Origin of the sequence: Cellulosimicrobium composti, from assembly GCF_009711085.1 — a bacterium.
Taxonomy (GTDB): Bacteria; Actinomycetota; Actinomycetes; order Actinomycetales; family Cellulomonadaceae; genus Cellulosimicrobium; species Cellulosimicrobium composti.
Map to the genome: position 1 here is coordinate 1 of NZ_WMKA01000028.1, position 49,243 is coordinate 49,243.

General features: G+C 75.3%; 41 protein-coding genes, 1 other RNA gene and 1 pseudogene. 20 read left to right on the forward strand and 23 right to left on the reverse strand.

The genetic code is table 11. The features are described 5' to 3' along the window. Positions 1-795: pseudogene (locus GJV82_RS12150) on the reverse strand (hypothetical protein); the annotation flags it as partial. A 66-nt stretch (positions 796-861) separates the two neighbouring features. Beyond that, complete coding sequence (locus GJV82_RS12155; protein ID WP_155099419.1) at positions 862-1,902, reverse strand: Gfo/Idh/MocA family protein; 1,041 nt, start codon at positions 1,900-1,902, stop codon at positions 862-864. Between the two features lie 162 nt (positions 1,903-2,064). On the opposite strand from GJV82_RS12155, the gene GJV82_RS12160 reads away from it, so the two are divergent. Beyond that, positions 2,065-2,778, forward strand: a complete 714-nt coding sequence (locus tag GJV82_RS12160) for an HNH endonuclease family protein (RefSeq protein WP_024841755.1) — start codon at positions 2,065-2,067, stop codon at positions 2,776-2,778. On the opposite strand, the gene GJV82_RS12165 is transcribed toward GJV82_RS12160, so the two are convergent. After that, entirely contained in the window at positions 2,691-4,985 is a 2,295-nt protein-coding gene (locus tag GJV82_RS12165; RefSeq protein ID WP_318657583.1) for an MMPL family transporter, read from the reverse strand. The two genes, GJV82_RS12160 and GJV82_RS12165, sit on opposite strands and share 88 nt — an antisense overlap. A 104-nt stretch (positions 4,986-5,089) precedes the next feature. On the opposite strand from GJV82_RS12165, the gene GJV82_RS12170 reads away from it, so the two are divergent. From GJV82_RS12170 to GJV82_RS12190, 5 genes are all read left to right on the forward strand, one after another. After that, positions 5,090-5,593 carry a MarR family winged helix-turn-helix transcriptional regulator gene (locus GJV82_RS12170; protein WP_225873315.1) on the forward strand — a complete coding sequence of 168 codons (504 nt, stop codon included), beginning with the start codon at positions 5,090-5,092 and terminating at the stop codon, positions 5,591-5,593. A 9-nt stretch (positions 5,594-5,602) separates the two neighbouring features. Then, the gene (gene lipB, locus GJV82_RS12175) at positions 5,603-6,289 is read left to right on the forward strand and encodes a lipoyl(octanoyl) transferase LipB (protein WP_024841752.1); all 687 of its coding nucleotides are present in this window, start codon (positions 5,603-5,605) and stop codon (positions 6,287-6,289) included. An 82-nt stretch (positions 6,290-6,371) separates the two neighbouring features. Further along, positions 6,372-7,733, forward strand: coding sequence for an MFS transporter (locus GJV82_RS12180; protein WP_155099422.1), 1,362 nt, complete (start codon positions 6,372-6,374; stop codon positions 7,731-7,733). A gap of 104 nt (positions 7,734-7,837) precedes the next feature. Continuing rightward, positions 7,838-8,848 carry a lipoyl synthase gene (gene lipA / locus GJV82_RS12185; protein ID WP_115942733.1) on the forward strand — a complete coding sequence of 337 codons (1,011 nt, stop codon included), beginning with the start codon at positions 7,838-7,840 and terminating at the stop codon, positions 8,846-8,848. A 10-nt stretch (positions 8,849-8,858) separates the two neighbouring features. Continuing rightward, on the forward strand, positions 8,859-9,599 hold the full coding sequence (locus GJV82_RS12190; RefSeq protein WP_155099423.1) for a DUF4191 domain-containing protein: 741 nt from the start codon (positions 8,859-8,861) through the stop codon (positions 9,597-9,599). A gap of 87 nt (positions 9,600-9,686) precedes the next feature. Here the strand turns inward: GJV82_RS12190 and GJV82_RS12195 are convergent, their stop codons facing one another. Continuing rightward, positions 9,687-10,163 carry an RDD family protein gene (locus tag GJV82_RS12195; protein WP_024841748.1) on the reverse strand — a complete coding sequence of 159 codons (477 nt, stop codon included), beginning with the start codon at positions 10,161-10,163 and terminating at the stop codon, positions 9,687-9,689. A 261-nt stretch (positions 10,164-10,424) separates the two neighbouring features. Between GJV82_RS12195 and glnA the strand changes: the two genes are divergently transcribed. Beyond that, on the forward strand, positions 10,425-11,849 hold the full coding sequence (gene glnA / locus GJV82_RS12200; RefSeq protein WP_024841747.1) for a type I glutamate--ammonia ligase: 1,425 nt from the start codon (positions 10,425-10,427) through the stop codon (positions 11,847-11,849). Between the two features lie 93 nt (positions 11,850-11,942). On the opposite strand, the gene GJV82_RS12205 is transcribed toward glnA, so the two are convergent. The 5 genes from GJV82_RS12205 to GJV82_RS12225 form a co-directional block, all read right to left on the reverse strand. After that, entirely contained in the window at positions 11,943-13,631 is a 1,689-nt protein-coding gene (locus GJV82_RS12205) for a flavin-containing monooxygenase (protein WP_155099424.1), read from the reverse strand. Positions 13,632-13,734: 103 nt separating this feature from the next. Beyond that, positions 13,735-15,330 (reverse strand): SLC13 family permease, encoded by a 1,596-nt coding sequence (locus GJV82_RS12210; RefSeq protein ID WP_155099425.1) that lies wholly within the window; start codon positions 15,328-15,330, stop codon positions 13,735-13,737. Between the two features lie 101 nt (positions 15,331-15,431). Beyond that, on the reverse strand, positions 15,432-15,815 hold the full coding sequence (locus GJV82_RS12215) for a hypothetical protein (RefSeq protein WP_115942735.1): 384 nt from the start codon (positions 15,813-15,815) through the stop codon (positions 15,432-15,434). 3 nt (positions 15,816-15,818) lie between these two features. Next, a complete protein-coding gene (locus tag GJV82_RS12220) occupies positions 15,819-18,980 on the reverse strand; it encodes a bifunctional [glutamine synthetase] adenylyltransferase/[glutamine synthetase]-adenylyl-L-tyrosine phosphorylase (protein ID WP_318657584.1) in 3,162 nt (1,053 codons plus the stop codon). Further along, positions 18,977-20,314 (reverse strand): glutamine synthetase family protein, encoded by a 1,338-nt coding sequence (locus GJV82_RS12225; RefSeq protein ID WP_155099426.1) that lies wholly within the window; start codon positions 20,312-20,314, stop codon positions 18,977-18,979. The genes GJV82_RS12220 and GJV82_RS12225 overlap by 4 nt, the downstream gene beginning before the upstream one ends. Before the next feature lie 116 nt (positions 20,315-20,430). Here GJV82_RS12225 and GJV82_RS12230 point away from each other — a divergent pair, with 116 nt between their 5' ends. Beyond that, positions 20,431-22,134, forward strand: coding sequence for an NAD+ synthase (locus tag GJV82_RS12230; RefSeq protein ID WP_024841741.1), 1,704 nt, complete (start codon positions 20,431-20,433; stop codon positions 22,132-22,134). Between the two features lie 53 nt (positions 22,135-22,187). Beyond that, positions 22,188-23,036, forward strand: coding sequence for a 3-methyl-2-oxobutanoate hydroxymethyltransferase (gene panB, locus GJV82_RS12235; RefSeq protein ID WP_155099427.1), 849 nt, complete (start codon positions 22,188-22,190; stop codon positions 23,034-23,036). A gap of 16 nt (positions 23,037-23,052) precedes the next feature. Here the strand turns inward: panB and GJV82_RS12240 are convergent, their stop codons facing one another. Next, the gene (locus GJV82_RS12240) at positions 23,053-23,958 is read right to left on the reverse strand and encodes an N-acetylmuramoyl-L-alanine amidase (RefSeq protein WP_318657585.1); all 906 of its coding nucleotides are present in this window, start codon (positions 23,956-23,958) and stop codon (positions 23,053-23,055) included. Continuing rightward, positions 23,955-24,176: a hypothetical protein gene (locus GJV82_RS12245; RefSeq protein ID WP_024841738.1), complete on the reverse strand. Its 222-nt coding sequence runs from the start codon at positions 24,174-24,176 to the stop codon at positions 23,955-23,957. Before GJV82_RS12245 ends, GJV82_RS12240 begins: the two co-directional genes overlap by 4 nt. Positions 24,177-24,244: 68 nt before the next feature. On the opposite strand from GJV82_RS12245, the gene map reads away from it, so the two are divergent. Continuing rightward, positions 24,245-25,156 (forward strand): type I methionyl aminopeptidase, encoded by a 912-nt coding sequence (gene map, locus GJV82_RS12250; protein ID WP_155099428.1) that lies wholly within the window; start codon positions 24,245-24,247, stop codon positions 25,154-25,156. After that, positions 25,153-25,941, forward strand: a complete 789-nt coding sequence (ppgK, locus tag GJV82_RS12255) for a polyphosphate--glucose phosphotransferase (protein WP_155099429.1) — start codon at positions 25,153-25,155, stop codon at positions 25,939-25,941. Before map ends, ppgK begins: the two co-directional genes overlap by 4 nt. 13 nt (positions 25,942-25,954) lie before the next feature. On the opposite strand, the gene GJV82_RS12260 is transcribed toward ppgK, so the two are convergent. The 4 genes from GJV82_RS12260 to rnpB form a co-directional block, all read right to left on the reverse strand. Further along, entirely contained in the window at positions 25,955-26,320 is a 366-nt protein-coding gene (locus GJV82_RS12260) for an STAS domain-containing protein (protein ID WP_231492891.1), read from the reverse strand. Positions 26,321-26,649: 329 nt separating this feature from the next. Further along, on the reverse strand, positions 26,650-29,271 hold the full coding sequence (locus GJV82_RS12265) for a phosphoenolpyruvate carboxylase (RefSeq protein ID WP_318657589.1): 2,622 nt from the start codon (positions 29,269-29,271) through the stop codon (positions 26,650-26,652). A gap of 201 nt (positions 29,272-29,472) precedes the next feature. Then, on the reverse strand, positions 29,473-30,291 hold the full coding sequence (gene thiD, locus GJV82_RS12270) for a bifunctional hydroxymethylpyrimidine kinase/phosphomethylpyrimidine kinase (protein ID WP_024841733.1): 819 nt from the start codon (positions 30,289-30,291) through the stop codon (positions 29,473-29,475). A gap of 63 nt (positions 30,292-30,354) precedes the next feature. Further along, an RNA gene (gene rnpB / locus GJV82_RS12275) (RNase P RNA component class A) lies at positions 30,355-30,766 on the reverse strand. A 118-nt stretch (positions 30,767-30,884) separates the two neighbouring features. Here rnpB and GJV82_RS12280 point away from each other — a divergent pair. Continuing rightward, positions 30,885-32,963, forward strand: a complete 2,079-nt coding sequence (locus tag GJV82_RS12280) for a HelD family protein (protein WP_155099430.1) — start codon at positions 30,885-30,887, stop codon at positions 32,961-32,963. Between the two features lie 70 nt (positions 32,964-33,033). Then, entirely contained in the window at positions 33,034-34,863 is a 1,830-nt protein-coding gene (gene recQ, locus GJV82_RS12285) for a DNA helicase RecQ (protein WP_318657586.1), read from the forward strand. A gap of 57 nt (positions 34,864-34,920) precedes the next feature. On the opposite strand, the gene GJV82_RS12290 is transcribed toward recQ, so the two are convergent. Further along, entirely contained in the window at positions 34,921-35,304 is a 384-nt protein-coding gene (locus GJV82_RS12290; protein ID WP_155099431.1) for a tautomerase family protein, read from the reverse strand. 86 nt (positions 35,305-35,390) lie between these two features. Between GJV82_RS12290 and GJV82_RS12295 the strand changes: the two genes are divergently transcribed. Both GJV82_RS12295 and GJV82_RS12300 read left to right on the forward strand, forming a co-directional pair. Continuing rightward, positions 35,391-36,233, forward strand: a complete 843-nt coding sequence (locus GJV82_RS12295) for a YaaA family protein (protein ID WP_318657587.1) — start codon at positions 35,391-35,393, stop codon at positions 36,231-36,233. Positions 36,234-36,306: 73 nt separating this feature from the next. Beyond that, positions 36,307-36,654 carry a TfoX/Sxy family protein gene (locus GJV82_RS12300; protein WP_155099432.1) on the forward strand — a complete coding sequence of 116 codons (348 nt, stop codon included), beginning with the start codon at positions 36,307-36,309 and terminating at the stop codon, positions 36,652-36,654. Positions 36,655-36,778: 124 nt separating this feature from the next. Here GJV82_RS12300 and GJV82_RS12305 read toward each other — a convergent pair whose 3' ends face one another. The 3 genes from GJV82_RS12305 to GJV82_RS12315 form a co-directional block, all read right to left on the reverse strand. After that, a complete protein-coding gene (locus GJV82_RS12305) occupies positions 36,779-38,005 on the reverse strand; it encodes a bifunctional RNase H/acid phosphatase (RefSeq protein ID WP_318657588.1) in 1,227 nt (408 codons plus the stop codon). Further along, positions 38,002-38,745: a zinc ribbon domain-containing protein gene (locus GJV82_RS12310; protein ID WP_024841728.1), complete on the reverse strand. Its 744-nt coding sequence runs from the start codon at positions 38,743-38,745 to the stop codon at positions 38,002-38,004. The genes GJV82_RS12305 and GJV82_RS12310 overlap by 4 nt, the downstream gene beginning before the upstream one ends. An 83-nt stretch (positions 38,746-38,828) precedes the next feature. Further along, positions 38,829-39,848, reverse strand: coding sequence for a Nif3-like dinuclear metal center hexameric protein (locus GJV82_RS12315; protein WP_155099433.1), 1,020 nt, complete (start codon positions 39,846-39,848; stop codon positions 38,829-38,831). A gap of 86 nt (positions 39,849-39,934) precedes the next feature. Here GJV82_RS12315 and GJV82_RS12320 point away from each other — a divergent pair, with 86 nt between their 5' ends. From GJV82_RS12320 to GJV82_RS12335, 4 genes are all read left to right on the forward strand, one after another. Continuing rightward, on the forward strand, positions 39,935-40,384 hold the full coding sequence (locus GJV82_RS12320) for an ArsR/SmtB family transcription factor (protein ID WP_231492890.1): 450 nt from the start codon (positions 39,935-39,937) through the stop codon (positions 40,382-40,384). After that, on the forward strand, positions 40,381-42,096 hold the full coding sequence (locus GJV82_RS12325; protein WP_155099434.1) for a SulP family inorganic anion transporter: 1,716 nt from the start codon (positions 40,381-40,383) through the stop codon (positions 42,094-42,096). Before GJV82_RS12320 ends, GJV82_RS12325 begins: the two co-directional genes overlap by 4 nt. A gap of 64 nt (positions 42,097-42,160) precedes the next feature. Next, positions 42,161-43,009, forward strand: coding sequence for a helix-turn-helix domain-containing protein (locus GJV82_RS12330; protein WP_155099435.1), 849 nt, complete (start codon positions 42,161-42,163; stop codon positions 43,007-43,009). Between the two features lie 4 nt (positions 43,010-43,013). Continuing rightward, positions 43,014-43,487, forward strand: a complete 474-nt coding sequence (locus GJV82_RS12335; protein ID WP_115942745.1) for a VOC family protein — start codon at positions 43,014-43,016, stop codon at positions 43,485-43,487. 10 nt (positions 43,488-43,497) lie between these two features. Here the strand turns inward: GJV82_RS12335 and GJV82_RS12340 are convergent, their stop codons facing one another. Both GJV82_RS12340 and GJV82_RS20120 read right to left on the reverse strand, forming a co-directional pair. Next, positions 43,498-45,210 carry a bifunctional 3'-5' exonuclease/DNA polymerase gene (locus GJV82_RS12340; protein ID WP_404812973.1) on the reverse strand — a complete coding sequence of 571 codons (1,713 nt, stop codon included), beginning with the start codon at positions 45,208-45,210 and terminating at the stop codon, positions 43,498-43,500. An 86-nt stretch (positions 45,211-45,296) separates the two neighbouring features. After that, complete coding sequence (locus GJV82_RS20120) at positions 45,297-46,577, reverse strand: MFS transporter (protein ID WP_155099436.1); 1,281 nt, start codon at positions 46,575-46,577, stop codon at positions 45,297-45,299. A gap of 291 nt (positions 46,578-46,868) precedes the next feature. Here GJV82_RS20120 and GJV82_RS12350 point away from each other — a divergent pair, with 291 nt between their 5' ends. Beyond that, on the forward strand, positions 46,869-47,594 hold the full coding sequence (locus GJV82_RS12350) for an alpha/beta fold hydrolase (RefSeq protein WP_155099437.1): 726 nt from the start codon (positions 46,869-46,871) through the stop codon (positions 47,592-47,594). A gap of 39 nt (positions 47,595-47,633) precedes the next feature. Here the strand turns inward: GJV82_RS12350 and GJV82_RS12355 are convergent, their stop codons facing one another. Beyond that, a complete protein-coding gene (locus tag GJV82_RS12355) occupies positions 47,634-48,071 on the reverse strand; it encodes a GbsR/MarR family transcriptional regulator (protein WP_155099438.1) in 438 nt (145 codons plus the stop codon). After that, positions 48,068-48,898, reverse strand: coding sequence for an alpha/beta fold hydrolase (locus tag GJV82_RS12360; RefSeq protein WP_155099439.1), 831 nt, complete (start codon positions 48,896-48,898; stop codon positions 48,068-48,070). Before GJV82_RS12360 ends, GJV82_RS12355 begins: the two co-directional genes overlap by 4 nt. Positions 48,899-49,243: the final 345 nt, after the last annotated feature.

Sequence of the window (49,243 nt, forward strand, 5' to 3'; positions counted from 1 at the left end):
ACCCGGGTCGCGGCGCGCGCCCAGGGCGCCCGCCACGAGGCGAGCGGCCTCGGGCATCGTCACGGGTCGCGGCTCGACGGCGTCGTAGCAGCGCGCCGCGAACGTCCCGGCGGCGGGCCGGGCCTCGGGGTCCTCGCGCAGCGCGGCCGCGAGCTCGGCGTGCAGGGCGGCGAGGTCGCGCGCCTCGGCCGGGTCCTCCGGCCCGGCGTAGGACGGGTGGCTCGACGCGGGCGGCGGCACGAGACCGAGCACGAGACGCGCAAGGTCGCGCACGTCGTCGGCGCTCGTGCCGGTCGCGGGCGCCAGCGGTGGCCGCAGGACGGCACGACCGGCCGGGGTCACGCGCACGCACGCGGCGTCGAGGCCGCCGTGCACGCGCGCGTCGCGGTGCAGCGCGGCGAGCCCCTGCGCGACGGGCACGAGGACCGTGACGGCCTCGGCCGCCCGGAACGGCTCGCGCGCGGCCGCGAGCTCGTCGAGCGGCAGTCCGTCGACGTGGTCGACGAGCACCACGAGCGACGACTCCCCGGCCTGGAGCACGCCCCGCACGCCCGCGAGGTGCTCGTGGTCCTGCGACAGCGCGTCCAGGTGCTCGACGAGCGCGGCGCGCGCACCGGGCTCGGCCGGGACCTCGACGCGTGCGACCTCGCACACCGCACCCGTCGCGTCGGTCGCCACGACGCCCCCGGGCGCTCCGGGCTCGCGGCGCGGCGTCCACCCGGACGCCACGAGCACCGGGAGGACGTCGGCGGGCTCCGCGGGTGGTCGGGGACGGCGGGGGTGCGGCGACGGCATGCCCCCATCTCACCGTGCGCCGGGGGCGTGCGAGCCGTCGTCCACAGGACGGATCGTCTCGGCGGGTCAGACGTCGAGCAGGCGACCCTCGCGCGCGCTGCGGCGGGCGGCGTCGAGCACCTCGGCGGTCCGGACGGCGTCGTGCGGGTCCACGGGGACCGGGCCCCCGTCGAGGAGCCACGCCGCGACCGCGCGGTAGAAGTCCGCGTGGCCGCCCGGAGCCTGCGGCACGGGCTCGCGCTCGCGCCCGTGGGTCAGCCAGCCGAGCGTGCCCGCGGGGGCGACGTCGTCGAACACCTCGAACGGCGAGGCGTCGTTCTCGAACGTCGTGACGACGTACGCGCCGGCCGTCCCGAGCACGCGCGTCCGAGGGCCGGGCGCGCCGACGACGGAGCCGGCCCACAGCCGGCTCACGACCGTGTGCCCGTCGGCGTCCGGGGCGTGGTGGAGCACGAGGAAGACGTCGTCCTCGGTCGGGGTCGTGTGCGAGCGCAGCTCCGCGCCGACCCGCGTGACGCGCCCGAAGAGCTGGGTCGCCGAGTCCACGAGGTGCGGCCCCAGGTCGAGGAGGAGGCCGCCGCCGACGGGGTCGTTCTCCTTCCAGCGCTGCTGCGGCACCGGGCGCCAGCGCTCCCAGCGCCGCTCGAACGTGTGCACGCGACCGAGGTCGCCGCGCTCCAGCACGGCCTCCAGCGTGAGCTGCTCGGGGTCCCAGCGGCGGTTCTGGAACACCGTGAGCGGCGTGCCCGCCTCCTCGGCCGCCGCGACGACCGCGCGGGCCTCCGCCGCGCCGAGCGCGAGCGGCTTGTCCACGACGACGGGCACGCCCGCGCGCGCGAGCGTGGTCGTGTGGTCGGCGTGCAGGGCGGACGGGCTCGCGACCACGACGACGTCGTACGCGTCGCGGTCGGCGACGAGGCCCGCGAGGTCGTCGTGGAGACCCGCGCCGGGCCAGTCCTCGACGGCGGCCTCGCGGCGCTCGGGCGAGCGGACCACGACGGCCGTGACCTCGTGCCCGGCCTCGCGCACGAGGCGCGCGTGGATCCCGCGCCCCGCTCCCCCGTACCCGACGATCCCGACCCTGAGCGTGCGTGCGGCGCTGTCCATGGCGACCAATCTAGCCGCGCGTCGCGCCGGCGCCGGGAGGCTCCGCGACGTGGTCGGAGCACTCTCTCGGACCTGGCAGAATGTCGGCGTTGGTCCGGTATGGATCGCTGCGTACCGTCTCGCACGGGTCGGGCCGAGAATCGGTTTCGGGAAGGTCGTCCCTTGAGCACCACGAGCCGCCGAGTCCCTCGTCGGAGTGTCCTGCGCTACGTCCTCATCGCGCTCGCGTTCGCGATCGTCGTCGCGAACGTCGTCAACCAGCAGTCGGTCGCCGCGGACGACGCGCCCGACCCCTCCCCCGGCAGCGCGCTCGAGGCGCTCTCCCGGCTGGAGGTCAAGGGCCCGGGCCCCGACACCGGCTACGAGCGCGCGCTGTTCGGGCCCGCGTGGGCGGACGTCGACGGCAACGGGTGCGACACGCGCAACGACATCCTCACGCGCGACCTCACCGACATCACGTACTCGACGCGCGGCGACGTGTGCGAGGTGCGCACCGGGACCTTCCAGGACCCGTACACCGGCGAGACGATCGACTTCCGCCGGGGCAACGCGACGAGCATGGCCGTCCAGATCGACCACGTCGTCCCGCTGCTCGACGCATGGCGCAAGGGCGCCCGGACCTGGGACGACGAGACGCGTCGGCAGTTCGCGAACGACCCGCTCAACCTGCTCGCGTCCGACGGCCCGGCCAACCAGTCCAAGGGGGCGCGGGACGCGTCGGCGTGGCTCCCCCCGAACCACGCCTTCCGCTGCCCGTACGTCGCGCGCCAGATCGCGGTGAAGACCGCCTACGAGCTCGCGGTCACCCCGTCGGAGTCGGAGGCGATGGCGCGGGTGCTCGAGGACTGCCCGGCCGAGCCGCTCCCCGCGGGCTGATCGGGGGCTCCCGGCCCGCGGTCGAGCCGACCGAGCGCGCTCGGCCACCACGCGCGCCGCCCGACGTCGTGCACGAGGGCGGGCACGAGCAGCGACCGCACGACGAGCGTGTCGACGAGGACGCCGAACGCCACGATGAAGGCGAGCTGCGCGAGGAACAGCAGCGGGATGATGCCCAGCGCGGCGAACGTCGCGGCCAGCACGACGCCCGCCGACGTGATGACGGACCCCGTGACCGCGAGACCCCGCAGCACGCCCCGGCGCGTCCCGACCCGCAGGCTCTCCTCCCGCACGCGCGTCATGAGGAAGATCGAGTAGTCGACCCCGAGCGCGACGAGGAAGCAGAAGGCGTAGAGCGGCACGGCCGGGTCGGCGCCCGGGAAGTCGAGCACGTGGTTGAACACGAGCGCGGCGACGCCCAGCGCGGCCCCGAACGACAGCACGTTCGCGAGCATGAGCAGCACCGGCGCGAGCACGGACCGCAGGAGCAGGACGAGGATCAGCAGGATCACGACGAGCACGACGGGCACGATCACCCGCAGGTCGCGCTGCCCGGCGAGCTGCGTGTCGAGCCGCTCGGCGGCCGCGCCGCCGACCAGCGCGTCGGGGGACACGTCGTGCACGGCGTCGCGGAGCGCGGAGACGGTCTCCACCGCCTCCTGGCTGTCCGACGGCGCGTCGGTCGTGACGTCGACCCGCACCTGCCCGTCGACGACGAGCGGGTCGCCCTGGGCGGGCGCCCCGGGCGCGACGGCGGGCTGGTCGGTGACGGGCGTCGCCGCCGCGACCCCGGCGGTGCCCTCGGCGGCCGCGACGACCGCGTCGAGGTCCGCCTCCGGCGCGATCACGGTGGCGGGCTGCGCGGACACGCCCTCGAAGTGCGCGGTGAGCGCCTCCTCGCCCGCGACGGAGTCGACGTCCGCGAGGAAGACCTCCGAGTCGCCCGTCCCGTCGGCGTCGAGCGTCGGGACGAACGCGGCGCACGCGGCGAGCACGACGGCCGTCGCGATCCACACGCGACGGTCGTGCCGGCCGACGAAGCTCGCGACGCGCGACCACACGCCGTGACCCTCGATGCTCACGCTGTTCTCGCTCTCGGGCGTCGCGGCGGTGGCCGCGTCGTCGTGCGCGGCGTGGTCGCCGTCGTACCGGGGCATGCGCGGCCAGAACAGTGCGCGGGACCGCTGCCCGGCGACGAGCAGGAGCGCGGGCAGGAGCGTGAGCGCCGCGACGAACGCGGCGCCGATGCCGATCGCCGCGACGGGCCCGAGGCTGCGGTTGGACGACAGGTCGGACAGGAGCAGGCAGAGCAGGCCCGCGACGACGGTGCCGGCGCTCGCCGCGATCGGCTCGACCGAGGCCCGCACGGCGCGGCGCAGCGCCGTGGCCGTCGACCGGACGAGGCGCAGCTCCTCGCGGTAGCGCGCCACCACGAGCAACGAGTAGTCGACGGCGGCCCCGACGACGAGGATCGACAGGATGCCCTGGGACTGCCCGTTGAGCGTCAGCACGTCCGCCGCCGCGAGCTCGTAGACGACGAGACCGGCGAGGGTGAGCGCGAGCACGGCCGTGAGGATGACGATGAACGGCAGGATCGGCGAGCGGTAGACGACCGCGAGGATGACGAGCACCGCGCCGAGCGCGACGAGCAGGAGCACGGTGTCGATCCCGCCGAACGCGGTGACGAGGTCGGCCACGAACCCGGCGGGCCCGGTGACCCGGACGTCGAGCGCGGTGTCCGCGAGACCACCCGCGGACGACCCCTCGGCGGCGAGGTCGCGCAGCGCGCCGACGGCGAGCTCGCTCACGCTGTCCTCGTCGGCGCCGATCCGGTCGGACGCGACGGACGCGTCGAGCGACACGACGACGAGCGCCGCCTCCCCGTCCTCCGACGGCACGAGCACGGGGTCGGCGACGGAGACGTCGCCCACGGTCGCGGGCTCGTCGCCCGACGTGCCCTCGAGCGGGGCGCCGGGGAGAGCCTTCGCGTAGGCGTCGAGCGCGGCCAGGTCGTCGGGCGTGAGCGCGCCACCGTCCCGGGAGGTCGCGACGACGAGCGCCGGCAGGGTCTCGGAGTCCGTGAACTCCTGCGCGACCTCCGCGGCCCGCGTGGACTCGGCGCTCGCGGGCAGGAACGCCGCGGCGTCGTTGGTCTGGACGCTGCTCAGCCGGCCCTGCGCCTGGCCGCCCAGGGCGCCGATGGCCATCCAGAGACCGATGACTGCGACAATGACCAGTCCGCGGAGGAACCCGCTCGTCCTATTGCTCAGCATGCTGAGGAATGGTGCCATGGTGCTGGGAGGTTTGCACGTTGGAGTACTCACCGAGCGACAGCACCGGGCCGTACGCCGGCCCGGACGTCGGCGACCCCGCGCCCTCGGACCCCCGGGAGTGGGCGACCGGGCGACTGCTGTTCGCCGTCGCGCGCCGGATCGAGCGGGAGTGGAACGCCCACCTCGGCCGGTGGGACCTCAACCACGCCGGGTTCCCCGTGCTCATGCACCTGCTCGGCGGGCCGCAGTCGCAGCGCGCCCTCGCCGACGAGTCGGGTGTGACCGAGCAGACGATGAGCCGGATCGTGGCGCGGCTCGAGCGCGCCGGGTACGTGACGCGCACTGACGACCCGGCCGACCGCCGTCGTCGCCTCGTCGCGATCACGACGGACGGGCGCGAGGCAGGGCTCGCCGCCGCGCGCCGTCGTCCCGCCGAGGAGCTCGCGACGCGCGGTCTCGGCGACGAGCAGGTCGCCGCGCTGCGCGAGGCGCTGCTCACACTTCTCGAGACCCTGCCCCGCTCCCCCCACGACGAGGACTAGCCTGTCCGGATGGACCTGCTCGCGCTGCCGGGGATCACGGACTACCACGCGGCCTGGGAGCTGCAGCGGACGGTGCACGACGACGTCGTCTCGGCTGCTCGGCCCGACACCCTGATCCTCGTGGAGCACCCCGACGTCTACACCGCCGGGCGCCGGACCAACCGCTCCGAGCGGCCCGACGACGGCACGCCCGTCGTGGACGTCGACCGCGGCGGGAAGATCACGTGGCACGGGCCCGGCCAGCAGGTCGTGTACCCGATCGTCCGGCTCGTCGAGCCCGTCGACGTCGTCGCGTACGTGCGCGCGCTCGAGGAGGCCGTCATGGCCGTCTGCGCGCGCCTCGGGCTCGCGACGATGCGCGTCGAGGGGCGCAGCGGCGTGTGGGTCGCCGCGGACGAGACGCGCCGCGAGCGCAAGGTCTGCGCGATCGGCGTGCGCGTCGCGCGCGGCGTGACGATGCACGGGCTCGCGCTCAACTGCGACCCGGACCTGTCGCGCTTCGACCGGATCGTCCCGTGCGGCATCGAGGACGCCGACGTGACGTCCCTCACGGCCGAGCTCGGGCGCGACGTCACGCTCGCCGAGGTCGCCCCGCTGCTCGTGGCGGCCCTGGAGGACGCGCTCGCTCCGCTGCTCGCCGCGAGCGCCGCCCCGGCGCCCGCCCCCGACGCCCCGCAGGACGCGCTCGCGGGCTAGGCTGGTCGCACCAGGGAACGTTCGCGCGCCGGAGTACGGGTGGGTCGGCGCGCGGTAGGACGTACCCCGAGGACCGCACCGCATGACCACCACCGTCGCGCGCCCAGCGTCGCCCGACAGCGCCGCCGCGCCGTCCCCCCTTCCGCCGCCGCCCGCGGCGCCTCTCCCCGCAGCCCCGGCCCGCACCGGCTACGCGCGCCTGCCGCAGCTCGCGGGGCGCGCGTTCCTCCCGGTCGCCTTCCTCGCCCGGCTCCCGTTCTCGATGCTCACGATCGGGACGCTGCTGCTCGTGACGTCGACCACGTCGTCCGTCGCGCTCGGCGGGCTCGCGTCGGCCGCGACGGCGCTCGGGACCGCGGTCGGGGGCCCGACCCAGGGCGTCCTCGCCGACCGCGTCGGCCAGCGCCGCGTCCTGCTCGTGTGCGTGCCCCTCGCGACGCTCGCCGTGCTCGGCCTCGTGCTCGCGGCCTCGACCCCCGGCGCGACGGCGGCCGTCCTGGTGGCCGCCGCGGCGACCGGCGCGAGCGCTCCGCAGGTCGGCCCGCTCGCGCGCGTCCGCTGGCTGCGGCTCGCCCACGCCGAGCCGCGGACCGTGGGCGCCGCGATGAGCTACGAGAGCACGGCGGACGAGGTGAGCTTCGTGCTCGGCCCCGCGCTCGTCGGCGTGCTCGCGTCCGCGGGCTCGCCGCAGGCCGCGGTCCTCGCGGCCGCAGGCGGCATCGCCGTCTTCGGCACGGCGTTCGCGCTCCACCCCACGGCGCGCGCCGCCGCACCGCACGCGCCAGACGCCGAGCCGGCACCCGGGACGACGGACGCACCGGTGGGCGCGATGCCCGCGCCCGCGACGCCCCGGGTGGGCACGGCGGCGCTCGTGCGGCGCGAGGGCGTCGCGCTCGTCGGCATGCTCGCGATGGGTCTGCTCTTCGGCGGGACGCAGGCCGCGCTCACCGCGCTGACCCGCGACGCGGGCGTGCCCGGCAGCGCCGGCCTCGTGTACGCCGTGATGGGCGTCGGCTCGGCCGTGACGGCGCTCGCCGTCGTCGCGCTCCCCCGCCGCTGGGGCCTGCGCGGCCGCTGGGTCACGTTCGCCGCCGGGCTGCTCGCCGGGACGCTCGCCCTCGTGCTCGCGGCCGCCGGCGGCTCGCTCGCCGCGGTCGTCGTCGCCGTCGCCGCGACGGGCCTGTTCGTCGGGCCGGTCATGGTCACGGTGTTCACGGTCGCCGGCGAGCGTGCGCCCGCCGGGCGGACCGCGGCGGCGATGACGCTCGTCGCGAGCGCGAACGTCGTCGGCGTCGCGATGGGCGCGTCGGGCGGCGGTGCCCTCGCGGACGGCGTCGCGACGACCGCCGCGTTCGCCCTGCCCGTCGTCGCGGCGGCCCTGCTCGTCGTCACCGGGGTGTCGTTGACGTCACGTCCACAGGTCGACCGCGACCGCGTAGTCTGACCGGAGTCCGGCGTCGTACCCGGGCGCGCGCACCCACCGTGCGCCGCCCACCCGCCTGCTCGGCGACGTCGGCTCTCACTCGCCACGACGACCGGGAGACACCCGTGACGATCGCACCAGAAGGACGGCGCATGCTGCGGGTCGAGGCCCGCAACGCCGCGACGCCGATCGAGAAGAAGCCCGAGTGGATCAAGACTCGCGCGACCATGGGCCCGGAGTACTCCGAGCTCAAGGGACTCGTGAAGCGCGAGGGTCTGCACACGGTCTGCGAGGAGGCGGGCTGTCCCAACATCTTCGAGTGCTGGGAGGACCGCGAGGCGACGTTCCTCATCGGTGGCGACCAGTGCACGCGGCGGTGCGACTTCTGCCAGATCGACACGGGCAAGCCGGCCGACTTCGACGCCGACGAGCCGCGCCGCGTCGCGGAGTCCGTCCAGGCGATGGGCCTGCGCTACTCCACCGTCACGGGCGTCGCGCGCGACGACCTGCCCGACGGCGGCGCCTGGCTCTACGCGGAGACGGTCCGCCAGATCCACGCGCTCAACCCGGGCACGGGCGTCGAGCTGCTCATCCCGGACTTCAACGCGATCCCCGAGCTCCTCGACGAGGTGAACGACTCGCGCCCGGAGGTGCTCGCGCACAACCTCGAGACCGTGCCGCGCATCTTCAAGCAGATCCGCCCCGGCTTCCGGTACGAGCGCTCGCTGTCGGTGCTCACGCGCGCCCGCGAGGCCGGCCTCGTCACGAAGTCAAACATCATCCTCGGCATGGGCGAGACGATGGACGAGGCGAAGGAGGCGCTGCAGGACCTGCACGACGCCGGCTGCGACCTCGTGACCATCACCCAGTACCTGCGCCCGTCGCTGCGTCACCACCCGGTCGACCGGTGGGTCAAGCCCGAGGAGTTCGTCGAGCTCTCCGACGCGGCCGAGGAGATCGGCTTCCTGGGCGTCATGTCGGGTCCGCTCGTGCGCTCGTCGTACCGCGCGGGCCGGCTGTGGGGCCAGGCGATGACGCGTCGCGGCATGCAGGTCCCCGAGGCGCTCGCGCACCTCGCGGAGCCGACGACGTCGCGCCAGGAGGCCGCGAGCCTGCTGGCCCGCGCGCCCCACTAGACTGAGCGGCATGGCCCGCAAGAACTCGGACAGCACCGGCGCGCCCGCCGGCGAGCAGGTCGCGAAGCAGAAGAAGCCCAAGAAGCAGCGCTGGTACCACCAGGTGTGGGCCGCGTACCAGATGACGCGCAAGCAGGACCCCGCGGTCACGTGGGTCATGCTCGCGGTGTTCGTCGGGATCCTCGTGGTCGCCCTCGGGATCGGCCTGTGGTGGGGACAGTGGGTCTACACGCTCATCGTCGGCCTGCCGTTCGCGGCGCTCGGCGCGATGTTCGTCCTGACCCGTCGCGCCGAGCGTGCGGCGTACCAGCAGATCGAGAGCCAGCCGGGCGCGTCGCGCGCCGCGCTCGGGACGATCCGTCGCGGCTGGACCTTCGACGAGGAGCCCGTCGCGATCGACCCGCGCACGCAGGACCTCGTGTTCCGCGGCGTCGGCCGCGCGGGCGTCGTGCTCGTCAGCGAGGGCCCCGCGCACCGCGCCAAGCGCCAGCTCGAGGCGGAGCGCAAGCGCGTCGCGCGCGTGCTGCCCAACGTGCCCATCACGCTCATCCAGGTGGGCGACGACGAGGGCCAGGTCGCGCTGCCCAAGCTGCCGCGCACGGTGCAGAAGCTCAAGCCGACGCTCACCAAGCCCGAGACGGCCGAGGTGTCCAAGCGTCTGCGGGCGCTCGGCGTCTCGCGCCTGCCGATCCCCAAGGGCATCGACCCGACGCGCGCCCGCCCCGACCGCAAGGGCCTCAAGGGTCGCTGACCCGCACCGCACGCACGACGACGCCCGGCCGGGCGAGGTCTTCCCTCACCGGCCGGGCGTCGTCGTCTGCGGGCGACGCCGCCACGGTCAGGTGCGGACGAGGACCGTCCCGGCGGCGCGGTCGTGCAGGCCGCGGCCGTCGGAGTCCCACACGACGGCCGGGATGACGAGGCACAGGAGCACCGTGCGCAGCACGCCGCGGCCGATGCCGACCATGCGCGCGGGCTCGGCGAGCCGCCGCACCCGCATGCCCATGAGCCGGTGGCCGACGGTGAAGCCGAGCGTGCTCACGAGCAGGACGTTCTCGATCGCGAAGACCAGCGGCTGCGCCCACACGGGCAGCGCGGAGATCCCCTCGAAGAAGCCCGGCACGGCCGGACGGAAGAAGAGGAAGGCGACGAGGGTGGCGAGCACCCAGTCCACGAGCAGCGCGACGACGCGCCGCCCGAGCGTCGCGAGCGACCCCGGGCCCTCGGGCGGGAGGCCGAGCCTCGCGCCGCGTCCGCCCTGCTGACCGCCCGGGGTGCCCTCGAGCCACGAACCCATGTCCTCGCGTGAAACCACGGGACAAGGGTACGTGTCGCGGGGTGGACGGCCCCGACGGCGCCGGGCCGGGCGGCGGTATCGTGCCGAACGGCACACCGCCAGCCGGCGGCTGCCGCGCGCCCTCGCGTAGCACGACCGTCACACGGGGACGCGGGACGTAACACGACCGAAACAATGGGTACACGGCGGGGAAACCGCCTCGGCCTAGGTTCGTGGGCGCCACGACAGCGGCAGGTTCGCCGCGCAGCCCGACGGCACCACCCGATCAAGGAGCAACGGATGTTCAACAACGCGGAGGAGGCAATCGCCTTCACGCGGAACGAGGGCGTCGAGTTCGTCGACGTCCGGTTCTGCGACCTGCCCGGCATCATGCAGCACTTCAACATCCCCGTCTCGCAGTTCGACGAGTCGGCGTTCGAGGACGGCCTGATGTTCGACGGCTCGTCGATCCGCGGCTTCCAGGCGATCCACGAGTCCGACATGAAGCTCGTGCCGGACGTCAAGACCGCGTTCGTGGACCCGTTCCGCAAGCGCAAGACGCTCGTCGTGAACTTCTCCATCGTCGACCCGTTCACGGGTGAGCCGTACTCGCGCGACCCGCGCAACATCGCGGCGAAGGCCGAGGCGTACCTGCGCTCGACGGGCATCGCGGACACCGCGTTCTTCGCGCCCGAGGCCGAGTTCTACGTCTTCGACGAGGCACGCTTCGCGACGAACCAGCACTCGAGCTTCTACCACCTCGACTCGGTCGAGGCGGCGTGGAACACCGGTCGCGAGGAGGAGGGTGGCAACCTCGCGTACAAGACGCGCTACAAGGGCGGCTACTTCCCCGTCTCCCCGTCGGACCGCTTCGCGGACCTGCGCGACGACATGGTCGCGTCCCTCGAGACGGTGGGCCTGTCCGTCGAGCGCGCGCACCACGAGGTGGGCACCGCCGGCCAGCAGGAGATCAACTACCGCTTCAACACGCTGCTCCACGCGGCCGACGACCTGATGAAGTTCAAGTACGTCATCCGCAACGTGGGCTTCGAGGCCGGCAAGTCGGTCACGTTCATGCCGAAGCCGATCTTCGGCGACAACGGCTCGGGCATGCACTCGCACCAGTCCCTCTGGAAGGACGGCGAGCCGCTGTTCTTCGACGAGAAGGGCTACGGCGGCCTCTCGGACATCGCCCGCTGGTACATCGGCGGTCTGCTCAAGCACGCGCCGGCGCTGCTCGCGTTCACCAACCCGTCGGTGAACTCGTACCACCGCCTCGTGCCGGGCTACGAGGCCCCTGTCAACCTCGTCTACTCCGCGCGCAACCGCTCCGCGTGCATCCGCATCCCCGTCACGGGCTCGTCGCCCAAGGCGAAGCGCGTCGAGTTCCGCGTGCCGGACCCGTCGAGCAACCCGTACCTCGCGTTCGCCGCGATGCTGCTCGCCGGCATCGACGGCATCAAGAACCGCATCGAGCCGCCGGAGCCGATCGACAAGGACCTCTACGAGCTGCCGCCGGAGGAGCACGCGCAGATCGCGCAGGTCCCCGCCTCGCTCGGTGAGGCGCTGGACGCGCTCGAGGCCGACCACGAGTTCCTCACGCAGGGCGACGTGTTCACGCCGGACCTCATCCAGACGTGGATCGACTACAAGCGCACCAACGAGATCGACCCGATCCGCCTGCGCCCGCACCCGCACGAGTTCGAGCTCTACTACGACATCTGACGGGCGGGCCCCAGGGCCCTGCCGCGGATGACCGGGAACGGCGTCCGACCGCACGCACCGCGTGCCGGTCGGGCGCCGTTCGCCGTGCTGCGGTCAGACCGCCGGGCGCACGGCCTCGGGTGCGGCGTCCGCAGCCGGCACGTGGGCCGACGGCAGCCCCGACCCCGGGCGGAACCCGGCGTAGTGCTCGGCCTCGGCGCGCGCGCACTCGTCCTGGTAGACGTGCCCGCCGCCGAGGTACACCGCCATCTCCTCGCGCTTGCCCGGGACGTTGCCGCCGAGGAACCACGCGCCGGCCTTGCGGCCCTCCTCGTACATGACGGTGGCCCGGGCGGCGCGGTCGACCTCGGCGCGCCACCACTCCTCCGCCTCGCGCGTCGCCTCCAGCTGGGCGATGTCGTTCTCGCGCGCGTACGCGATCGCGCGCTGCAGCCACTGCGCCCCGCGCTGCACCGGGACCGTGAGGTTGGACAACGGCGTCTGGGGGCCGAGCGACATGAAGAAGTTGGGGAACCCGTGGACGGAGATGCCGAGGTAGGTCCGCAGGCCGTCGCGCTCCCAGCGCTCGCGCAGCGTGACGCCGTCGCGCCCCACGACGTCGAACGCCGTGAGCGCACCCGTCATGGCGTCGAACCCGGTGGCGAGGACGAGCACGTCGAGCTCGTGCTCGTCGTCCCCGACGACGACGCCGCGGGGCGTGACACGCGTGATCGGCGTCCTGAGCACGTCGACGAGCTCGACGTTGTCGCGGTTGAACGCGGCGTAGTACCCGTGGCCGGTGGGTGGGCGCTTGCCCATGAAGGTGTAGGTCGTGGGGCTGAGGAGCTCGGCGGTCCGGGGGTCGTCGACGATCTCGCGGATCTTGCCGCGCAGGAACTCGGAGGCGAGGGCGCTCGCCTCGGGGCTCGAGACGAGGTCGGTGAAGCACTCGTTGGCGAACCGGAAGCCGCCCGCCTCCCAGCGCGACTCGAACACGCGGCGGCGCTCGTCGTCGTCGACCTCGAGCGCCGACCGCGTCGGGATCTCCATGGGCACCCCGAACGGGTGGCGGCACGCGCGCTCGAAGACCTCGTCGTAGCGCGCGCGCAGCGCCGCGAGCTCGTCCTGCGTGACGGGCGGGCTCGTCGTCTCCAGGACGTAGTTGGGGGTGCGCTGGAAGACGGTGACGTGCGCGGCCTCGGCGGCGAGCTCGGGCAGCATCTGGATGCCGGACGCCCCGACCCCGACGAGGCCGACCCGCTTGCCCGCGAGCGACACGCCCTCGTGGGGCCACCGCGCGGAGTGGTACGTCGGCCCGGCGAACGTCTCGAGCCCGGGGATGCGAGGGATCACGGGCCGCGACAGCAGCCCGGTCGCGGACACGAGGTACGTCGCGTGCAGCCGTGATCCGTCGTCGAGGGTGACGGTCCACCGGTTCGTCGCGCCGTCGTGGTCGGCGCGCTCGACGCGGGTGCCGAGACGGATGTCGCGGCGCAGGTCGAGCCGGTCGGCGACGAACTCGAGGTACGCGCGGATCTCCCCGCCGCGCGGGTACCGCTCGCTCCAGTCCCACTCCTCGCGCACCTCGCGGGAGAACGAGAACGCGTAGGCGAGGTACTCGGAGTCGGTCCGCACACCGGGGTACCGGTTGGCCCACCACGTGCCACCGATCCCGGCGGCGGCGTCGACCACGAGCACGCGCAGCCCGATCTCGCGCAGGTGGTGCAGCATCGCGAGCCCTGAGTACCCGGCCCCGATCACGACCGCGTCGTACGTCTCGCCGTCGCCTGTGGTGGTGGTCATGCGGGACTCCCCGTGTCGGTCCGTCAGGACGCCGCGGGCGTCCGCCCGGCGACGCGACATACCGTGCCACGGGCGGGCGCGTCGTGCGCGCCGGACGGCGCGCTCAGAACGGCCAGACGACCGGCACGTACAGGACCGCGGCGACGAGGAACAGCAGGGCGAGGGGCAGGCCGAGCCGCCAGTAGTCGCCGAACCGGTACCCCCCGGGCTGCAGCACCATGAGGTTGACGGGCGTGGCGATCGGCGTGAGGAACGCGGCCGCGCCCGCGACGGTGAGCGCCATCATGAACGGCTGCGGGCTGGTTCCGAGGCTCTGCGCGAACGACAGCGCGACCGGCGCCATGACGAGGACGGTCGCGACGTTCGAGATGAACTGGCCGAGCACGATCGTCAGGACGCACACCACGAGGAGCGCGAGCCGCGGCGACCCGTCGCCGACGACCGCGAGCACCGCGTCCGCGATCTCCTCCGCCGCCCCGGACGACACGAACGCCCCGGAGAGCGGGATGAGGGCCGCGATGAGCACCACGGTGTCCCACGAGATCGCGCGGAACGCCTGCGGGACGGTGACGACGCGCGCGAGGACGAGGGCCCCGGCCGCGAGCAGGCCCGCGATCACCGGCGGGACGACGCCCGTCGCGAGCAGGACGATCGTCACGACGAGCACCGCGAGGCAGCGCCGCCAGCCGCGCCCGAGCGGCACACCGCGCTGAAGGCTGCGCGACGAGTCGACGGCGATGACGTCGGGCGACTGCGTGTACCGGTGGAGCGCGTCCCACGGGCCGCGCACCAGCACGGCGTCGCCGGGCTGGAGCGTCATCGCGCCCGACGGCTCGTCCGAGCTCGGGTCGGTCGACCGGCCGTCGCCGCGGCGGAGCGCGACGACGACGAGGTTCTCGTCGCGCGTGGTCATCCCGGGGCTGACGATGCGCCCGCTGAGGGTCGAGCGCGGCGCGATGACCACCTCGACGACCCCGACGCCCCCGGTGAACAGGCGCCGGGGGTCGAGGTCCGCACCGTAGTTCTCGCGCCACGTGCGCACCCGCTCGCGCGGGTCCGCCGCGGGCTCGGCGAGGCGCTCCGGCACGCGCTCGGGCAGCAGCCGGTCCCCCAGCGTCACGACGAGCACCGCGGTGACGAGGACGAGCGGCAGCCCGACGAGCGCGAACTCGAAGTACCCGAACTCGCGACCGCCCGCCTCGGCGGCCGCCTCCGAGACGATGATGTTCACGGGCGTGCCCGTGAGGGTGAGCAGCGACCCGGCCCCGGCGGCGAACGCGAGCGGGACGAGCATGCGCGACGGCACGATGCCGGCGCGCGCCGCCGCGACGACGGCGACGGGCAGGAGCGCCGCCACGGCCCCGTTGATGCTGATCACGGCCGCGAGCAGAGCGGTGACCCCGACCATGAGCGCGAGGAGCCCGGCCCGTCCGAGCGACGCGCGCCGTTCGAGCCACTGCCCGATCCACGCCGTCACCCCTGTGGAGTCGAGGGCCTCGCTGAGCACGAACAGCGTCGCGATGAACAGCACGATCGGGTCGCTGAACCCTGCGAGCGCCTCGTCGAGCGGGAGCACGCCCGTGGCCCACAGCGCCACGGGCACGAACAGCGCGACGACGACGAGCGGCAGACGGTTGGTCATGAAGCCGACGACTGCCAGCGCCAGGACGACGAACGTCGCGACCGTCGGATCGATCATGCGCACTCCCGGACGTCTCGGCCGTCGCCACCCCGCGACGTCACGATGCCACATCCCGCGCGCGGCCGGCGCGCCCCCAACGGCCGTGGCCCCCTGCGCGGTCAGGCACGCTCGCCCCGCGCGACGAACGCCGCCCCCACGAGCAGCAGGACGAGCGCCGCGACCACGAGGCCGAGGAGCGCGAGCGCGCGGGTCCCGCGCACGGGACCCGCGTCCACGAGGCGCGCGCACGCGGCGCACGCGAGCGCGGCCAGCGCCCACGCCGCCGTGCCCCCGAGGGGCTCGGGTCGGCGCCAGACGACCGCCAGCACGACGGCGAACACCGTGAGCGCCGCCGCGACCCACGCCGCCCCGCGCAGCCGCCACGCGAAGAACGACCCGCCGCGCGCGGCACGGTCCGGGGACGGCGCGGCGGGGGTGCGGAGCGCACGCGGCTCGTGCCGCGCGTGGAGCCCGGGGCCGGGTGGCTCGCGGCGGCGGGCCACCGGTCAGTCCTCGCCGTAGAAGAGGCGCTCCATGACGGCGCGCGCCCGCCGGGCCGTGCGCAGGTAGTGGTCCTCGAGCTCGGCGCCCGTGTCGACGTCCGGGAGGTCGAGCACGCGCGCGAGGCCGGTGAGCGCGAACCGGTCGTGCGGCAGCACGTCGACCGTCGTGCCGGTCGTGCGCCCCGACCACAGCACGAGCGCGCTGCGCAGCCGCGAGGCGAGGAGCCACGCCTCGCCGAGGACCGCGGCGTCGTCCTCGGCGACCAGGTCGGCGGCCACGGCGGCGTCGAGCGCCTCGACCGTCGACGTGGTGCGCAGCGCCTCGACCGCGTGGGCGTGCTGGAGCTGGAGCAGCTGGACGGTCCACTCGACGTCGGACACTCCTCCGCGCCCCAGCTTGAGGTGCCGCGACGCCTCGACGCCGCGCGGCAGCCGCTCGGACTCGACGCGCGCCTTGATGCGGCGGACCTCGCGGAGCTGCGCGAGGTCGAGCCCGCCCGCGGGGTACCGGCGCCGGTCCACGGCGGCGGCGAACCGCTCGCCGAGCCCGGCGAGGTCGCCGGCGACGGGGCGGGCGCGCAGGAGCGCCTGGGCCTCCCACACGCTCGACCACCGCTCGTAGTACTCGGCGTACGAGGCGAGCGAGCGCACGAGCGGGCCGTTGCGCCCCTCGGGGCGCAGGTCGGCGTCGACGGGCAGCGCGGGCTCGGGCCCGACGGCGGACAGGAGCTGGCGCAGCCGGGTCGCGACCGCGAGCGCGTAGGCCTGCGCGTCGCGCTCCGCGGCGCCGGGCACCGGGTCGTGCACGAACATCACGTCGGCGTCCGAGCCGTAGCCCATCTCGCGTCCCCCGAGCCGGCCCATCGCGACGACGAGCATGCGCGCGGGCGCGGAGCCGACGTCCTGCGGGTCGTGGCCGAGCTCGTCGCGCGCGACGAACTCCGCGATCCGCAGCGCGCCCGCGAGCACGACGTCGGCGGCGTCGGAGATGCTGCGCGCGGCCTGCACCGCGTCGACGACGCCGAGCAGCTCGGCCGCCCCGGTGCGCGCGAGCTCGCGCCGTCGGACGGCGCGCAGGCTCACGGTCGCGGGGTCGACCTGGTCCGCGCGCGTGAGGATCGCGTCGGTCTCGGCGGCGAGGCGCGCGATGCCGCGCGGGGCGAGGTCGGCGTCGGACGCGAGCCAGCGCACGGACTCCGGCGAGCGCGCGAGCGCGTCGGCCATGTACCGCGAGTTCGACAGCAGGTGCGCGAGGCGCTGGGCGGCGGACCCGGAGTCGCGCAGGAGCTTGAGGTACCAGTGCGTCGTCCCGAGCGTCTCCGACAGCGTCCGGAACGCGAGCAGGCCCGCGTCGGGGTCGGCGCCCTCCGCGAACCAGCCGAGCATGACGGGCAGGAGCTGGCGCTGGATCGCCGCGCGCCGGCTGACGCCCTCGGTGAGCGCCGTGACGTGCCGCATGGCGCCCGCCGGGTCGCGGTAGCCGATCGCGGCGAAGCGCGCCTTCGCGGCCTCGGGCGCGAGGCTCACCTCGTCCGGGGAGAGCTGCGCGACCGCGGGCAGGAGCGGGCGGTAGAAGATCTCCTCGTGCAGGCCGCGCACCTCCCGGCGCGTCGCGCGCCAGCGCTCGCCCAGCCCGGACGCGCCCTCGGCGCGCATCCCGAGCGAGCGCGCGAGGCGCCGCAGCTCGTCCTCGGCGGTCGGGACGAGGTGGGTGCGGCGGAGCCGGAAGAGCTGGATGCGGTGCTCGAGCGAGCGCAGGAACCGGTAGCAGACCCCGAGCCGGGCCGCGTGCTCGCGTCCCACGTACCCGCCGGCGGCGAGCTCGCCGAGCGCGGTGAGCGTGCTGCGGCTGCGGATCGACTCGTCGGCGCGACCGTGCACGAGCTGGAGGAGCTGGACCGTGAACTCGACGTCGCGCAGGCCGCCCTTGCCCAGCTTGAGCTGGCGGTCCGCCTCCGCCGCGGGCACGTGGTCCTCGACGCGGCGGCGCATCGCCTGCGAGTCCTCGACGAAGTTCTCCCGGCCCGCCGCGGACCACACGAACGGCGCGATCGCGTCCTCGTACGCACGCCCCAGGTCCCGGTCCCCCGCGACCGTGCGCGCCTTGAGCAGCGCCTGGAACTCCCACGTCTTGGCCCAGCGCTCGTAGTACGCGACGTGGCTCGCGAGCGTGCGCACGAGCGGGCCCTGCTTGCCCTCGGGCCGCAGCGCCGCGTCGACCTGCCACAGCGCGGGCTCCCCGGACGTGCCCGAGCACACGCGCGCGAGGCTCGTCGCGAGCCGCGCGCCGACCGTCGTCGCGTGCTCCTCGTCCTGGCCGTCCGCCGGCTCGACGACGTAGATCACGTCGACGTCCGAGACGTAGTTGAGCTCCCGCGCCCCGCACTTGCCCATGCCGATGACGGCGAGGCGCACGCCCGCGCCGTGGTCGTCGAGCTCCGCGCGCGCCACCGCGAGCGCGCCCTCGAGCGCGGCGGCCGCGAGGTCGGCGAGCGCCGCCCCGACGGCCGGCATCCGCGTGAGGGGGTCGGGCACGGTGAGGTCGGTCGCCGCGATCCGCAGGATCCGCTCGCGGTAGGCGCGGCGGAGCGCGTCGACGCGCTCGGGGCCGGGCGCGTCCGCGACGGGCACGGCCGCGTCGGGGTCCGCGCCCACGGCGCGCAGCAGCTCGGCGCGCACGTCGCGCGCGTCCACCCCGGTCCCGGGGGCGGGGTCGGCGACGACCCGCAGCAGCTCCGGGCGCCGGACCAGGTCGTCGCCGAGCGCCACGGAGGCGCCGAGCACGGCGAGCAGGCGCTCGCGGGCTTGTCCGGGACGCAGGCACGTGCGCGCGAGGTCGGCGAGCGGGCCGCGCGCCTCGACCTCGGGGCGCAGCGCGCCCGCGAGACGCACCACCTGCAGGAGCGCGAGGTCGGGGTCCGCGGCGGACCCGAACGCCGTGAGCAGCTCGTCGTCGACGGCCTGCCCCGCGTCCGTGGCACCCCCGCCGTCCGCGGCCTGCGCGTCCGGCCGCGCGCCGCCGTCGAGCAGCAGCGCGAGGTCGGCGTCGGCGAGCAGGCTCGCGGACCGCGAGATGTCGGCGAAGCCGACGCGCGCGAGGCGACCCGTGAGCGTCGGCCGGCGGGACCCGCCGGACCGACCTGACGTCGTCGTGGACCCGCTCACAGGACCTGGAGGAACCGCTTCAGCTCGAACGGCGTCACCTGGGCGCGGTAGCCGTCCCACTCCTGCCGCTTGTTGCGCAGCACGAAGTCGAAGACGTGCTCGCCGAGGGTCTCGGCGACGAGCTCGGACTTCTCCATGACGGAGATCGCCTCGTCGAGCGACTGCGGGAGCGGCTTGATGCCGAGCGCACGGCGCTCGGCGTCGGTGAGCTCCCACACGTCGTCCTCGGTCTCCTCGGGGAGCTCGTAGCCCTCCTCGATGCCCTTGAGCCCCGCGGCCAGCATGACCGCGAACGCGAGGTACGGGTTGGCGGCCGAGTCGAGCGCGCGGTACTCGACGCGGCTCGAGTTGCCCTTGCCCGGCTTGTACATGGGCACGCGCACGAGCGCGGAGCGGTTGTTGTGGCCCCAGCACACGTAGCTCGGCGCCTCCGCGCCGCCCCACAGGCGCTTGTACGAGTTGACGTACTGGTTCGTGATCGCGGTGATCTCCGCCGCGTGCACCAGCAGGCCCGCGATGAACTGGCGCGCCGTCTTCGACAGCTCGAACTGGGCGCCGGGCTCGTGGAACGCGTTGCGGTCGCCCTCGAACAGCGACAGATGCGTGTGCATGCCCGAGCCGGGGTGGTCCGCCATCGGCTTCGGCATGAACGACGCGAACACGCCCTGCTCGAGCGCCACCTCCTTGACGACCGTGCGGAACGTCATGAGGTTGTCGGCCGTGGTGAGCGCGTCGGCGTAGCGCAGGTCGATCTCGTTCTGGCCCGGACCGGCCTCGTGGTGGGAGAACTCCACCGAGATGCCCATCGACTCGAGCATCGTGATCGCGGCACGACGGAAGTCGTGCGTGCTGCCGCGCGCGAGGTGGTCGAAGTACCCGCCCTGGTCGACCGGGACGAGCGGCGACTCGGCGTCGGCCGGCTGGTTGAACAGGTAGAACTCGACCTCGGGGTGCGTGTAGAACGTGAACCCCTTGTCGCTCGCCTTCGCGAGCGCGCGCTTGAGCACGTTGCGGCTGTCCGCGAGCGACGGCTCGCCGTCCGGCGTGAGGATGTCGCAGAACATCCGCGCGGTGCCGTGGCGCTCGCCGCGCCACGGGAGCACCTGGAACGTCGTCGGGTCGGGCCGCGCGATCATGTCGGCCTCGTACACGCGCGTGAGGCCCTCGATCGAGCTGCCGTCGAACCCGATGCCCTCGGCGAACGCCGACTCGAGCTCCGCCGGCGCGACCGCGACCGACTTGAGCATGCCGAGCACGTCGGTGAACCAGAGCCGGATGAAGCGGATGTCGCGCTCCTCGACCGTGCGGAGCACGAACTCCTGCTGCCTGTCCATGCGGTACATCCTGCCTGATCCGTGTGACGAACGGGTGACACGGTCGTGTGGCGGACGTCGCGCGCCGCGACGCCCCCGCGCACGAGCCGCGCGCGCCGCTCGTCTAGGGTGGACGCATGGCTGATCTGCGCGTCGCGCTGGCACAGGTCGACACGTGCGTGGGGGACCTCGACGGCAACGCCGCGCTCGTCCTCGAGCGCACCCGCGAGGCGGCGACGGCGGGCGCGCAGCTCGTCGCGTTCCCCGAGATGACCCTCACCGGGTACCCGATCGAGGACCTCGCCCTGCGCGCGTCGTTCCGTCGCGCGGCGTGGGACGCCGCCGCGGACATCGCGGCGCGCCTCGGCGCCGAGGGGCTGGGCGGGATCACGGTCGTGCTGGGCACGGTCGGGACGTCGGGCGCCCCGCGCGGCGCGGGCGCCGCCGAGCGCGAGGCGTCGGGCTCGCCCGCGGACCTCCCGACGAACCGCGCGGTCGTGCTGCGCGACGGCGTGGTGCAGGCCGCGTACGACAAGCACCACCTGCCGAACTACGGCGTGTTCGACGAGTTCCGCATCTTCGCGCCCGGCGAGACCACCACGGTCGTCGAGGTCGAGGGCCGCCGCGTGGGCGTCGCGATCTGCGAGGACATCTGGCAGGAGGGCGGCCCGGTCGCCGAGATGGCCACGCTCGACGAGGCGGGGAACGGGCTCGACCTGCTGCTCGTGCTCAACGGCTCCCCGTACGAGGAGGGCAAGGGCCACGTCCGCACCGACCTCGCCGCGCGGCGCGCGCGCGAGGTGAGCGCCCCCGTCGCGTACGTCAACCTCGTCGGCGGCCAGGACGACCTCGTGTTCGACGGCGGCTCGTTCGTCACCGACGCGACGGGCGCCGTCGTCGCGACCTCCCCGCAGTTCGTCGAGGACCTGCTCGTGTGGGACCTGCCGGCCGACGGTGCGCCGCGCGGCCCGCGCGCGCCCGAGCTGCACCCCGACGAGGAGGTCTACCGCGCGTGCGTCACGGGCCTCGCCGGGTACGTGCGCAAGAACGGCTTCCGGTCCGTCGTCCTCGGCGTCTCGGGCGGCATCGACTCCGCGCTCACCGCAGCGATCGCCGCCGACGCGATCGGGGGCGAGAACGTCGTCGGTGTCTCCATGCCGTCGCGCTACTCCTCGGAGCACAGCAAGGACGACGCCGCGGACCTCATGAAGCGGCTCGGCGGGGACTACCGCGTCCAGCCCATCGCGCCCATGGTCGAGGCGTTCCAGGGCGAGCTCGAGCTCGAGGGCGTCGCGGAGGAGAACCTCCAGGCGCGCGTGCGCGGCGTCGTCGTCATGGCGATCTCGAACCGCGAGGGACACCTCGTCATCGCGCCCGGCAACAAGTCCGAGCTCGCCACGGGCTACGCGACGATCTACGACGCGGGCAGCATCGGCGGGTTCGCCCCGCTCAAGGACGTCGACAAGTCGCGCGTGTGGCAGCTCGCGCGGTGGCGCAACAACCTCGCGGTCGACCGCGGCGAGATCCCGCCGATCCCCGAGTCGTCCATCACCAAGCCCCCGTCGGCGGAGCTGCGGCCCGGCCAGACCGACCAGGACTCGCTGCCGCCGTACGACCTGCTCGACGAGGTGCTCGACGCGTACATCGAGCACGCCGAGGGCCGCGCGGAGCTCCTCGCGCGCGGGTTCGACCCGGAGGTCGTCGACAAGGTCGTCACGCTCGTCGACCGCGCCGAGTGGAAGCGCCGCCAGTACCCGCCGGGCCCCAAGGTCACCGCCCTCGCGTTCGGCCGCGACCGCCGCCTGCCCATCACCAACCGCTGGCGCGAGCCCGTCGACTGACGCCGCCACCCCGCGCGTCGCCCGACCCGTCCCCGTACCCAGGAAAGGCCGTCATGTCTGCTCACACCGCCCCCGAGCCCGCCCCGACCGGCGGCACGGGACAGCGCCGCTTCCGCGTGCACCACCTCGCCGAGGCGAAGGCGCGCGGCGAGAGGATCACGATGCTCACCGCGTACGACGCGGTGACGGCACGGATCTTCGACGACGCGGGGATCGACCTGCTGCTCGTCGGGGACTCGATCGGCAACACGATGCACGGTCACGCGACGACGCTGCCGGTCACGGTCGACGACCTCATCCCGGCGGCGCGCGCCGTCGCGCGCGCGGCCCGGCGTGCGTTCACCGTCGTCGACCTGCCGTTCGGGTCGTACGAGGCCGGCCCGGAGCAGGCGCTCGCCACGGGCGTGCGTTTCCTCAAGGAGGCGGGCGTGAGCGGCGTCAAGCTCGAGGGCGGTCGCCGTGTCGCGCCGCAGATCCGCGCGCTCACCGACGCGGGCATCCCCGTCGTCGGGCACCTCGGCTTCACGCCCCAGTCGGAGAACCTGCTCGGCGGCCCGCGCGTGCAGGGCCGCGGTGACGACGCGGCCGAGCGCCTGAGCGAGGACGCGCTGGCCGTCGCCGAGGCCGGCGCCGTCGCGGTCGTGCTGGAGATGGTCCCGGTCGAGGTCGCGGCGCGCATCACCGAGATCCTGCTCGTCCCGACGATCGGGATCGGCGCGGGCGCCGCGTGCGACGGCCAGGTGCTCGTGTGGACGGACATGGCGGGCATGACCGACTGGTCGCCGCGGTTCGCCAAGCGGTACGCGGAGATCGGCGCGGCGCTCGGGCAGGCCGCCGCCGACTACGCCGCGGACGTGCGCGCCGGGACGTTCCCCGACGAGGCGCACAGCTTCACGCGCTGACCGGGTCCGGGCGGCGTCAGCCGTCCGCACCCGCCCACGCGGTGATCCCCGCCGCGACGGCGTCGGCGTAGCGCTGGCGACCCTCCTCGGACTCCATGACGGCCGCCTCGTCGGGGTTGCGCATCTCGCCGAGCTCGAGCATGACCGCGGGTCGCTCCGCGTGGTTGAGCGTCGCGAGGTCGGCGCGCCGCTGGAGCGGCCCGTCGTCGGCGGCGACCGTCGACGACGGCGCGAACCCGGCCGCGCCGAGCGCCGCCACGAGGTCGTGCGCGAGCGCGACGCTCGGCTCCCCCTGCGCCCCGTGCACGGGCGGGTCCGCCACGATGGCGAAGAACCCGTGCGCGCGGCGGTCCGACGTGCCGTTCGCGTGGAGCGACACGAGCAGGTCCGCGCCCTCCTCCTGGGGGAGACGCCCGCGCGCGTCGACGCACGGGCCCACGCCCGCGTCGTCGGGCCGCGTGAGCACGACGACCGCGCCGAGCTCGGCGAGCCGCGCCGCGAGCCGCCCGGCCACGTCCCACGTGAACGCGTGCTCGGGGTAGCCGGCGTCGGTGGACGCGCCCACGGTGTTGCACGCCTTGGTGCCGCCGCGGCCGTCGGGAACGGGCGCGTTGACCGTGAGCGGGTTCGCGCCGTTGCCGCCGTTGTGCCCGGGGTCGACGGCGACGGTGAGCCCTGCGAGCGGGGGCGGCGGCGCCGTCTCGGTGACCTCCGGCTCCGGGGCGGCCGTCGTGGGGTCGGGCGCGGGCGCCGAGGCGACGGCGTCCCCCGAGGGCGCGACCGTCGTCGTGCCGCCCCCGGAGCCCGCCCGGACCTGCAGCGCGAGCAGGAACGTCAGCGCGCCCACGGCGAGCCCTGCGAGGAGCAGGCCGAGGCGTCCCGACCAAACGCGCGCGCGGCCGGGAGGCGGGGCGTGCGTCACTCGCCGCGCTCGCGGCGCTCTTCCTCGTCCCAGGCCTCCGACCGCTCGCGCGCGGTCTGCAAGGCCCGCTCGGCGGCCTCGCGCGTCGGGTACGGCCCCATGCGGTGCGACCACGAGCCGCTCGGGCCCCGGTGCACCTCGCCGGTGCGGGTGTCGTAGTAGTACTCGCCCTCGACAGCGGGCTCGCCGCCGTCGGTGAAACGTGATCCGGTGCTCATGCCCCGATCCTCCCCCATCCTCGCCCGCGCGGCCGTCCGCGACGCCCCGCCTTCGTAGACTGGCCGGCATGAACCCGAGCCCGTCCCCCGTCCCGCCCGACGCCGCCGCTCCCCCGCGCGCACGACGCCGCGGACCGCTCGTGCCGGGCGTCGTCGGCCCGCGGCGCGAGGTCCCGGCGTCGATCGAGCGCCCGGAGTACGTGGGACGGCCCGGCCCGCGCCCGTTCACCGGGAGCGAGGTCAACGACCCCGAGACCGTGGAGCGGATCCGCGTCGCGTCGCGGCTCGCCGCGCAGGCGCTCGTCGAGGTCGGTCGGCACGTCGCCCCCGGCGTCACGACCGACGAGCTCGACCGCGTCGGGCACGAGTTCCTGGTCGACCACGGCGCGTACCCGTCCACGCTCGGCTATCGCGGGTTCCCCAAGTCGCTGTGCACGTCGCTCAACGAGGTCGTGTGCCACGGCATCCCGGACTCCACGGAGCTCGTCGCGGGCGACATCGTCAACGTCGACGTCACCGCGTACGTCGGTGGCGTGCACGGCGACACGAACGCGACGTTCACGGTGGGCGAGGTCGACGAGGAGTCGGCGCTGCTCGTGGAACGCACGCGCGAGGCTCTCGCCCGGGGCGTCAAGGCCGTCGCGCCCGGACGCCAGATCAACGTCGTCGGGCGCGTGATCGAGCGGTACGCGGCCCGCTTCGGCTACGGCGTGGTGCGCGAGTACACGGGCCACGGCGTGGGGCGCGCGTTCCACTCGGGGCTCGTCGTGCCGCACTACGACGCGGCTCCCGACCACGCGACGGTCATCGAGCCGGGCATGGTCTTCACGATCGAGCCCATGCTCACGCTGGGCACGTCCGAGTGGCGGATGTGGGACGACGGGTGGACGGTAGTCACCGCGGACGCGTCGCGGACCGCGCAGTTCGAGCACACGCTGCTCGTGACCGACGACGGAGCGGAGATCCTCACACTGCCATGAACGCTCACCACGACTCGTCCGACCGCTCCGCCGACCGCCCCCGCGTCGCCTTCGGCATCGACGTCGGCGGCAGCGGCATCAAGGGCGCCCCCGTAGACCTCGCCACCGGCGAGTTCGCGCAGGAGCGGCGCCGCATCCCGACGCCCCAGCCCTCGACCCCGCAGGCCGTCGCGGAGGTGATCGCCGAGCTCGTGGGCGCCTACGACCTCCCGCAGGACGTCCCCATCGGCGTCGCGTTCCCGGCCCCGCTCCAGCACGGCGTCGTCCGGTTCATCGCGAACCTCGACAAGTCGTGGACCGGCGTGGACCTGCCCGCGCTCGTCGCGCGCGAGACCGGGCGCCGCGTCGTCGCCGTCAACGACGCCGACGCCGCCGGGGTCGGCGAGGTGCGGTACGGCGCCGCGCGCGACGCGGACGGCGTCGTCCTCGTGGCCACGCTCGGCACGGGGATCGGCAGCGCGATCGTCGTCGAGGGTCACCTGCTGCCCAACACCGAGCTCGGACACCTCGAGATCGACGGGTACGACGCCGAGACGCGCGCGTCCGACGCCGCGCGCGACCGCGAGGACCTGGACTGGGCGCAGTGGGCCGAGCGGCTGCAGCGCTACTTCGGCGTGGTCGAGGACCTGCTCTCGCCCGACCTCATCGTGGTCGGCGGCGGCGTGAGCAAGAAGCACGAGCACTTCCTGCCGCTGCTGCAGCTGCGCGCGCCGATCGTGCCCGCGCAGCTGCGCAACGCGGCCGGGATCGTGGGCGCGGCGTCGCTCGGGGCCGACGCGCACTGAGGGGCGGCGCCCGTCAGCTCGTGGTGACCTCGTGGCGGTCGGTGCCGAAGATGTCGATGACGCCGAGCATCTCGAGGACGTCGGTCACGACGGTGGGCGGGTTGCGCAGCGTCACCGACAGGCCCTCCTCGGAGCCGATCGTGTAGAACTGCACGAGGAACGCGATGCCCGTGGAGTCCATGAACGTCACCTTCGACGTGTCGATGACCACGGGCACGTCCCGTTCGAGAGCGTTCGCGAGCGCTGCGCTCGCCTCGCTGCGGAGGGCGACGTCGATCTCGCCCCACATGTCCACGACGCTCGCCTCGGGCTCCTCGAGCAGCCGGATGCCGCCCGTCCCCGACTCGGTGTCGTTCCGCTCCAGCTCTTGCACCAACACTGCCCCGCCCTTCGTCCCGCCCTGCCCTCGCCCACCCCGACGAGTCCCGCGCCTCCTGCATGACGCACCGACCGGTCGGCTCCTGCCCTCGTACGTCGTCGGGCGAGAACGGGTGCCGGCGTGATCGGTCGTCGCCAGCGTACCCCACTGATGCCGCTGGCTGGTAGGCCTCTGGCGAAGACTTTACCCTCGGCCGCGGAGACACCGTTCCCCGGGGCGATCGTTGAGGTTTCATTCAACAGTTGGACGGGTGTCCAGACGACGACGGCCGCCGCGCACCCGGGGTCCGGGTCGGCGCGGCGGCCGTCGTCTCGGGCGTCCTGGCGCGCTCAGCCCGTGTTCTGCAGACCGGCCGCGACGCCGTTCACGGTGAGCAGCAGGAGGTGCTGGAGCTCGTCCTTCACGGGACCCTCGGCCCCCGCGCGCAGCCCACGCAGGGCGCGGACCTGGAGCAGCGACAGCGCGTCGACGTAGGGGCTGCGCAGCTGGACCGCGCGCCCCAGGACCCGGCGGCCGGCGAGCGGCCAGGCGTTGCCCGTCACGGCGAGCACCTGCTCGCGCGTCAGGCGCAGCTCGTCGAGGACCGCCTGCGCGAGGTCGTCGCGCCCGCCGAGCGCGAGGTAGCGCTCCGCGATGCGCTCGTCCGACTTCGCGAGCGACATCTCGACGTTGTCGAGGAGCGTCGCGAACAGCGGCCACTCGCGGTGCGCCTCGCGCAGCAGCGCGAGGTCGCCGAACTCCTTCAGCGCCGTGCCGAGGCCGTACCAGCCCGCGAGGTTGATCCGGGCCTGCGACCACGAGAACACCCACGGGATCGCGCGCAGGTCGTCGAGCGAGGAGACCGACAGGCCGCGGCGCGCCGGGCGCGAGCCGATCGGCAGGAGGCCGACCTCCTCCAGCGGCGTCACCTGCGCGAACCACTGCGGGAAGCCGTCCGCGCGCACGAGCTCGTGGAACCGGCGGCGCGAGGACTCGTCGAGCGCGGCCGCCAGCTCGCGGTAGCGGTCGGTCGCGCCCGCGTTGCGACGCTCCGTCGAGGGCGCCGACGCGAGCAGCGTCGCCGCCGCGACCTGCTCGATGTGGCGCGACGCGATCGTCGGGTCGCCGTAGCGCGCGAGGATGACCTCGCCCTGCTCCGTGAGCTTGAACCGGCCGTCCACCGAGCCCGGGGGCTGCGCGAGCACGGCGCGGTTCGCCGGGCCGCCACCGCGGCCGAGCGCGCCGCCGCGCCCGTGGAACAGCGTCAGCGTGATGTCGTGGCGCTCGGCCCACTGCGCGATCCGGCTCTGCGCGTCGTGCAGGGCGAGCGTCGCGGACACGGGACCGACGTCCTTGGAGGAGTCGGAGTAGCCGAGCATGACCTCGACCCGGCGGCCGTTCTCCGCGAGCCGGCGCTGCACCTGCGGCAGCGTGAGCATCGACTCGAGGATGTCCACGCTCGCACGCAGGTCGGCGAAGGTCTCGAACAACGGGATCGCGTCGACCACGGGCGCCTCGTCGGAGCCGGCGAACGCGAGCTCCGCGAGCTCGTACACCGCCGCGAGGTGCTCGGGCTTCTGCGTGAAGGACACGATGTAGCGGCGCGCGGCGCGGATGCCGTAGCGCTCCTGGACCGCCCCGAGAGCGCGGAACGTGTCGAGCACCTCGCGCGTGCGGTCGGACAGGTCGCCGTGCAGGCCCTTCTCCGCGATCTCCGCGAGCGCCGCCTCGTGGACCTGGGAGTGCTGACGCACCTCGAGCTCGGCGAGGTGGAACCCGAACGTCTCGACCTGCCACACCAGCTGCTGCAGGTCCCCGTACGCGGCGCGCGGGGCGCCCGCCGCGACGAGCGACTCCTGCACGACGCGCAGGTCGGACTCGAGCTGCTCGGCCGTCGCGTACGCGAGGTCCGCGTTGCGGGCGCGCGTCGCGGCGATGCGGTCCGCCACGACGAGCATGACGGCGCGGTGCGGCTCGCGGGGCGACGCCTCCGCGGCCGCCGACGTCACGGCCTCCGAGAGCCGGCGCTGGCGCTCCCACAGCGTGCGCAGCCCGTCCGACGGCGGCGTGCCGTCCTGGTCGAGCGTGAGCTTGCGGCCGACGAGGCGGGCGCGCTGCTCGAGCGCCGCGAGCGCGTGGTCGGCCGCGATCGCGGCGGCCTGGCGCGTGACCTCGGACGTCACGTTGGGGTTGCCGTCGCGGTCGCCGCCGATCCACGTCCCGAGGCTCACGAACGGGCGGACCAGGGGCTCCTCGCGGCCGGCCTCGTCGCCGAGCAGCCAGTCGTCGAGGCGGCGGTAGACCGTGGGGAACGTGTCGAACATCGTGGCGTCGAAGACCCCGAGGGCCGTCTTCACCTCGTCGAGCACGGACGGCTTGTGCTCGCGGATCGGCGCCGTGCGCCACATCGTGTCGATCTCCGCGAGCAGGCGGCGCTCGTTCTCCGCGAGCGACGTGCCGCCGAGCCGCTGCGCGTCGCGCTCGTCGAGCAGCGTCGCGATGCGGCGGACGGCGCCGGAGACCGCGCGCCGGCGCGCCTCCGTCGGGTGCGCGGTGAGCACGGGGCGGAACTCGAGCCGGCGCAGGCGGCGCAGCGCCTCCTCGCGGCCCACCTCGGCGACGAGCTGCTCGAACGCCTCGGGCAGCGAGTCGTCGGGCGTCGTGGCGCGCGTCGCGAACTCGGCCTCGCGCTCGCGCAGCACGCGCACGCGGTGGTACTCCTCCGCGAGGTTCGCGAGGTGGAAGTAGCACGTGAAGGCGCGCGCGACCTGCTCGGCACGCTGCATCGACAGGCCCTCGACGAGGGCCTCGGCCTCGGCCAGCACCTCGCCCGTGGGGTCGTCGTACGCGCGGATCGCGAGCTCGCGCAGGCGCTCGACGTCGTCGAGCAGGTCCTGGCCGCCCGTCTCGCGCAGCACGGTGCCGAGCAGACCGCCGAGGAGGCGGACGTCGTCGCGCAGCGGGGCGGGCACGTCGTGGCGCGCGAGCCCGCGCCCGGCGCCGTGCCCGGAGACGTCGGCAGCACCCGGCGACGGGGACAGTTCCGAGGGAGAGAGGTCGTTCACGGTGACGAGAGTATTCCTTGACCGTCAGGGGACGCGGAGGCGTCCGAGGGGTGATCGTCGGTCGAGCGCCGGTCGGCGAGGAGTCGCGTCGCGCGTGCCCGCCGGGCGTCAGCGGCGCGCGCCGACGCGCACGGCGTCGAACGGCGCGTTCGAGGCCACGCGGTCCTCGATCGCGGCGGTGACGACGTCCTTGGCGACGCGCGTCGCGTCGAGCACCGACGCGCCCTTGGCGAGCTCGGCGGTGATCGCGGCCGCGAACGTGCAGCCGGCGCCGCTCACCCGCTCCTCGCCGATCTTGGGGGTGCGCAGCACGTGCACGTCGTCGCCGTCGACGAGGACGTCGACCGCGTCGGGCCCGGGCAGCTCGACGCCGCCCTTCGCGACGACGGCGCGCGGCCCGAGCGCCTGGACCGCGCGGGCCGCCTCGACGAGCTCGTCGACCGTCTCGATCGACTCGACGCCCGCGAGCGTGCGCGTCTCGAAGAGGTTGGGCGTCACGACGGTCGCGAGCGGGAGCACCTGCGCGCGCAGCGCCGTGTCGGTGTCGAGCGCGGCGCCCGGCTCCTGGCCCTTGCAGATGAGCACCGGGTCGAGCACGACGTGCTCCCACGTGCGCGAGCGCAGCGACGCCGCGACGACGTCGATCGTCGCGGGCGTGCCGAGCATGCCGATCTTCACGACCGAGGGCTCGTGCGTCACGGTCGCCGCCTCGAACTGGTCGGCGATGACCTGCGGGTCCACGGGGACGAACCGGTGGCCCCAGTCGTTCCTCGGGTCGAACGAGACGATGCACGTCAGCGTCCCGACGCCGTAGGCGCCGAGCTCCTGGAACGTCTTGAGGTCGGCCTGGATGCCGGCGCCGCCGGTCGCCTCGGACCCGGCGATGACGTAGGCGAGCGGAGGCGTGTGGGGGCCGTGGTGCGGCATGGTTCTCCTCGGCACGAGCAGGGCGGACGGTCCCGTCCTCCCGGTGGTGCCGGGAGAGGCGGGCGGACGAGCCGGTCTGTACGCCGGGTTCTGTTCCCGCGCGCGGTCACCCCCGCGCGGGCGACGGTCATCCATCTAGGACGTGCGTTGCCGCACGCCTCGAGCGGTCTACCCGACTGTGCTTCTCCGTGGAGAATCGGGCGGGCAGCCCTCAGGCACAGTCTGTCTGACCTTGCTCCAGGTGGGGTTTACCGAGCCGGACCGGTCACCCGGCCCGCTGGTGGTCTCTTACACCACCGTTTCACCCTTACCGCGCGGGCCGGGCCGGAGCCCGTCCTGCGCGGCGGTCTGTTCTCTGTGGCACTGTCCCGCGGGTCACCCCGGGTGGGCGTTACCCACCACCTTGCCCTTCGGAGCCCGGACGTTCCTCGGCGAGGGGCACGAGGCCTCTCGACGCGACCGTCCGACCGACTCGTCCGCACCGGCAAGATTACCGCTCCCGGGCGGCTCGTCGGACCAGCGACCGGTCCACCGGGAGGGTGCTGCCCGTAGGATGGCCGACCCCCCTCGAAGCCGGCTCCCGGAGGTCTGTCGTGCCCGCCCCCGCCGTACCGTCCGCCCCCGACGCACCGACCGCGGCACCTGCCGGGGACGCCTCGGGCGAGCTCGCCCGGGAGCAGGAGTTCCTGGAGAACGCCCGCACCCAGCTCGCCCGCATGCGCGAGCAGGCCGGGTCGCTCAACGTCCTCGCCGGGGACCGGGTCAGCGCCGAGTATCTCGAGGCGGCGCTCGCCCGCCGGCTCGCCCAGCTCGCCGACGACCCCGAGGTCCCGCTCTTCTTCGGGCGCATCGACCTCGACGGCACGGACGACGAGCCCGCCGAGGTCTTCCACATCGGGCGCCGCCACGTCTCCGACCCCGAGGGTGACCCGCTCGTCGTCGACTGGCGCGCCCCGGTGAGCACGCCCTTCTACCGCGCCACCCGCACCGAGCCGATGGGGGTCGCCGCCCGTCGCCGCTACGGCTTCCAGCGCGGTGCCCTCACCGGCTTCGAGGACGAGGCGCTCACCGCCCCGGGTCCCGGTGCGGAGTCCTCCGCGATCCTCGAGGCCGAGATCGAGCGGCCCCGCACCGGGCCGATGCGCGACATCGTCGCCACCATCCAGCCCGAGCAGGACGTCATCGTGCGCAGCGGGATCGACCGGACCGTCGTCGTGCAGGGTGCGCCCGGCACCGGCAAGACCGCCGTCGGGCTGCACCGCGCCGCGTACCTGCTGTACTCCCACCGGGAGCGGGTGAGCCGCGCCGGGATGACCGTCGTGGGCCCCAACGCGAGCTTCCTGCGGTACATCCGCGACGTGCTGCCCGCCCTCGGCGAGGTCGACGCGACCCAGACCACCGTCGAGCAGATCGTCAGGGCGCACGGCCGCCTGCGCGCGACGGAGCCCGCGGACGTCGCCCGGCTCAAGGGCGACGCGCGGCTGGCCGAGGTGCTCCGCCGCGCGGTCTGGTCGCACCTCGTCGAGCCGTCCGAGGCGCTCGTGCTGCCCCGCGGTGCGCGCCGCTGGCGCGTCGCCGCGCACGAGGCCCGCGAGTGCGTGGCGCAGGTGGTCGGCCGGGAGCCGCGCTTCGACGCCGGTCGCGACCACCTGCGGCACACGCTCGCGCACCGGATCCTCGTGCAGATCGAGGAGTCGGGCGAGGCGCTCGACGAGCGCGCCTGGGACGCGCTCGCGCGCACGCGCCCGGTCCGGGACTACACCGCCGCGGTGTGGCCGAAGGTCACGCCGACGGCGCTGCTGCACCGGCTCCTCGTCGATCCCGCGTTCCTCGCCGCGAGCGCCGACGGCGTCCTCACCGCCGCCGAGCAGGAGCTGCTGCGTCCGGCACGGCCGTCCCGGACGCCGGGCACGGCCCGCTGGACGCTGGCCGACCTCGTCCTGCTCGACGAGGCCGCGGACCTGCTGACACGCGGCGCGTCGGTGGCGCACGTCGTGGTGGACGAGGCGCAGGACCTGTCGCCGATGATGCTGCGCGCTCTCGGGCGCCGGGCGCGCACCGGCTCCCTGACGGTGCTGGGTGACCTGGCCCAGGCGACGACGCCGTGGGGGGTCTCGTCGTGGACCGACGCGCTGACGCACCTCGGCAAGCCCGACGGTCACGTGGAGCAGCTCACCGCGGGCTTCCGCGTCCCCGGCGACGTCATCGAGTACGCGGCTCGCCTGCTGCCCTCGATCGCGCCGGACCTCGCTCCGCCGGTCGCCGTCCGTCGCGCCCGGGGCGAGCTGGTCCTCACCACGGATCCGCTCGTGGACCTGGTCCGCACGGCGCTCGACCGGGAGGGGTCGGTCGGGCTGATCGTGCCCGACGGCGGCGCGGAGGCCGCACGCGCGGCGCTCGCCGCGGCGGGCCTCGCCTTCGCGGTCGTCGGCGAGGCGTCGGACGACGACGGCGCGGTCGAGTTCGACGCGCGCCTGGACCTCGTGCCCGCGTCGCTCGCGAAGGGGCTGGAGTTCGACCACGTCGTGCTGGACGACCCGGAGGGCGTCGTCCGGGGCGAGCCCGACCGGGTCACGGGCCTGCGGCGGCTGTACGTCTGCCTGACCCGCGCGGTGACGTCCCTCGCCGTCCGCCACCGGGACGACCTGCCCGCGGAGCTTCGCCGCCCGTGACGGGCGCGCCCCGGCGGTGGTGCGGACGCGCCGGGACCGTCGTGTCGGAACCCCTCGGTAGGGTGCCCGGGTGGCCACAGCGACTGCGACCGACCCCGCGCTCGACGTGCTCCGGCGAGTCTTCGGGTACGACGCGTTCCGGGGCGAGCAGGCGGCCGTCATCGACACCGTCGTCAACGGCGGCGACGCCCTGGTGCTCATGCCGACCGGCGGGGGCAAGTCGCTGTGCTACCAGGTCCCCGCCCTGGTCCGGGCGGGGACCGGCGTCGTGGTGTCACCGCTCATCGCCCTCATGCAGGACCAGGTGGACGCCCTCGCGGCGCTCGGCGTCCGGGCGGCGTTCCTCAACTCCACGTTGTCCTCCGAGGACCGCCGCGCCGTGGAGCGCGCGCTCGTGGCGGGCGAGCTCGACCTGCTGTACGTGGCACCGGAAGGGCTCCGGAGCCGCGCCACCCTGGACCTGCTCGACAGGACCCAGATCGCGCTCTTCGCGATCGACGAAGCGCACTGCGTGTCCCAGTGGGGCCACGACTTCCGGCCGGACTACCTCGAGCTGTCGGTGCTGCACCAGCGCTGGCCGTCCGTCCCGCGCATCGCGCTGACCGCGACGGCGACGGCCGCGACGCGCGCCGAGATCGCCCAGCGCCTCGACCTGGAGGGCGCACGGCACTTCGTCTCCAGCTTCGACCGCCCCAACATCACCTACCGGATCGTGCCCAAGGACCGGCCCGAGAAGCAGCTGCTCGACCTGCTGCGCACCGAGCACGCCGGGGAGGCGGGGATCGTCTACTGCCTCTCGCGCGCGTCGGTGGAGAGGACCGCCGCGACGCTCGTCGAGAACGGGATCGAGGCGCTGCCCTACCACGCCGGGCTGCCCGCGTCGGTGCGCGCCGCGAACCAGGCTCGGTTCCTGCGCGAGGACGGCCTGGTCATGGTCGCGACGATCGCCTTCGGCATGGGCATCGACAAGCCCGACGTCCGGTTCGTCGCGCACCTCGACCTGCCCAAGTCCGTCGAGGGGTACTACCAGGAGACGGGGCGTGCCGGGCGCGACGGGCTGCCGTCCACCGCCTGGTTGGCCTACGGCCTCGCCGACGTCGTGCAGCAGCGCAAGCTCATCGAGACGTCCGACGGCGACGCCGCGCACCGGCGGAACCTGGGCCGGCACCTGGACGCGATGCTCGCCCTCTGCGAGACCGTCGAGTGCCGCCGGGCCCAGCTCCTCGCCTATTTCGGCCAGGAGCACCCGGGGGCCTGCGGGTCGTGCGACACGTGCCTCGCCCCGCCCGAGGCCTGGGACGGGACGGTCGCCGCGCAGAAGGTGCTCTCGACGGTGTTCCGTCTGGACCGCGAGCGCGGGCAGAGCTTCGGCGTCGGGCAGGTCGTCGACATCCTCCTCGGCCGGGAGACGGAGAAGGTCCGACGGTTCCGGCACCAGGAGCTGTCGGTGTTCGGGGTCGGGGACGACCTGTCCGAGAACGAGTGGCGGGCCGTGGTGCGCCAGCTCCTCGCCCAGGGGCTGCTCACCGTCGAGGGAGCGCACGGGACGCTCGTGCTCACCGCGGCGAGCGGGGAGGTCCTGGCCCGGCGACGCGAGGTCCGGATGCGGCACGAGCCGGCGCGTCCGGTGCGCGCGGCGAAGGGACGGAAGGCGGCCGCCGCCGCCGAGCTGGCCGAGGCCGACGTCCCGCTCTTCGAGGCGCTGCGCGCCTGGCGGGCGGGCGAGGCGAAGACCCAGGGCGTGCCCGCGTACATCGTGTTCGGTGATGCGACGCTCCGCGGGATCGCGACCGCCCGGCCCGGCTCGTTCGAGCGGCTCGCGCTGGTGAGCGGCGTCGGCGAGAACAAGCTCGCCCGGTACGGCGACGCGGTGCTGGCCGTCGTCGCGGAGGCCGGCTGAGCGGCCGCACACCGGGCTCGGACCGTCCCCCGCCCCTTGAGGCAGGGGACGAGCGTGTCAGACGTCGACGCGGTAGGGCAGCGCGAGCTCGTCGCCGCTGACCCCGCGGATGCCCCAGCTCTCGCGCGGGCTCTCGAGGATCACTAGTTCCACGTCGTCCGCGGTCAGGCCGAGGGCGGGCGCGACGTCGTCGTACAGGGCCGCGACCAGCGCGCGCTTGGCCTGGCGCGTGCGGCCCGTGAAGCACACGACCTCGACGACGAGGTACGCGTCCGAGCGCGGCGCGACGAGGTCGTCGTCGTCGAGGAGCAGGAACCGGTGGAACCGCTTGTCCGGCGGCAGCTGCCACGTGCGCACGAGCGCGTCGTGCAGCGCGTCGGACACCTCCGCCCGCCGCTGCCCCCACACGCTGCGCCGTCCGTAGATCTTCACCTGGGCCATCGGGCGAGCGTAACCGTGACGCACCCCACGCCGTCCGCCCCGGTCACCCACGGCGGCGACGCCGCGACCGCTCGTAGAGTGGCCGCGTGCTCGTGCTGCTCCCCCCGTCCGAGGGCAAGACCCCCGCGCCCGACGGCGCCGCACCGGTCGACCTCGACGCGCTCACCTCCCCCGTCCTCACCGCGCACCGCGTGACGGTCCTCGACGCGCTCGCCGCCGCGAGCGCCCGGCCCGACGCGCACGAGGTGCTCGGCACGACGCCGGGGCTCGCCGACGAGGTGCGGCGCAACACGACGCTGCGCTCGGCCCCGGCCGGTCCCGCGGCCGACGTCTACACCGGCGTGCTGTACGGCGCGGCGGACCTCGCGGGCGCGCTCGCGGCGGCCGGTGAGCCCGCGCGGCGCGCGCGGGAGGACGTGCGCGTGATGTCCGGCCTGTGGGGCGCGCTCTCCCCCGCCGACCGTGTGCCGGCGTACCGCCTGTCCATGGCCGTCGACCTCCCCGGCGTCGGGAGGCTCGCCACGGCCTGGCGCCCGCACCTCGCCCCGGTGCTCGACGAGCGCGCGGCGGGCGACGTCGTCGTCGACTGCCGGTCGGCCACGTACGTGGGCGCGTGGAAGCCCGCGACGACGGGGCCGCGGTCGGCCGACTGGGTGGCCGTGCGCGTCGTGCGCGAGCACGCCGGGAAGCGCACCGTCGTCTCGCACAACGCCAAGCACACGCGCGGCGTGCTCGCCGGGCACCTGCTGCGCCGGGCCGCCGCGGCGCCGACGTCGGCCGACGGCCTGCTCGACGCCGCCCGCGAGCTCGTCGGCACGGTGATCGGCACCGAGGTCGGCTCCGGGCTGAGCTACCGGCTCCTCGAGGCCTGGCTGCACGACGCCACGACGCGCACCGGCCCGCGCACGCTCGAGCTCGTCATCGCCTGAGCGACTGCCGGGCGGCCGAGGCCGCGGGCTACCCCACGCTGCGGTCCGGCGGGTCGAGGTCCACAGTGGACCCATGGTCTACAGCGAGGACCTCGCCGAGCGGATCCGCGCCGCCCTGGCGCCGCGCGCCCCGTTCGACGAGCGGAAGATGTTCGGCGGGATCGCGTTCCTCGTCAACACGCACATGGCCCTCGGCGTCACCGGGGACGACCTCATGGTGCGGGTCGGCAGGGACGGCACGGACGCGGCGCTCGAACGCGGCGGCGCCGTCATGGAGATGGGCGGTCGCGCGATGACGGGGATGATCGTCGTCGACGGCGGACGCGTCGCCGACCCCGACGAGCTCGACGCATGGGTCGTGACGGCCGTCGAGCACGCCCTCGCGGAGCCCGCCAAGGCGGCGAAGCCCCGCACGAGGTGAACCCCTCCCGGCGAGCCGGACTCCGGCCGCGAGGGAGGACCCGCCGCCGCGTGGGAGAGCGCGCGGAGCTCGACCCCGCGACCGGCGGTCCGACCTCGCGGGGGGACGGAGGCCCGCCGCAGGCTCAGAGGTCGGTCGGGACGCCCTGCGCGGTGAGCTCGCTCGTGCCGTCCGCCCACAGGCGCAGGATGCTCACCGACGCGGGCGGCACGCGCACGCGCGACCACTGGGCGGGCGGCGCTCCGACCGCGGTGCCGATCGCCGCGCGCACCTGCACGGCGTGACCGACGACGACGACCGTGCGGCCCGCCGGCCCCGCCGACGGCAGGAGCGTGGCGACGAGGTCCTGCAGGCCCTGCCAGACGCGCGCGCCCACGTCCGCGGCGGACTCGCCGCCCGGCGCGGCGGTCGTGCCGGTCGTGTACCAGGCGTGCCGGCGACCGGGCCACGCGGCGTCGATCTCCGCGGCCGTGAGACCCTCCCACTCGCCGAAGTGCACCTCGGCGAACCGCTCGTCGGTCGTGACGGCGACCCCGAGCCGGCGGCTGATCGCGCGCGCCGTCTCCTGGGCCCGGACCATCGGCGAGCTGATGATCGCCGTCGGCCGCGGCACGTCCGGCCACGCCTGGCGCCCGATCCGGAACACGAGGTCGGCGGCCTGCGCCGCCTGCGTCCGGCCGCGCGGCGTGAGCGAGGGCCCGGGCACCGACGAGCCGCTGAAGGCCCCGGCGACGGTGAGCGGCGTCTGCCCGTGGCGCACGAGCACGACCGTGAGGGCGGGCGCGTCGTCGAACCGGACCGCCACGCCCGACGGGCGGGACGGCGTGTCGAACGCGCCCTCGTCCGCGGCCTCGTCCGGCGCGTCGGACGCGACCTGCTCCGCGGGCCCGGCCGGCACGTCGTCCGCGGAACCGTCCGGGTAGTCCCGCGCGACGGTCCCGGCGGTGTCCATCGCCTCGTTCGCGAGCGCGTCCGCGGCGGCGTTCTGCGCGCGCGGCACCCACTCGTACGTCACCCGGTCCGCGGGCAGCACGGCCGCGGCCTCGGCCGCGAGGCGGCGCATGTCGTCGTGCTTGATCTGCCAGCGCCCCGACATCTGCTCGACGACGAGCCGCGAGTCCATGCGGACCGTGACGCGCGCGTCCGGGTCGACCTCGGCCGCGGCGCGCAGGCCCGCGACGAGGCCCGAGTACTCCGCGACGTTGTTGGTCGTCGTGCCGAGGAACGCGGCCCGCTCCGCGAGCACCCGGCCGCTCGCGGCGTCGCGCACGAGCGCCCCGAAGCCCGCGGGCCCCGGGTTCCCCCGCGACCCGCCGTCCGCCTCGACGACGAGGTGACGCGCGCCGCTCACGCGCCGGCGCCCTCCGGCCGCACCACGATGTGGCCGTAGTCCTCGAGCCGCACCACCTGGTCCGGGGCGGCGGACGTGATCGCCGCGAGCTCGGCCGGGCTCAGCGTGACGTTGAGGCCCTCGACGAGCTGCCCGCGCAGCGCGACCACGCCGCGCCCGCCGTTCTGGTCGCGCACGCGCTCGTACAGCGCGAGGAGCCCCGCGTCGAGGCCCGCGACGGCGTCGGCACGACGCCCCGCGACCTGGGTCGCCTCCGCGTCGAGCTCGGCGTAGCGCGCGTCGCGCGCCGCCACGACCTCGGCCTTCGCCGACTCGAGCTCGGCGCTCGCGGCCTCCAGCTTCGCGAGGGCCTCCTCGTGCGCCTCGAGCCGCTCCATGACGTCGAGCTCGACCTCCTCGAGCACGCCCTGGCGGCGCGCGAGGGACTCGAGCTCGGCCACGAGCGCCTGCGCGTCCTTGGCGCCCACCTGGCCGGAGTCGAGCCGCGACTGGTCGCGGGCCGCGCGCGTGCGCACCTGCTCGACGTCGGCCTCGGCCTTGGCGAGCTCGCGCTTGAGGTCGCTCACCGCGGTCCGCGACTCGACGAGCTTGCCGTGCAGGTCGGCGAGCTGGGCGTCGAGCTCGGCGATGCGCGCGTGCTCGGGCAGGTTCTTGCGCTGGTGCGCGAGCTGCTGGGCACGCGTGTCGAGCTCCTGGACGTCGAGCAGGCGGAGCTGGTCGGCGGGCGGTGCAGTGGCCACGGAGGGTTCCTTTCGTGGGCCCCGGTGCGGGGCCGGCGTGCGTGTCGGCGAGGGTCGGGTGGTCGACGGCGGGGGCGGACCGGTCAGGGGGCCGCAGGTCCGGGGTCGCGGCCCGGGGACGCGACCCGCGCGGTCCACGGGTCGGTGACGAGCGTGCTCACGCGCGTCTCGACGGCCGCGCCCGACCGCGCGAGCTCGCGCTCGAGGTCCTCGGCAGCGTAGCGGAGCCACGGCCACTCGGAGGCGTAGTGGGGCACGTCGACGAGGTACGGCGTCCCGGCGTCGCCGCCGCCCTCGAGCCGCGCGCGCTCGCGCAGCTCGGAGACCGGGTGGTGGCGCAGGTCGGACGTGAGGTAGACGTCGGCGGCGCTCGCGCGGACGGCGTCGAACAGCGAGTCGCCCGAGCCGCCGACGACGGCGACGGACTCGACGCGCGCGTCGAGGTCTCCCGCGACGCGCACGCCCTGCACCGTCGGCGGCAGGACCTCGGCGACGCGCTGCGCGAAGCCGCGCAGCGTCGTCGGCTCCGCGAGCCGGCCGACGCGGCCGGTCCCGGTCCGCGGCGGCTCGTGCGGCGACGACGGAGCGTGCGGCACGAGGGGGACGCGGTGCAGCAGGTCGAGCGCGTCGGCGAGCGCGTCCGCGACCCCGCGCTCCGCGGCGTCGGCGTTCGTGTGCGCGACGTAGAGCGCGCACCCGCCCCGGATGAGCCGGTGCACGAGCGAGCCCTTGAACGTCGTCGCGGCGACCGAGTGGACGGGCCGCAGGAAGAGCGGGTGGTGGGTCACGAGCAGGTCCGCGCCCCACGCGAGCGCCTCGTCCGCGACCTCCTCGACGGGGTCGACGGCGAGGAGCACCTTGCGCACGCGCGCGCCCGGGTCGCCCGCGACGAGTCCGACGGCGTCCCAGTCCTCCGCCGTCGAGGGCGGGTAGAGCTCGTCGAGGGTGCGGACGACGCGCGCGAGCGTCGCGGGCGCGCTCCCCGCTGGCTCGGTGGGGTCGAGGCTCGTCACGTCGGGGCTCGTCACGTCCGGGCTCGTCTCGTCCGGGCTCGGCGCACCGGGGCGTGTCGGGTCGGTCCGCGGGTCGGGCTCGGCGCTCATGGCGGCAGGCTATCCCGCGCGGCGCACGGCGGCGCCCAGGTGTGGTTTGATGGATTGCGCAAACCATCATCCGAGGAGGACGTCCCGTGCCCGGCACGCACCGACCCGACGGCGCGCAGGACGCCGGCCTGCCCGCCGACGCGACCGCGCCGCTCTACCGCATCAAGGCGGAGCTCTTCCGCTGCCTCGCGCACCCCACGCGCATCCAGGTGCTCGAGGTCCTCGCGGCCGACGCCGACCACACGGCACCCGTGTCCCACCTGCTCGAGGTCACCGGGTGCGAGCCCTCCCAGCTCTCCCAGCACCTCGCCGTGCTGCGGCGCGCCGGGGTCGTCACCTCGACCCGCAGCGGCAACGCCGTCGAGTACCGCCTCGCCGAGCCCCTCGTCGCCGAGCTGCTCGTCGTCGCGCGCGCGTTCCTCCTGTCGAGCCTCGCCGGGGCGTCCGACCGGCTCGAGGCCGCACGGCGGCTCCCCGCGCTGCCCGGCGCGTCGGCGCGCGCCGTGCTCGACGCGACCGCCCCGGCACGGGCATGAGCCCGCGCACCGCGGCCCTGCGCGACCTGCTCCCCCGCCGCTCCGACTACGACCTGCGCCCCCGCACCCTGCGCGCCGACCTCCTCGCGGGCGTCACGGTCGGCGTCGTCGCGCTCCCGCTCGCGCTCGCGTTCGGCGTCAGCTCCGGGATCGGGGCCGCCGCCGGTCTCGTCACCGCCGTCGTCGCGGGAGTCGTCGCCGCCGTGCTCGGCGGGTCGCACCACCAGGTCTCGGGACCCACGGGCGCGATGGCCGTGGTGCTCGCGCCGGTCGTCGCGACGCACGGGCCGGGCTCCGTCGCGCTCGTCACCGTGCTCGCGGGCGTCGTCGTGCTCGTCGCGGGCGTCGCGCGCCTCGGCCGCGTCGTCACGTACGTCCCGTGGCCCGTCGTCGAGGGCTTCACGCTCGGGATCGCGTGCATCATCTTCCTCCAGCAGGTCCCGGCCGCCGTCGGCGTGCCCGCCGACCCCGGTCACAACACGCTCGTCACCGCGCTCGCGGCGCTGGGCACCGCCGCGAGCGCCGGCACGCTCGCCCCCGCCCTGTGGGCGCTGGGCTGCGTCGCGCTCGTCGCCGTCACGATGCTCCTGCTCCCGCGCCTGCACCCCGGGATCCCCGCGTCGCTCGTCGCCGTCGTCCTCGTGACGGTCCTCGTCGAGGCCGTAGGCGCACCGGTCGCGCGCATCGGGGCGCTGCCCGCGTCGCTGCCCGCGCCCGTGCTGCCGTCGGTCACGCCCGGCGCGCTGCGCGAGCTCGGCGGCGCCGCGCTCGCGATCGCCGCGCTCGCCGCGATCGAGTCGCTCCTTTCCGCGCGGGTCGCCGCGTCGATGGCCCAGGCCGGGTCCCCCGGCGGGTCCGTGTACCTGCCCGACCGCGAGCTCGTCGGGCAGGGGCTCGCGTCCGTCGCGAGCGGGCTCTTCGGCGGCATGCCGGCGACCGGCGCGATCGCCCGGACCGCCGTCAACGTGCGCTCGGGAGCGCGCACGCGCCTCGCCGCCGTGGTGCACGCGCTCGTGATCCTCGCCGTCATCTACCTCGCGACCGGCCCGGTGTCGCGGATCCCGCTCGCCGCGCTCGCGGGCGTGCTCATGGTGACGAGCCTGCGCATGACGAGCGCCCGGACCGCGCGCGCCGTGCTGGGCGCCGGGCGCTCGAGCGCCGCGACGTTCGCCGTCACCGCGTTCGTCACCGTCGCGTTCGACCTCGTGCAGGCGATCGAGATCGGCGTGGTCGTCGCCGCGTTCTTCGCGCTGCGGGCCGTCGCCCGGGCGTCGGGCGTGCACCGGGACCCGCTCCCGGGGCCCGCGCAGCCCGGCGACGAGCACGTCGCGCTGTTCCGCCTCGAGGGGTCGATGTTCTTCGGGGCCGCGGAGCGCGTGCTCACCGAGGTCACCGACGCCTCGGTGCACGACGACGTCGTGGTCGTCGTGCTGCGCCTGTCCCAACTCCGGATGGTCGACGCGACCGGCGCGAAGGCGCTCGGCGAGCTCGTCGAGGGGCTCGAGGCGCGCGGCGTGACCGTGCTGGTCAAGGGCGTGCAGGAGCGGCACCGGGCGCTGCTGACGAACGTCGGGGCGCTCGCCGAGCTGCGGCACGAGAACCATCTCTTCGACTCGCTCGACGCGGCGGTCGAGCACGCGCGCTCGCACGTGCGGCGTGCCGCACAGGGCACCGACGTCCCTCAGGTGCGCGGGCTGCGGCCCTCCGCCTGAGCGGGTCGTCGGCCTCGGGGCGGCTCGGGCTGTGAGGGGTGCGCACGGCGTCTAGCGTGGTCGGATGCACGAGTTCGTGCGAGCACGGCCCGGCGCGCTGCCGCCCGGCGTGGTGTCGATGGTCGGGTACCGCCTGCGGACCGCGGCGACGGACGGCACGCCGCCCGTCCACCGCGGCCTGCCGTCGCCGTGGCTCACGCTCGTCGTGAGCACCGCGGGCGCCGTGCCGACCGCGGTCGGGCCGGACGAGGCCCCGGTGGGCTACGCGTCGCTCGTCGGCGGTCTGCACACGCGGCCCGCGTACATCCACCAGCCGCCCGAGCAGGCGGGCGTGCAGCTCGCCCTCGACCCGCTCGCGTGCCGCGACCTGCTCGGCGTCCGCGCCGGCGAGCTGGGCCTCGTCGAGGACGCGGACGCGGTGCTCGGGCGCGTGGCGGAGCGGTTGCGCGAGCGGGTGGCCGAGGCGCACTCGTGGCCCGCGGCGTTCGACGTCGTGCGCGCGACGTTCGCGCGCGACAGCTCCTGCGCCCGGCGCGACGGCGTGCGTCCCGAGGTCGCGGAGGCGTGGCGCGTGCTCGTGCGCACGCGCGGCCGGGCCCGGGTCCGGGACGTCGCGCGCCACGTGACCCTGGGCGAGCGCCGCCTGGAGACGCTGTTCCGGGCGGAGCTCGGGGTGTCGCCCCGCGCCGCGCGCGGGCTCGCGCGGTTCGACGCCGCGCGTCGCGCGGTGCAGCGACTCGCCCTCGGCCGCGGACCCCGCACGCTCGCGGACGTCGCCGCGGACGCCGGGTACGCCGACCACTCCCACCTCGTGCGCGACTTCCGGCGGTTCGCCGGCACGACCCCGACCGGCTGGGTCCGCGAGGAGGTCGGGAACATCCAAGCCGGGGGCCACACCGACGGCCCAGGCTAGGACCATGAGCACCCACGAGAGCACCCGGAACACCGCTGACACGACCGCGACGACCGCCACGGCGACGCCTCCGGCCCAGCACGTCTGGCCCACGCTCCAGGCGCACGACGCGCGCGCCCTCGTCGCGTTCCTCACCGACGTCGTCGGGTTCGTCCCGACCGCCGTCATGGCGGGCGACGGCCGCGACGTCGCGCACGCGCAGCTGGACTGGCCGCACGGGGGCGGCATCATGCTCGGCAGCCACTCGCCCGAGCGCGAGTGGTCGCGCGAGCCGGGGACGTGCGGCACGTACGTCGTCGTGCCCGAGGACGAGATCGACGCGCTGCACGCCCGGCTGCAGGAGCGGGCGGCCGCGGCGGGCGGCCGCGTCGTCGTGCCGCTGCGCGACACCGACTACGGCTCGCGCGAGCTCGTGCTGCGCGACCCCGAGGGCAACCTCTGGTCGTTCGGCACCTACCGCGGCGAGCCGCGGCGCTGAGCCGTCCGCGTCACTTCGCCTCGGCGTAGTGGTCGACGACCGCGACCGTGAGCGGGAAGTCGACCGGGAAGGCGCCGAACAGGAGCCGGCCCGCCTCCTCGGCCGCGGCGCGCACCTCGGCGGCCACGGCGTCGGCGAGCTCGGCGGGCGCGTGCACGACGACCTCGTCGTGGAGGAAGAACACGAGGTGCGTACGCGCCGCGAACGGCTCGGGCGCGGCGCCCGGCGTCGCCGCGACGGGGAGGTCCCACAGGCGGCGCCGGATCGAGGCGAGCCAGCACAGCGCCCACTCGGCCGCCGTGCCCTGCACGACGAAGTTCCGCGTGAACCGGCCCCAGGCCCGGGTGTACGAGCGTGCCCGGGCCTGGGCGTCGGGTGCGTGGCCCGACGCCTCGGCGACGTCCCCGTCTCCCGGTCCGGCGTCGTCGGCCGCGTACGCGCCGTCCTGCGCGGCGTGCCACGACTCCCCCGGGCGCGGCGAGCTGCGGCCCAGGAGCGTCGTCACGACCTCGCCGCGCTCCCCCGCCTGCGCGGCGCGCTCGACGAGGCCGATCGCGTCGGGGAACGCCCGGGCCAGGCGCGGCAGGACCACGGCGCTGTCGCCCGTCGTGCCCCCGTACATCGCGCCGAGCATCCCGACCTTCGCGTGCTCGCGCGTCGCGACCGCACCCGACGCGACGATGCCCGCGTACAGGTCGCCGCCGCGCCCCGCGGTGGCCATGCGCTCGTCGTGCGCGAGGCCGGCCAGCACGCGCGGCTCGAGCTGGGCCGCGTCGGCGACGACGAGCCGCCAGCCCGGGTCCGCCACGACCGCGCGGCGCACCTGGCGCGGGAGCTGCAGCGCCCCGCCGCCGCTCGACGCCCACCGGCCCGTGACGACCCCGCCCACGACGTACTCGGTGCGGAACCGGCCGTCGCGCACCCAGGTGTCGAGCCAGGACCAGCCGTTCGCGGTGAGCAGCCGCGAGAGCCTCTTGTACTCGAGCAGCGGCGCCACGACGGGGTGGTCCGTGCGCTCGAGCTCCCCCTTGCGCAGCGACCGGACGCCGACGCCCGCGTACTGGAGCGCCTTGAGCAGGTCCGGGTGCGAGTCGGGGTTGAGCGTCGGCGGCGCGTCGAGCGCGGCACGGATGGCTGCCACCAGCTCCTCCATGCGCGCCGGCCGCTCGCCCGGGCGCGGGCGCGGCCCGAGCTCGTCGCGCAGGATCCGGTCGTGCACGTCCGCGCGCCAGGGGACGCCCGCGTGGTGCATCTCGGCCGCGACGAGCGCCCCGGCGGACTCGGCGGCGAGCAGCGTCCGGAGACGCCCCGGACCGTCGGGACCCTCGGCGCCCGCGACCGCGGCGAGCTGCGCGCGCAGCTCCGCGACGACGTCGAGCGCGGGTGCGGCCGCCGAGCCGCCGGACGGCCCGAGCTCGAACAGGCCGACGGGGCGGGGCCGCTCGAGCGGGTCGGGACCGGCCGGTACGGGGTCGAGAGCGTCCCACGGGCCTGCGTCCGCCCGGGCGAACGGCGTCCCGGCGACCAGGCGCGAGCGCCGCAGCACGACGTGCGCGAGGCGGAGGTCGTGCGACCGCTCCACGCGGCCACCCTGGGCGAGGAGGGCGGGGTACCAGCGGTTCGTGTCGTCCCACGTCTCGCGGACGGGCTCCGGCGGACCGTCGACCACGTGCTCGACCCGGCCCTGCCCGGGCTGCCCGACGTGCACGGCGTACGTGCTCACGGTCGTGGCCCGTCGCGACCGAGCGACACCACGTCCGTCCCGCGCACCGTCTCCCTCACCGTCCCGTTCCCACCGACGCACCGATGCTAGGGCGCGGCACCCACACCGGCGGGAGCCGGCACCGCGGGCGACGAGAGCCGCGCCCGCACGAGCACCCCGACGCCGACCGCCACCGCGCACGCCGCCGCCGCGAGCGCCACCGCCGCGCGACCGCCGAGCTCCTGGCCGACCCAGCCGACGACGAGTGCGCCGACCGGCGTCGTCCCGAGGAACGCCGTCGTCCACAGCGACGTCACGCGGCCCCGCATCCCCGGGGGTGCGTACAGCTGCACGGTGGCGTTGCCCGTCGTGAGGAAGCCGATGCTGCACGCCCCGACGAGCACGATCGTCACGTTCGCGAACCGCGTGCCGGGCGCGGCAGCGGTCACCGCGAGCGCCAGCGCGTAGCCCACGGTGACGACGATCATCCGGGACAGCCCCGTCCAGGGCCGGAACAGCAGCACGACGCCCGCGGCGATCGAGCCGACGCCGAACCCGGCCGTGAGCCACGCGTACTCGTCCGGCCCTCCGGCGAGCGAGTGCTCGCCGAAGACGGGCAGGCTCACCTCGTACTCGTACGCGAGCGTGCCCACCACGGCCATCATGGCGAGCGGCCCGAGGAGCTGGGCGTTGCCGCGGACGACGCGCAGGGCCGCACGCAGCTGGCCCCGCTGGCGCGGGATCCGCCCGTCGGACCGGATGTCCGCGGTCCGCATCGAGAGCAGGAGCGCGATGACGAGCACGAAGCTCCCGGCGTTCGCGACGAAGCACCACCCGATGCCCACGCTCCCGATGAGCGCCGCCGCCACCACGGGGCCCACGCCGCGACCCACGTTCGCGAGGATGCTGTTGAGCGTCACGGCGCTGTGGAGCGCCTCGCGCCCGACGAGCTCCGGGATCAGCGCCATGCGCGCGGGGTTGTCCACGGCCGTGAGCACGCCGAACGCGACCGCGACGGCCATCGCGAGCGGCAGCGACTGGTGGCCGGTGAGCACGACGACCCCGAACGCGAGCGCCAGGCACGCGAGCGACGACTGCGTCACGAGCAGGGTGCGACGGCGGTCGTGCCGGTCGACGAGGACCCCGGCGTAGGGGGCGAGGAGCAGGACCGGGAGGTACCGGGCCGCGGCGACGATCCCCAGGTCGACCGGCGACCCCGTCATGCCCAGGACGAGCACCCCCTGGGCCACCGTCTCGGTCCACGACCCGACCAGGCTCACGCCCTGCCCCGCGATGAAGCGGCGGTAGTTCGGGACGTCGAGCGCGGCGAACCGGGCGGGCGGCGACGGCCGGCCGCCCGGAGACTCCGTGACCGGTCGGGGACCCATCCTCGACCCCTCCCCTCCGGGCACGCGCGACGGCCCGGCCGCCGACGCTCGGAGCACGAGCCAACACGACCACCCTCCCGTGCCGGTAGCGACGAATGACTCACGAACCCCGAGTCGTCGCGCACCGACGAGTCGAGTCGTCTGACCGTTCCCCCGCACCGGCCGGCAGCACCAGGGTGGGAGAGGTGGGGGTGATCCGGTCGGCTGTCGTCCGCGGCCCGACGTCCGCGACGCCGTCGTCCGCGACACCGCCCCGAACGTCCCGACCCGGATCGACGAGAGGCCGCCCCCATGTCCGACGCGCAGACCTCGGCCACGGCGCCGACCGCCGACAACGTGGTGCTCGTGCACGGCGCCTACGCCGACGGCTCGTCGTGGGCCGCCGTCGTCGGCCTGCTGCAGGAGGCAGGACTCACGGTCACCGCGGTCCAGAACCCGCTCACGTCGCTCGCGGACGACGCGGCCGCCACGCGGCGCGCCCTCGACCGCCAGGACGGGCCGACGGTCCTCGCCGGGCACTCCTGGGCGGGGACCGTGATCAGCGAGGTCGGCGACCACGAGACGGTGTCGAGCCTCGTCTACGTCGCGGCCCGCGCGCCCGACGCGGGCGAGGACTACGCGGCGCTCGCGGCCACCTTCCCGACGCCGCCGGCGAACGCCGGGCTGGTCCGGTCCGACGACGGGTTCGCCCAGCTCTCCGAGGCGGCCTTCCTCGACGACTTCGCCAACGGCGTCGACCCGGCCCGCGCCCGGGTGCTGCACGCCGTCCAGGGGCCGGTCTCGGGCACCCTGTTCGCGTCCCGGACCACGCGGGCGGCGTGGCACGGCAAGCCGTGCTGGTACGCGGTCTCCCGGGACGACCGGACGACGTCTCCGGAGCTCGAGCGGTTCCTCGCCGACCGCATGCGCGCCACGACGATCGAGCTCGACAGCGGACACCTCTCGATCGTCACGCACCCGCGCGAGATCGCGAGCCTCGTCCTCGACGCCGCGGGGCGACCGCGGCTCGTGCCCTGACCTCCCGCCGGGTCCGCGAAGGCACGCCCCGCCGGTGCGTCACGGCTCCCGGTGCCGGCTCAGGACGTCCGCGCCGGCGTCGACGTAGGCGGCGAACAGGTCGGTCACGTCGCGCAGCCGCGCGGCCGCCTGCGCCGTCTCCGTGAGCTCCTCGGCGCTCTGGAGCGCGCGGATGAACGTGCGCGCGCGCTCGATGCTCGCGGCGAGGAGCTGCTCGAGGCCGCCCGCCGCCTCGACGAGGAGTCGCCTGCTGCCGGGCTGGGCGATCGTCCGCGCCAGCCCCCACGACACGAGCTCCCGGGTCGCCGTGCTGACCGCCCCCGCGCTGAGCCCCAGCGCGGCGCGCAGGTCGTCGGAGCTGGACGGCGTCCCCTGGAGGAGGAGGAACCCGTACGTGCGACCCGTGGCGCGCGGAAGGTTCCACGCCGCCATCGTGTCGCCCATCGTGCTGACGAACCGTTCCTGCTCAGGGGTCATCGCGCGGGCTCCCCTGCTCCCGGCCCGCCCGTCCAGCGGTCGAGGACGTCGACGAGCAGGCGCGACGTCTCCGCGGGGGCGTCCAGGGTGACCATGTGCCCGGCTCCCGGGACGACGTGCTCGGCGATGCCCTCGGCCCGCGCCCACCGGGGCGTCGCCGTGGCGATGTTGCCGGTGCGGTCCTCGGAGCCGCGCACGAGCGCGAGCGGCACCGGGGTCCGGCGGCCGGGCTCCGGCGCGACGAACGACACCGTCGCGCGCCACACGTCCAGGAACGTGCGCCGGGGCATCCGGGCGAACAGCGCCTCCGTCCTCGCCCTCACGTCCGGGGTCGCTGCCGAGGCCCGGGCCATGACGCGCGGGAGCCTGCGTGCCGGGATCACCGCGAGCGCGGGAGCGGCGAGCCGCAGGGCGAGTCGTTCGAGCACGGACAGCGGGCCGGCGTTCCACGTGGAGTCGAGCACGATCAGCCCGCCCACGTGTCGCGGGCGCTCCCGGACGAACGCCTGCGCCAGGTTGCCCCCGAGCGAGTGCCCGACGAGCACGGGCGCGTCCGCGCCGCACGCGGCGAGCAGCGCGTCGAGGTCGTCGAGCGCGTCGGCCGCCGTGAACCGCTCTCCCGGCGCGAGCGGCGACTGCCCGTGCCCCCGCAGGTCCCCCACGACCACGCGGTACCCGCGCCTTGTCAGCACCGGGACCTGCTCGTCGAACATCGAGTGGTCGACCCCCGCGCCGTGGATCAGCACGACGACCGGGCCGTCCCCGCCCGAGTCCGCGAACGCGATCTCGGCGCCGGGGCGCACGAGCCGACGATCTAGATTCACCATTCTCTGAATATAGAGGATCTACGCGGCAGCCGCCCGCCGCGGTCGGGTCGCGTGCGGGAGAGGACTCGCGCAGCCGACGCCGCGCGTCCTCCTTCACTCCAGGTGGACCCGGCTGGACCCAAACCGAACACCCAACGTCGGCTCGAACGGCTGAGTTCGGCGTGGGAGCAGGCGAGACGGGGCATCGCGAGCGAACAGCCACCGGCGTCCGAGCCCGAGCCGGGGGTGGTGTCGAACCCAACGAGACGGTCTCGAACACCGCTGACCGAGAGGGAAGTGGACGCTATCCGAACCGCCCGGGCGAGCGGTGTTGCGCCCCGGGTCTGATGGAGGCTCTCATTCCAC

Excerpts from the sequence above, each read along its gene's own strand:
- GJV82_RS12355 (WP_155099438.1), bottom strand. The coding sequence starts at position 48,071 with ATGACCCCTGAGCAGGAACGGTTCGTCAGCACGATGGGCGACACGATG.
- GJV82_RS12330 (WP_155099435.1), top strand. The coding sequence starts at position 42,161 with ATGCACGAGTTCGTGCGAGCACGGCCCGGCGCGCTGCCGCCCGGCGTG.
- GJV82_RS12290 (WP_155099431.1), bottom strand. The coding sequence starts at position 35,304 with ATGGCCCAGGTGAAGATCTACGGACGGCGCAGCGTGTGGGGGCAGCGG.
- map (WP_155099428.1), top strand. The coding sequence starts at position 24,245 with ATGAACCCGAGCCCGTCCCCCGTCCCGCCCGACGCCGCCGCTCCCCCG.
- thiD (WP_024841733.1), bottom strand. The coding sequence starts at position 30,291 with ATGCCGCACCACGGCCCCCACACGCCTCCGCTCGCCTACGTCATCGCC.
- GJV82_RS12230 (WP_024841741.1), top strand. The coding sequence starts at position 20,431 with ATGGCTGATCTGCGCGTCGCGCTGGCACAGGTCGACACGTGCGTGGGG.
- GJV82_RS20120 (WP_155099436.1), bottom strand. The coding sequence starts at position 46,577 with ATGGGTCCCCGACCGGTCACGGAGTCTCCGGGCGGCCGGCCGTCGCCG.
- panB (WP_155099427.1), top strand. The coding sequence starts at position 22,188 with ATGTCTGCTCACACCGCCCCCGAGCCCGCCCCGACCGGCGGCACGGGA.
- GJV82_RS12210 (WP_155099425.1), bottom strand. The coding sequence starts at position 15,330 with ATGATCGATCCGACGGTCGCGACGTTCGTCGTCCTGGCGCTGGCAGTC.
- GJV82_RS12205 (WP_155099424.1), bottom strand. The coding sequence starts at position 13,631 with ATGACCACCACCACAGGCGACGGCGAGACGTACGACGCGGTCGTGATC.
- GJV82_RS12225 (WP_155099426.1), bottom strand. The coding sequence starts at position 20,314 with ATGGACAGGCAGCAGGAGTTCGTGCTCCGCACGGTCGAGGAGCGCGAC.
- GJV82_RS12300 (WP_155099432.1), top strand. The coding sequence starts at position 36,307 with ATGGTCTACAGCGAGGACCTCGCCGAGCGGATCCGCGCCGCCCTGGCG.
- GJV82_RS12350 (WP_155099437.1), top strand. The coding sequence starts at position 46,869 with ATGTCCGACGCGCAGACCTCGGCCACGGCGCCGACCGCCGACAACGTG.
- GJV82_RS12360 (WP_155099439.1), bottom strand. The coding sequence starts at position 48,898 with ATGGTGAATCTAGATCGTCGGCTCGTGCGCCCCGGCGCCGAGATCGCG.
- lipB (WP_024841752.1), top strand. The coding sequence starts at position 5,603 with ATGGACCTGCTCGCGCTGCCGGGGATCACGGACTACCACGCGGCCTGG.
- ppgK (WP_155099429.1), top strand. The coding sequence starts at position 25,153 with ATGAACGCTCACCACGACTCGTCCGACCGCTCCGCCGACCGCCCCCGC.
- GJV82_RS12315 (WP_155099433.1), bottom strand. The coding sequence starts at position 39,848 with ATGAGCGCCGAGCCCGACCCGCGGACCGACCCGACACGCCCCGGTGCG.
- GJV82_RS12165 (WP_318657583.1), bottom strand. The coding sequence starts at position 4,985 with ATGGCCATCGGCGCCCTGGGCGGCCAGGCGCAGGGCCGGCTGAGCAGC.
- GJV82_RS12155 (WP_155099419.1), bottom strand. The coding sequence starts at position 1,902 with ATGGACAGCGCCGCACGCACGCTCAGGGTCGGGATCGTCGGGTACGGG.
- GJV82_RS12245 (WP_024841738.1), bottom strand. The coding sequence starts at position 24,176 with ATGAGCACCGGATCACGTTTCACCGACGGCGGCGAGCCCGCTGTCGAG.
- GJV82_RS12335 (WP_115942745.1), top strand. The coding sequence starts at position 43,014 with ATGAGCACCCACGAGAGCACCCGGAACACCGCTGACACGACCGCGACG.
- GJV82_RS12190 (WP_155099423.1), top strand. The coding sequence starts at position 8,859 with ATGGCCCGCAAGAACTCGGACAGCACCGGCGCGCCCGCCGGCGAGCAG.
- GJV82_RS12325 (WP_155099434.1), top strand. The coding sequence starts at position 40,381 with ATGAGCCCGCGCACCGCGGCCCTGCGCGACCTGCTCCCCCGCCGCTCC.
- glnA (WP_024841747.1), top strand. The coding sequence starts at position 10,425 with ATGTTCAACAACGCGGAGGAGGCAATCGCCTTCACGCGGAACGAGGGC.
- GJV82_RS12180 (WP_155099422.1), top strand. The coding sequence starts at position 6,372 with ATGACCACCACCGTCGCGCGCCCAGCGTCGCCCGACAGCGCCGCCGCG.